This is a genomic window from Nitrospina sp. P1_D6 (genome assembly GCF_052156615.1).
In the GTDB taxonomy this organism is placed as follows: domain Bacteria; phylum Nitrospinota; class Nitrospinia; order Nitrospinales; family Nitrospinaceae; genus Nitrospina.
Window position 1 is genome coordinate 1 of the sequence record NZ_JBQKUN010000002.1, and the last position, 57671, is coordinate 57671.

The window sequence follows — 57671 nt, forward strand, 5'->3', positions numbered from 1 at the left end:
TGGGGTAATGCCCGGTGGGCGAACGATGGCCGAAGGGTCCGTTCCAAAATGTATTCATCCAACGCGAAGACCAGCCCGGCTGAGCCGGGAAGCAATGGGGTAATGCCCGGTGGGCGAACGATGGCCGAAGGGTCCGTTCCAAAATGTATTCATCCAACGCGAAGACCAGCCCGGCTGAGCCGGGAAGCAATGGGGTAATGCCCGGTGGGCGAACGATGGCCGGAGGACCCGTTCCAAAACGTATTTATCCAACGCGAAGACCAGCCCGGCTGAGCCGGGAGGCAACGGGGTAATGCCCGGCAAGCGAACGAGGGCCGGAGGGCCCGTTCCAAACGAACCCCTTCCCACGAAAAGACTCACACCGTAAAACCCAACGGGCAATGCAGCCTGCCGTCACGCCGGGATTCCCGGCATGCCCCGAACAGAAAATCGAGTGAAGCAGAAAAGATGAAAGTGCGCGGCGGTGCGCCCGATTGCGGGCTCGCCGCAGGAGGGAAAAACCGCGTCAGCCTTCGATGCGGGCGTAGGCCAGTTCCTTGGCGATGCGGATGGCCTCTTCCACGAATTGCTTGTAGGCCCGGTCGGTGTCCTTGTGCTGGGTCTGCTTGACGATCTTCTCGCCGTTGGCGTCGATCACCAGGTCGAGCACGTTGACGCCGGGGGTGACGTGGTGTTTGCGGATTTCAATCTTGATGGTGTTGACTTCCATTGCTGGTCTCCGGAAATGAACTGAGTTTCTTTGGAATCAAGGGATTTAAGTACCATTTCAGAGGGAAGGAATCAAGCGCAAATTCCGGGCAATGCCCGGGGTGATGCGGCAGGGGATGGAAATGGCCTCGCAAATCAACATTCCCCGTAAAACACGCACTTGCAGGAAAAGTGGAACCCCTCGGAACGGGCCCTCCGGCCCTCGTTCGCTTTCCGGGCATCACCCCGTCCCGCCCCACGTCGTGGGGCCGGGTCAGGTGTTGATGTTGAGCAGGCGTCCAACCCGGTTCTCGTTGGACCGGTTCTGGATGCCAAGGGCACGGATGGACGTCTCCACCCGGGTGAGTTCCTCAGTCAATTGAGAAATGGACCGGGCGAGGTCCGTGCCCGCAATTTCCTCTTCCGCAGCAGCCAGGTTGACGATGGTGTCACGCGTCGTGGCCGCGGTGGCAGCCAGCCGGTTCGAAACCGACCCCACGTTGGCCCGGGTCTGGTTGATGGTTCCCAATGCGGTGTCGATGCTGTCGATTGCCGTGAGCGCGTTGTTCACGGTGGTGATGTCCAACCCCGCAAGGCCCAGCGTCGTGGTGTCCGTGGCCTCGACCACGTTCAGGTTGATCTGGTTTTCCGCTCCACTCCCGGAACCGACCTGAATATTGACCTGGTTGGGAGAACCCGGGGCGAGATCCCCATTCAGGATATTCTGCCCGTTGAATTCGAGGGACTGCGAGATGCGGTCGATTTCCCCCAGCACCTGTTGAAACTCCGTATTGAGAATGCCGCGCTCGGTGTCCCCCAGCGTGCCGTTGCTGGCCTGTACCGCCAGCTCCCGTCCCCGCGCGGCCAGGTCGTTGATGGTGGCGAGTCCGCCTTCGGCCACGTTGATGAAGTTGGACCCGGTCTCGATGTTCCGGCTGGCCTGGGAGAGCGCACGGATCTCCGCATTCAGCTGCTCGGACAGGCCCAGTCCCGCCGGGTCGATACCCGGGTTGACGATGCGGTTTCCCGAGGCCACCTGCGCCAGTGTGGTGCGCAGCCCGGACTGGTTGCGTTGAATCAGGGTCAACAAACGACTGGTGGTATTCGGATCGATGGAGCTGGCCATGCTCATTCTCCTTCGGGAGCCTGGGGTCAGACCCCTCAAAAATTTTTGACTTTATAATCAAAGTTAATAATATTGGGACAGGATGTCAAATCGGTCGCCCGAATGCGGCGCCTTCCGCCCCCCGGGTCATCCAACACCGCCATCTCCGGTGGCGGCGGTCTTCTTCCACTTCCAACACTCTCACCAGGTCTCCCTATGAAAATCTTTATCAACGGCAGCGAAGACAACACCTCCTACACTCAAACCAGGCTGGGCGACCTGCTGGAACATATCCAGAAAGAAACACTGAATGACGATCAGTTTCTTTTTAAAATCCGAATCAACGACCAGAGTATGGAGTTCGGCTCCAATGAATCCAAGGAAATGCTCCTGACCGAAATACAAAAGCTGGAGATCGAAACCTCGACCATGAACGACATGGTCAACGAAAACATCCATAACGCCATCGGGTACTTGGAGCGCTTGATACCCGGTCTGCAACAGGTGGCCCAGATGTTCCGCGAGGGCAAACAGCAGCAGGCCAACCAGTTGTTCATGGACGTGGTCGACGGGATCGACTGGTTTTCCCAGCTAGTGGAGCTGGTGGTGCAGGCTCGCCAACTGGACGTGAACAACACCCAGTACAGCGGCAAAACCCTGTCCGACCGCAAAGAAAAGTTACTGCAAATGACCCAGGCTGTACTGGAAGTCCATAAGAACCAGGACTGGATTCGCCTCGCCGACCTGCTGGAATACGAATTTCTGCCTTATTACGAAGACTGGCTTGAGGTCCTGCCCCAACTCAAAAATTGACATTTTCTGGCTCTCCCCCTCCCAACTCCCTGACTCTCCTATTCAACCTTCCTGTTTTCAATAAGTTAAAAAATATTCAAACTTTATTTATTTTTCCCTAAAGTCTCATGTGCGAACGCCGTTAAGGAAATAGGGTTTGTTTTGCCCGGGCTTGGTTGCCCGATGGCATACCCGGTCAATTTCATTAAAAAACAATAAGTTGTGTGAATTGACGCATCATGGGACGGTACATAAGGATTGACGGGGTGAGCCCTGGGGATTGATTTCCTTATTATTTTTTTGAAGGCATCCGGGTCGGGAAAGTTCAGTTCGCCTGTACTTCTTAACGGATTAAAAAGATAAGACTTGAGCAATTGGGATCACCGGCACCCCAAAAAGCCGGAAAGCAGGACACCATGGCAGAAATAGACAGCAATTTCCCATTCAATCGCATTGGTCTTCCCCGTCTGGGGGAGAACAACAACGATGAGGGCCCGGTCAGTCGGTTGCGCCGCGCGCAAGAGGAGCGCGAGGAGAGGAGAGAACAAGCCCTCCGTACCGGCCAGCCGACAGACCGGGTGAATCTCGCACCCCGTCCGCAGGGAGAGGTCCGCCCGGTCGAGGACGTGGTCCGGCGCGAGGCGGAAACGACGCCGATTCCCTTGCGGGACCTCGGTGTGAACCGCCGGATCATCGGCCAGGAAAACGACGAACCCGGGCTGGTTCTGGACCGGAACAATCCGGACGATCCCCAGCCGTTCAGTCCCATCGAACAGGCGATCGCGGCTGTCATCCGCCGCCCCGGCAATCTGGAGCTCAGGCCTCAGACGGGTGGGGGCCTGGCCACGGAGCCGGGCGGAGAGGGCCCTGCGGCAAGGCTTGAGCTGGCCCCCGAGCCCCTGGTGCTGGACCCGGCCCGTTTTCAACAGCAACGGGCACTGGAAGATGAACTCGAAGCACCGCAGCCTCTGGATCGGGAAACACCGCCTTCCGCCAACGCACAGCCCCGGATTCTGGAGCAGGAGGAACCGGAGACCAATATTCAGCAATTGACGGAAAACCGCGGCGCCCTGCGCTCGAATTTCCTGGAAACGGACCCGGCCCTGCGCGCCAACCGTGAACTGCGCAACCTCATCCGTGAAAGGGATGACAACGAGGACACCCCCATTGAACGGGGCAGCAACAACCTGCTGTTGAACGAGCGAGAAGCATTCGTGCCTCCGGGAGCGGTGGAGGAACCGGGCGCCGCCCCGGTGGCCCAGTCCATCGTCGCGGAACGGGCAGAGCAGGCCCGCATTGAGCGGGTGGAAGAACAGGCCGAAGCCCGGCGCATCCGCCGGCAAGAAGAGGAAGAACAACGCCCACGGCCTTTGGATCTGGATCCGGAATCCCGGGTGGCCCAGCGCGGGCTCAACATCAACCGGTTCATTTAAGCAGGACCCTGTCGAGCATCGACCATGGCACTTTTGAGCAATAACATTCTCAGCAACTTCAACCTTTCCCTGACGGGAACGTTGAATCTGCGTTCGCTCCTGTCGCCTCTGAATCTGGGCGGGACCCTGGGTGGATTGGGCCAGGTGCTTTCCGGGATCACGGACAGCATCGTCGACCAGGTGGACCTGTCCCCGGAAGCCACCGAGGGCATTCTCGGACTGGGACGCACCATCGGATCGCCTCTTCCCAATCGCGGTGCCTTGCTGGCGGGTTCCTTCAGTTTTGTCGAGCGGGGGTTCCCGGTGATCAGCGATCTGCGCGGGCCCCTGTCGGCATTGCGGGTTGCCCAGAGCGGCCGCTTTTTGACTGAGAATTTCCGGGATACGGGCCTTCCCCTACTCGATGAGTTCACCAAACGCGACTCGGTGGTGCAGTTGCAGAACGATGCCCTGGGCGACCTTCGCTCGCGGTTGGAGAAACTGCAGCGCTCGGTGGAGACCCTGCGCCAGACCGGAGCGCTCAACCTGCTGACCGGATTTTCTTCCGACCGCAACGTCGTCCAGGTAACGGCAAACGAGACAGCCCCGATATCCCGCTTTCAAGTGAATGTGGTGCAACAGGCCACCCGCGAGTTGCGGGTGTCCGACGCCCAGTCTCTCGGTGCACTGGGCTTGAGTGGCAGTTTTTCCATCAACGGCGTGGAAGTGACCGTCGCCGCCGGCGACACGCTTCTCGACATCGCCAACAAGATCAACCGCGGCGAAGACGTGAACGGAAACGGCGTGCTGGACGGTCCGGAAGACTTCAACGGCAACGGCCTGATCGATATCATAGAAATCCCGGCCACCCCGTTTTTTGAAGGCCTGTTCATCATCGAGGACGCCAACAACAACGGCGTGCTGGACCCGGCGGAAGATGCCAACGGCAACGGCATCCTGGACGGCGGCACGGCCCAGACCGGTGTCACCGCCACCTTGTCATCGGACAACCGCCTGGAGCTGACCGCGGCGGAAGGAGAACGCATCAACCTGGACGATCCCGACGGGCTCCTTCTCCAACTCGGATTCTTCACGCTCAACAGCCAGAACGTTTCCGTGCTCAAGGACAAGCAGCTGGTCACCGTCAACAACCAGGTGACGGACCTGAACCGGCTGGCGCAGGATGCGGTGATCGAAATTGGCGGAAAAGAGTTTCAAAGCGCGACCAACACGTTTGACGACATCCTGAACGGGGTCACGATCAGACTCAGGGGTACCTCCAGCCAGGCTGTTGAGGTGGGCGTGCGGGTCGATGCCAAAGGAGCGGCGGAACAGATTGAAACGCTCGTGGACCGGTTCAACGACGCAATCCAGGCATTCAACAAAATCCTGGGCGGCGACAACGTGTTTGCCCGCGACCTCGACATTCAAACCCTGCGCAACAACCTGATCAAAAATTCGCAGGGCGTGCTTGAACAGATCAATGAAAGGGATGCACGCACGCAGGAACAGGCCCGGTTCCAGAAAAACACCCGGTCCCTCGGCATCAACAGCGTCAACACCGAAAAGACCGCGTTCCAGGAAATCGGCCTCTCCAATGCGGTGCGCAACCTGAAAGACAATTCCACAGAATTGTTCAAACATGTTGGCAGCAAACTGTTCCGGGAACTGTCGGCCATCGGTATCCAGACGGAGTCGGACGATACCCTGAAAATCAATCGCCCCCAGCTGGAACGGGCGTTGAACCAGAACCCGGGAAAGGTTTTTAATATCCTGACCCGCGAAGAAGGTGGTATCCTTTCCAGAATCGAACCGATACTGGAACTGGCACTCAGCGACAACCTGGGTATCCTGAATTTCAAACAGGAGCAGATCCGGGAGCTTTCGCAAGTGCCTTCCAAGGTGGCCGAGCTGTTCCAGGAAAATGCCGGCAATGACCTGTTGCGCAACCTGATCGCGGTGGTATGACTATGACCTCCAAACTGGCACAACAGATCATGGACGGCCTCGAGTCCCAGAAAACGGGTTACAACAAGCTTCTGGAACTGGCCGGTCAGCAGAAAGAGGCCATCGATGCCGGAGACGACGAGACGTTGGTGCGGGTGATCCAGAACAAGGAACAACATCTTCGCTCGATGCAGGAACTGGAGCGGGCCCTGAAGGAAAGCGCCGACACGCTGACCGACGGGGACCGGCAGGATCTTCAGGAACGGGCCCGGCCCTTACAGAATGAGGTGCTCGGCCTGATGGAAAAACTGATCGAGCTGGAAAACACGTGTACGGAAACCCTGAAGGCGAAAGCCCTGAACACGCGGGAGGAGTTGTCGGACCTGAAAACCCGCAAAAACAACATCAAGCAGTACGGCATGTTTGGCGCCAAGGGAACGGAATTTTCCGGCGATGCCTGAATAAGGAGATCGTGGACTCATGGATTTCAGCGTAACCAGAGTATCCCGTGCGTTCCAGGTTTACCAGAGCCAGACCCGCATTGCGGATCTGAACAAGCAGAGCAACCTGAGAACCGTGCAGGGACAGGCCGACCGCGTCAGCCTGTCCACGGAAGCTCTGCGCCTGTTCGAGCAGAACCAGGTGCGCGCGTCGAACCCGTCCGAATCCACGTTCGAATCCAGGCAGGCCGCACAGCAAAACACCACCCCTTCCGCAAGCCAGGCGGCTTCGACCATTTCCGCCCAGGCCGCATCCACGCCCACGGCTCAGGCGGCTTCCGCCGCCGGCCCACAGGCGGCGATACCGATCACCCCGCCCGCCACTTCACGGCCGCAGACGGCTTCGGTCCGTGGTGGAGAACCCCCGAAAGAGAACCCGTCCGATGAGGAACTCCTCGACTTCCTGAACATCGCCAATTCTCAGGAGGAAGAAGAATTGGAGATTCCGTTTTCTTTCCGCCGGGGCAGCCGACTGGGCTGATGCCCGGCACGCCGGCGGACCCGTTCCCTGATCCAACACACTCCCAGCCAAACTCCCTTCGCTGGATTTTCCCCACGGCATCGGGCATAATCGGGGCTCGCCGCTGACGCGCACCGAATTTTTCCGCCCATCATCCAACGAGGTTTCATGATTTGCGTTCCCATCGTCGGTCCCAGCATGGACCGCGCGCTTGAAGATATCGACGCCTGCAGGAAGGTCGCCGACTTCATCGAATTCCGTCTCGACCTGATCCCCGATCACGACCTGCCGCGCCTGATTGAGGCCGCGGGCGACACGCCGTACATCGTCACCAACCGCGCCAAGATGGACGGCGGCCAGTTTCCCGGCACCGAGGAAGAACGCGTCGCCGTCATCAAACAGGCCATCGAACTGGGCGCGATGTACATCGACATCGAAACCTCCACGCCGCCGGAACTCCTGCGCTCGGTGCTGGAGAACAAGGGCAATTCCAAAGCCATCCTGTCGCACCACGATTTCACGCGCACCGACGACAAGGTCGATGCGCTCTACGAGTTGATGACGCAGATGCCCGCCGACGTGCTCAAGATCATCACCTACGCGCAGGACCTGAGCGACAACCTGCGGCTTCTGCAACTGCTCAGCCGGGCGCGCCGCGACGAGGTGAACCTGATCGCGTTCTGCATGGGCGAGAAAGGCGAGGTCAGCCGCATCCTCTCTCCCATGTACGGCGGCTGGCTGACGTTCGGTTCGCTCGACCGCGGCAAGGAAAGCGCGCCGGGACAGATCCCCGCCACCACGCTGAAACACATCTACCGCGTCAACGAGCTCAACCTGGACAGCAAGATCTTCGGCGTCATCGGCGACCCGGTGAACAAGAGCATGGGTTACCTCATCCACAACCGCGCCTTTTCGGAACTGAACCTGCCGAACGTGTACGTGCCCTTCTGGGTGAAAAGCCTGACGCGCTTCTTCAACACCTACCAGGCGTACTTCACCGGGCTCAGCGTCACCATGCCGTTCAAGGAAGACATCATGAAGCACATGGACCGCGTCGACCCGCTGGCGCAGAAGATCGGCGCGGTCAACACGGTGGTGCGCGAGGACAACGACTGGGTGGGCTACAACACGGACGTCACCGGCGCGCTGTCGGCGCTCACTGCGGTGACGGAACTCAAAGGCAAGCGGGTGCTCATCATCGGCGCGGGCGGCACGGCGAAGGCCATCGGTCACGGCGTCACCGAACAGGGCGCGGCGCTCACCCTCACCTACAACCGCAATAAAGAGAAAGCCGAGGCGCTGGCACAGGAGCTGAACGCAAATCTCATCAGCATCCGTGACATCGATTCGCACGAAGCCGACATCGTCATCAACTGCTCGCCTGCCGGCATGACGCCCAACACCAAGGACACCCCCTTCCCGGCGCGCCTGCTCAAGCCGGGCATGGTGGTGTTCGATTCGGTGTACAACCCGATGGAGACGCGCCTCATCAGGGAAGCCAGGGAAAAAGGATGCACGGTGATTCCCGGTATCGAGCTGTTCGTCAACCAGGCCATCGAGCAGTTGAAGCTGTGGACGGGACAAACGCCGCCGCGCGATCCCCTGCATGAAGTTGTGGAAACCCGCCTGCGCGAGCTGGCGGCAAAAGGCGTTTGATTCGCCACCGGATGCGTTATACTTTCTAAAGTGAAGCCGTTTTCCGGAGGCGCCGCCCATGGGCCTGGACATTCCGCATTCCCAGTTTTGCGACGCGGACTTTGAAGAGTTCAAACGACGCCTCCACCGGGAGACAGACCACCTCTCCGCCTGGTTCCGGGACGGCGCGTTCGACAACCAGCCGGGGGCCTGCGGGTTCGAGCTGGAAGCGTGGCTGGTGAACTCGCAGTTCCAGCCCGCGCCGATGAACGACGTCATCCTGCCCACCATCAACCACGGCCTCGTGGTGCCGGAACTGGCCCGCTTCAATTTCGAAATCAACAGCACGCCGCAAACCCTTTCCCCGCACATGTTCCACGACATGGACACCGAACTCGCCGCCATCTGGGAGTTGTGCGAACACCGCGCGCGGGACCACGACTGCGGCGTGATGACCATCGGCATCCTGCCCACCATCACCGACGACGCGCTGACCGTCGCCAACATGTCGGTAAACAGCCGCTACCAGGCGCTCAACGAACAGGTCCTGCGCCTGCGCAACGGACGCAGCCTCATTCTCGAAATCGACGGCAACGACCGCCTGCGCGTGGAACACGATGACGTGATGCTGGAATCGGTGACGACGTCCCTGCAGATCCACATCCAGTGCCCGCCCAAAAACGCGGCCAGGCATTACAACCTGTCACAGATACTGGCGGCGCCGATGGCCGCCGTCACGGCCAACTCGCCGTACCTGTTCGGCAAAGACCTGTGGGATGAGACGCGCATCCCGGCGTTCGAGCAGTCGATCGCCGTCGCCAGTTTCCGCGCGGCGGACGGACGCACCATCGGCCGTGCCACCTTCGGCACCGGTTACGCGCAAAGCTCCATCCTCGAACCGTTTCTCGAAAACCTGTATGCGTACCCCATCCTGCTCCCCATCCACTTCGACGACCGCGAGGAAGACCTGAGCCACCTGCGCCTGCACAACGGCACCATCTGGCGCTGGACGCGTCCGCTTGTCGGGGTGAACGCACACGGCGTGCCGCACCTGCGCATCGAACACCGCGTGCCCGCCGCCGGACCGAGCCGGCCGGACATCATCGCCCACGTCGCCTTCCTGCTTGGCCTCATGGTGCACTTCGTCAACGACGATGAAAAACTGGAAGACGGGATCCCGTTCATGCAGGCGCGCGACAATTTTTACCGCGCCGCCAAAAACGGCCTGTGCGCGGAGATCAAGTGGCCGGGCAACCGCACCGTGCGCATGCAGGAGTTGATCCTGGAACACCTCGTGCCCGCCGCACGGAAAGGACTCGAACGCGCGGGGGTGGACAAGGCGGACATCGAGCATTACATTCACGGCATCATCGCCGAGCGGGTGCGGTCGGGGCAGAACGGCGCGCGCTGGCAGAGGGACTTCGTCGCCAAGCACGGAACCGACATGGCCGCACTGACCGCCGCCTACTACCACAAACAACACTCGCACCGGCCGGTGCACACGTGGAGCGTGTGACGATGGACCTGCACCTGCTCGATGCCGTGCCGCCGGACCTGCTCACCACTCCCGTCGAAGAACTGGATACCGTCCTGCCGGGCCCGACGCTGCTGCGCCTTCCCGGCCACACCGATCCGCCGCTGTTCATCTCGACGCTCCTGCACGGCGACGAGCCGACGGGATTCCAGGCAATGCAGAAACTGCTGGCGCATTACCTCGCCGCGCCGGAGGGACTGCCGCGCAGTGTGTGGCTGTTCCTCGGCAACGTGCACGCGGCGAAGGGCAACCTGCGTCATCTCGACCAGCAACCCGACTTCAACCGCATCTGGAACGGCGGCGACCGGCCGGAGCACCGCCTTGCGGCGCGCGTGGTGGCGATGGTGCGGGAGAACGGGCTGTTCGCGTGCATCGACATCCACAACACGTCGGGCAAGAACCCGCCCTACTCCGCCATCAACAAGCTCGACCCGGCGTGGGTGTTCCTCGGCAAACTATTCAGCGACAAGCTGGTGTACTTCACCCGGCCCGACACGGTGCTGACCAAAGCCTTCGCAGAGATCTGCCCGGCGGTGACGGTGGAGTGCGGGCAGCCGGGCGACCCCAAAGGCCTTGAGCGCGTGCACGGCTTCGTCGATCAGTGCCTGAACCTCACCGCGATCGTGCCGACGGGGTACCGCACGGCGGACGAGTCCGTGTTCCACAGCATCGGGCGCATCGAGTTTCCCGACGGGTGCACGGTGGGGTTCGATCACTCAGGGGGATCGGAAGACTTCGTGTTCGTGGAGGACCTGGACAGCCTGAACTTCAAGGAACTGCCGGAGAACACGCGCATCGGCTGGCGGCACGATGAAAGCAAGCGGCTGATTGTGTATGACGAGACGGGGAAGGAAGTGGGCGACGAGTTTTTCGTGTACAAGGGGAACGAGATTCGACTGAAGCGGGCGGTGGTCCCCTCCATGCTGACCACCAGTCCCTACGCCGCCCTCGACGACTGCCTGGGCTATTTAATGCAGAGGTATGTGCTGGAGTAAAACTTCAAAATCTTTAGATACTCAAATCTCTATTTATTTCAATTTACTTTGGACAACTCAATTCATCCGACCTTTATAAAGAAAATTCCCATTAGCTTACTAAAAAAATACCTTGAAAATATCCCGTTTTGGGTTATTATGCAAACTACCCTCTAATTATTCTTTTGAATTTGAAATGGATCTGATGGGCACTTCAAAACAAAAGGGACTGATATTCCATCAGTCAAAATTTAAATATCTTGATTTATTTAAAAAAGACCCTAGCCCTTATTACTTAACTGATTTAGGAGTTCTTTTTTCAAATAACTGTTTGGATATTTTGCCACTTCTAAAGGATCAAGTAGTTGACACTATCTTTGCTGATCCTCCATTTAATTTAAATAAAAAATATGGCGCAAATTCAAATGATGATTTGTCCGATGAAGAATATTTAGATTGGTGTTACAAATGGATAGATCAATGTATTCGAACTTTAAAGCCGGGTGGATCGTTATTTCTTTATAACCTTCCTAAGTGGAATATAATATTAGGCGCATATTTAGCCAAGCAAGGCCTAAGTTTTCGACACTGGATTGCTATATCGGTTGGGAATAGCCTTCCTATTTCAGGGCGCCTTTATCCGGCTCACTATAGTCTGCTGTACTATTCCAAAGGTAAGCCTAAAACATTTAGAAAAATCAGGACACCAATTGAACTTTGCCGACATTGTGGGGGAGAGATTAGAGACTATGGTGGGCATCGCAATGCAATGAACCCCAAAGGGGTAAACTTAAAAGATGTTTGGACAGATATTCCGCCAGTTCGACATTGGAAGTTCAAGTCAAAGGCTCGCAGAGCCAATTCCCTTTCAACAAAGATCCTTGACCGAGTTGTAGAGATTAGTACTTTCCCTGGGGAAATAGTTCTTGATCCATTTGGAGGTAGTGGAACAACATTTTCTGTCTGTGAATCGAAACACCGTCACTGGATTGGTATCGAATTGGATTTCGCGGATGTCATTGTAGAACGATTAGAGGACAACTCGATTCATCATCATAAAAACGATGATTATGTAGAAGATTAAATAAGATTCCTCCCATCCGTACCTTTGGGAATTTTAGGAACATCTAGGCTTTCCCCATCCTGCTCAATGACCACTATTTCAAGAACCCCTTCCTTGCAAGAAACCGATGCCCAAAGGTCGAAATATGGCTCAAGCTCGTCAATATTCCCAATTCTGTCTGTAAGATATCTATAGAGTTTTCTTGAAGGAACTACCAAAATCCCTCCAATTGCCTTTTTCTGCAATATACCAAGACATAACTTATTTAAGGCTCGATGACTTGAAGAAATATTCCCAGTTTCCCACTCAAAACCTATAAACCCTTTTTTAGTTTCTAAAATTGCATCCATTTTCCCTGGGTTCTTTTTCCCCTCAATAGGCCATGGGAACTCAGCAATCCAACCACATTTTTCTAAAAATATGATTGCGGCATCTTTTATCGGCTTTACTCCATTTCCCTCACCCCGTTTTTTTCCTGATTGGGGATGAATTATAAAATCTTTGGAACCGGGCGGCCAAACTACGGATCGGATTGCTTTATGAACTAAATTGCGAACCTGTTTCCATTTTCTTGATTGGGGGAAGGGCCCCTTTTGGATTAAAGTATGAGTGGCAACGATCTTCATATATTATTTTTCTTTACCCGAGCCATTTTTTTTTGAATCGAGGAAAACAATTTATTGGCTTCAATTCCGATTGCTTCAGCAACCTCTAAAAACTCAATCACATCTAAACGACGCTCCCCTCGTTCATACTTTGAAACAAACGATTGCGGTTTTTTTAACTTCTTAGCAATCTGCACTTGCGTTAACCTCTTATTTTTTCTGGCATTAATTAGAAAAGTAAGAAGTTCTTCATATTCTTTTGTAAAAACGGATCTCAAGATTCATTCCCCAAAATTACAATAGAATCTTAAAACCCAAATCAGGATTATCCCAAATTGGGTTTTTACTTTTGTGACTTTTGGAGAGTTAGAGAGAGGATTGCGGATGGCTATCTTCTAGGATACGGGTATCTGGGGGGGGGGCTATGGCTACCCCCGCTTCCACTCCTTGAACTGGAGCCAGGCCTGGTCGAAGACGGCGGGGTCGTAGTGTTTTTTGGTGAGGGGTTGGTCGCCTTCCGGCGAGCGGGCGACGACGATCTGCTTGTCGCGCACGTTGCTGTTCTCCATGTAAATGGCGACGCCGTCGGCCATCACCGCGCCCGTGCCGCGCAACAGTTCCTCGCGCACTTCCTTGGGGTTGTCGATCACTTTCATTCCGTCTTTGTTGATCATCGTCTCCTGCCTGAATTTTTAAACCACAGATGAACACAGATAAACACTGACCCGGCGGAGCCGGGAAGCAACCCTCATACTCATTTCAATTTCGTCGCCTGCGGCTCCTCATAAGACAACTTGATGTAAAAGCCACCCAGCCCCACTGCGTGGGGAGGAAGCCGGGTACTGCTCTCCCAGCGAACGATGGTCTGAGGGCCCAATTTCAAATACAATCTGTTTCCTCCGGGTGTGACCCGGCTTCGGAGAAGGGGGAGCCTAAAAACCCCCCTCCCAGCCCGTCACTCTGTGAGTGCCTCCACGGGTGGAACCCATGATAACGTTTGCAGCAATGGGATGAAATCGAAATGGTAGAAGATGCAGAACCGGGCCCAACCGATCCTCGTCTGCCAGAAAGGAATGACCCCGTTTCTTCTCCCTGCAAGGGAGCTACATTTGAGAGCGGTAGCGGGGGATGGAGGGATCGGCGATCTGCGAGTAGGCATCGATGCCGCCGATGAGGTTGTACACGGTGTCGACACCGGATTCTTTCAGGATTTTCCCGGCGCGGAGGGACCGCTCGCCGAAGTGGCAATAGACCACGATCTCGTCTTCGAACGCCAGTTCCTGGAACCGGGCCCACGGACCCTCGTCTGCCAGAAAGGAACGACCCCGTTTCCTCTCCCTGCAAGGGAGCTACATTTGAGAGCGGTAGCGGGGGATGGAGGGATCGGCGATCTGCGAGTAGGCATCGATGCCGCCGATGAGGTTGTACACGGTGTCGACACCGGATTCTTTCAGAATCTTCCCGGCGCGGAGGGACCGCTCGCCGAAGTGGCAATAGACCACGATCTCGTCTTCGAACGCCAGTTCCTGGAACCGGTCCACGAGCTGGTTGAGCGGAATGTGGATGGAATCCGGCAGCGCGGAGAGGGAATGTTCCCAGTCTTCCCGCACGTCCAGCAGACACTCGATTTCACCCTTGTCCAGCCGCTTCTTCAACTCCGACGGCGACATGGGCAGGATCTCCAGCGACTCGGCATCCATACTTACGTGCCTCCCTGTAAAGGATTCCACCCGCAATGTTCCAAGCGAGCGGTCATAACAACCTTGACCCTTATATAATCTAGCATTACCCAAAAGGGTAGGTCACGACTTTTTGCTAATTTTAATGACAACTATTCACAATTTGAATATACTGCGCATCCTAAATATGTGGGTGGGCACCTTTTTTTAGGTTGTGTGCCAAAACGATCTTTTCTTGTCAGCCAAAACTGAAATTAAAGTTGAAGGCAGGAAGTGAGGCACTCTGTGTCTTCCAAGGTTGGCCACCCCTCCCGGTCTCCTTGGCCTGCCTTCTTTCTTTTTCCCTCATTCGAACCCGATGAGGGGCCAGTATCCCCAAAGCAGAACCAGGTAGGACAACATCCCAAGCGCGCTGAGCAAAAGCCCCGCCTTCACCATGTCGGTCAACGGAATGTAGCGCGAGGAGTACGCCAGCGCCGACGCCGGTGTGGCGATGGGCAGGATGAACGCGAAGTTGCTGGGCAGGATGACGGTCATCGTCGCCACCACCGGGCTGATGCCGTACGCCGGGCACAGGGTGAGCGCCGGCGGCAGCAGGATGGCGATGACGGCGCTGTTGCTCATGAAGGTGGTGAACAGGACCGAGAGCACCGCCAGCGTCAGCAGGAAGGCCGTCGGCGACGCGATCCATCCATGGAACACTTTCTCCGCCAGCCACAGGGCGGCCCCCGATTCCGCCATCACTTCCCCCAGGCAGATGGCGCCTCCGTACATCAGGATGATGGCCCAGTTGACGTGCGGCTCCACCGCGCGCCAGGTGATGAGGTTCAGCACGAACAGCGCGAACACCGCCATCAGGGCGATGTTGGCGATGCCCAGGGTGTCGCCGAACCCGAACCACAGCACCAGGGTGACGGCCATCACCGCACCGACGCCCATCTCCTGGTACGAAATCTTACCGAGGCTCAGCGATTTGCGCTCCAGCGTCTCCAGAGCCGGGGTCACATCGACGGCCTCCGGCTTGAACAGCGTGCGCAGGACCACCCACCCGCAGACCAGAAGGATGGGAATCATCGGGAAGGTCAGCACCGAGTATTGCAGGATGCCCAGCGTGTGTTCGTTTTCGGTGCCCTTCTCCAGCATCTCGACGGCCAGGGGCACGCGTCCGCCGCCCAGCACGGTGGTGGCGCCGCCGATGATGCACCCCCAGCCGAGCGCAAAGTACAACTGCTTGCCGTACTGCGAACGCCCCGGAGCGAGCTGCAGGGCGGAGGCGATCTCCGCCACGATGGGAAACAGCATCGCCGCCACGGCGTGCTCGGACATGATGGTGGAACCCGCCGCCCCAAACAGGTAGATGGAGGCCAGCAGCTTGCGCGGGTCGTGGCCCCAGTTCTCGATCGTCCACAGGGACAGACGCACGCTGAGCCCGCAGGAGATCATCGCGCCGGATAAAATGAACGCGCCCAGGATGAAGAACACCGCCTTGTTGCCGAAAAACTCGTACACCTGCGAGTCTTCCATGATGCCCAAGAGGGGCACCGCGCCGATGACGAACAGGCTCGTTGCCGACAGCGGAATGACGTTGGTGGACCACAACGCGACGGAGAGCCCGAACAGGCACAACACTTTGTACGCCTGCGGGGTCAGCCCCTCGGGAGCGTCCTGGTTGAGGAACACCACGAACAGCGCGAACAGGATCGCCACCACAATGCCGCGGCGCAGGCGGTCGAAAGCCACGATCCACAGCGGGCGGCGGTCGATGACGATTTTGGGCGATTCGTTCACGAGGCGGATAAGATTTTGAAATTCAACGATAAAAGGCCAATTGACCTAAACTACAAGAAATGCGGGGGTGATTCAATAACTATAACGGCTTGCGGGGTTGCGAGAGACCTCCGGGGAACGGGGTGAAACGGTGGGTGCATGCAGGATGCAATCTCCCGCTCAGGAAAAGCCTCAGACTGTTCCTGCCCGCCACATTTCTTTATCCCTTGGGCGTCGGCTCTTTTTTTGTTCCTGAAAAGCGGGTATAAATGGTAAGGTAGAACACCTGTTCAGGTAACAAATCCATACAATTGAACGAATCAACCGCTCCCGTCGGAGAACGCACTAATGGGAATGACCATCACTGAAAAAATCATAGCCGCTCATTCGGGCAAAGCCTCGGTCAAACCGGGCGACAATGTCTGGGTGGATGTGGATGTCCTGATGACGCACGACGTGTGCGGCCCGGGCACCATTGGCATCTTCAAAAAACAATTCGGCGAAAACGCCAGGGTCTGGGACCGCGAGAAAGTGGTCATCATTCCGGACCACTATATATTCACGTCCGATCCGCACGCCAACCGCAATGTCGACATCATCCGCGCGTTCGCCAAGGAGCAGGACCTTCCTTATTATTACGACGTCGGCACCGACAACTACAAGGGCGTCTGCCACGTGGCGCTGGCGCAGGAAGGCCACAACCGGCCGGGCGAGGTGCTGTTCGGCACCGATTCGCACACCTGCACCTCCGGCGCGTTCGGCATGTTCTCGACCGGCATCGGCAACACCGACGCCGCGTTCATCCTGGGCACCGGCAAGCTGTGGGTGAAAGTGCCCGAAACCATGCGCTTCGAGTTCCGCGGCCAGTTCCCGCCCTACATCATGGCGAAGGACATCCTTCTCCAGGTGATCGGCGACATCGGCTGCGACGGCGCGACGTACCGTACCATGGAATGGGCGGGAGACGCGGTGATGAGCCTGTCCATGGAAGAGCGCATGACGCTCTGCAACATGGCCATCGAGGCGGGCGGCAAGAACGCCGTCATCGAAGCCGACCAGACCACCTTCGATTACCTGGAGACGCGCAACAAGAAACCGTATAACGTGGTGCACGGCGACAAGGACGCGAGCTACTTCTTCTCCAAGGTGTACGATGCCGATGCCATGGAGCCGGTGGTGGCCAAGCCGCATTCGCCGGACAACCGGGCACTGGCACGCGAGTGCAGCGACGTCAAGCTCGACCGCGCCTACATCGGGTCGTGTACCGGCGGCAAGCTGACGGATTTCATCGCCGCGGCGGAAATCCTGAAAGGCGAGAAGGTCAAGATCGGGACCTTCATCGTGCCTGCCACCATGGAAGTGGAAAAAGAATTGAACACCCACAAGATCGACGGCAAGACGGTCATGCAGATTTTCGAGGAAGCGGGATGCCAGATCGGCGAGCCCTCCTGCGCCGCCTGCCTGGGCGGTCCGGCGGACACCTTCGGCCGGACGCAGGGCGAGGAAGTGGTGATCTCCACCACCAACCGCAACTTCCCCGGACGCATGGGGTCGAAGCAGTCCTCGGTTTTCCTGGCGTCCCCGTACACGGCGGCGGCTTCGGCCCTCACCGGACGGGTGACCGATCCTCGTGAATTCATGGCCGCGGCGGTATAACCGCCGTTCGGCCTTTGGAGTTTCATACACATGAAAAAGAAAATTTCGGGGCGTGCGTACGTCCTCGGCAACAATATCGATACCGACCAGATCATCCCCGCTCAACACTTGGTGTACAGCCTGAGCGATCCGGAAGAACGCAAGAACTACGGCAAGTTCGCCCTCTCCGGCGTGCCGAATGAGGCCGCGGGCCTGCCGCAGGGCAACAAACCGTTCGTGGAAGAGGGCTACGAGTCGCCCTACACCATTGTCATCGGCGGCAAGAACTTCGGTTGCGGTTCGTCGCGCGAACACGCCCCGGCATGCATGGAGATCGCCGGCGTGCAGGCGGTGGTGGCGGAATCCTACGCCCGCATCTTCTACCGCAACTCGGTGGACGGCGGCTTCTTCATTCCGCTGGAAACGAAGGACCCGCTGACTGACAAGATCCAGACCGGGGACGATCTCGAGATCGATCTGGAATCGAACACGCTGACCAACAAGACGCAGAACACGACGTACCCGTTGCAGCCGCTGGGCGATGTCATCGACATCATCGAGGCGGGCAACATTTTTGAATACGCCCGCAAGTCCGGGCTGATTCAAAGCAACTGACCGGTTACCAACCCCATTCATCGGGAACCGCTCCATGAACCCTGAGGTGCAGGAACCGCACTCTCCGGGAGGGTGCTTTGGGTCTGGGCCGCGTGCCTGGGTACCCATCCTCATCGCCCTTCTGCTCGGCGGCGGGCTTTCGGCCTGCGCTTCCAATCCTTCCCACAATCCCAGTCCCGGCATGGTTTTCGTTCCTGCCGACCCCTTTGTCATGGGCAGTTCCGAGGACGACATCCAGTGGGCCGCCAGGACGTTTTTTTCCGAGTCGCTGGAATACTACCGCGACGAAACTCCCGCCCACAAAGTTCAGGTGAAGCCGTTTGAGATCGACAAACACGAGGTCACCAACGCCGAATACCGAACGTATCTGAAAGCCACCGGACGCCCCGCACCCAAATACATGGACAATGAAAAGTTCAACCAGCCCACCCAGCCTGTGGTCGGGGTGACCTGGCAGGAGGCACACGATTACTGCGAATGGGCCGGCAAGCGGCTGCCGACAGAGGTGGAATGGGAAAAAGCCGCGCGCGGCTCCGACGGCCGTTTCTATCCGTGGGGCAACGATCCCGACCCCACGCGTGCCAACGCCCGCGGCATGAAGGACGGGCACCGTTACCCGGCCCCGGTCGGCACCTTTCCAATGGGAGCCAGTCCCTATGGGGCACTCGACATGGCGGGCAATGTGTGGGAGTGGACCTCCGACTGGTACCTGCCCTACCCTGAAAATCTAGTCAAAAACGACCTTTACGGCAACACGTTCCGGGTCATGCGCGGCGGCTCCTGGTTTTCGAATATGGATTTGGCTCGTTCGACGGTTCGCGGTAAACTGACCCCGGATCAGCGGCAGAACTATATCGGGTTTCGGTGTGCGCGGTGAGGCATCCGTAGAGGAAGGGACCCCAAACAGGACTCACAACAAGGAAGGACCACAATGAAACGATTCCATACCTATCCGGCATTGATGGCATTGATCACTCTCTTCGTGCTTGCTGGGTGTTCCTCCGGCAAGTCCCCGCATGGGTACGGCGCCTACGGTTACGGCAAAAAAGGCGCGACGAAGGGCAGTTACCACGGTTACGGAAAGCGCACCGGCCCGCCGGAAGACATCCCCCAGCACATCCTGGAGCACACCAACGCCGATGGCAGCGGCATCAACCTCAACAATTCGCACATCGGCGTGAAAGGCATGCGCATTCTTGCCCAGACGCCCAAAGCCCAGAATGTACGCACGCTGGCCCTCAAATCCAACGACCTGGGTGATGAGGGCGTGAAGATCCTCGCCGATTCAGGGACCTTCAAAAACCTGGAAAAACTTTCGTTGTGGGACAACAAGATCACTCCCACCGGGGCGCAAATGCTGGTGGACTCCGCCAATTTTCAGGGCCTGACGGAACTCAACCTGATGAAAAACCAGTTGAACGACGAAGGGGTGAAGGTGCTGGTGAATTCGGCCATCGTGGATTCATTGACCCTGCTGGACCTCAGCAAGAATAAAATCACCGATGAAGGTGCGATCGCCATTGCCAACTCACCCAAGCTGGTGAACCTGAAGCGGCTGGACCTGTACCGCAACCAGATCAGCCCCAAAGGAGCCGAGGCCCTGCTCAATTCACCCTATCTCAAGAACCTTGAGCACCTGGAGCTGACGGCAAACTCCATTGACGTCGACAGCTCCAACCGGCTGAGGGAATCGCACGCGCTTCCAAACCTGCGCTACCTCGCGATTTATTGATCGGACCCTGTCCGGGGTGAACGTCCCCCATCCAGAAGCAGGGGGAACAACCGCCAAAGACAAAAGCCCTCTTCTTAAAGAAGAGGGCTTTTTTCATCTGCACCGGACACCGTCCGCACGCCAATGATCCTCACCGAAGCAAGGCCGCAGGCCTCGGCCTGTTAACGCAGTGGAGCTAGAAGCGGACGTGCAGGCCGATGGTGAAGACGGGATAGAACGGCACGTCGCTGAGATCGTCCTCCAACTGCCGCGCCTCGCGGTTGAGATCCGCCTGGGAAATGGCGGGTCCACTGAGTTGCCGGAGGTTGACTTCCGAATCGCCGACATAAATCACACCCAGGTCCATCGAAAGCCCCACCGCAACCGGCAGATCGAGAAAATTGTCGTCCGCCGCGTTGCCCCAGCCGATGCCGAGATAAGGTCCAAAGTCCTGCCCATGCTGGATGTCCGCACGCACGGAGGCATTGTTATATGTATTGTTGCCCACCCGGAGGTTGCCGGAGGCGGTCAGAATGGCATCGTGATCCAGCCAGAACACCCCGCCCGTTACACGGAAATTGCCGTGAAACGGATGGACGTCAATGAACAGCGGAACGTCCTGGAATTCCAGGTCGGCTTCGTAATCGACCCCACCCAGGTCATCAATCGATGTGGAAAAATAGGTGAGGTTGTTGTAGCCGAGACGCAGGTTGACCCAGTTGGTGATGAGCGGAACCGTCAGGTCCGCACCCAGGCCCGTGGTCCCCGCCTTGCCTGTGATCCCGACACCCAGAACCGCCGATTGTCCAGGTGAGGCGAAAGCCAGAAATGCGGCCACCACCGACACCGCCACCCACGATATTCTCCTAACCGAATTCCCCCCTGGTTGTTTCATGCTCCCCTCCTTTTGCGACGGATTGTCTGGTGTGAAAGAATGGACCGCCCGGGCCACGCGCCCTTACGCCGATAAAACAAACAAAAAATAAGGGGACTTCCGACAGTTGTCAAACTATTAAGAACGCCGGTTCATGCAATCGGGTCAAAATCAAAGCAAGGCAGTTCGTATGGGTTTCCCGAAAAGACTTGCAAAAGCTCCCCCGTCGTTTAAAACTGAATAATATAAGTCCCACAGTCCAAACACGGTAAAACAGGATTTCACCGGACAGCAACTCAGGATTTGAGGACGTTTCCCTCCATGGCCAAGGCACAATTCTTATCGGACCGGCAGCGGGCTGAAAAAGGCAAACGCAATCTGATTCGCGCCGACCTTTCCTGGCAGAGTCTAGGCGGAGCCAACCTGACAGGGGGGAATTTGCGCGGCGCCAACCTTTCACACGCCAACCTGTCCGCCGCCAATTTGAGTGAATGCAACCTGGCCGCCGCCAACCTGACTGGAGCCAACCTGCAAAACGTGAAACTCGACCGCGCCGTTCTGACCGGGGCCGATTTCACCAAAACCGATCTCTCCGGAACGTACCTGAGGAATGTGGACCTGAGCCGCGTCCGCAACCTGACCCGGGCGCAACTCAATACCGCCATCGTGGACACCGCCACCACAAAACTCCCCACCTACCTGAGTAAAGGGAGTTGAACCCAAACGGAAACGGAATCAAGACCCGGGTCGCAATCCGGACCTCATCCCACACTGAAGTGTATTGCAAAAAGAAATTACTGGAGCAAGTAACTAAGGGGTGAGGGCACAGCGGAAGCCGACGTAGTGGTACTGGTAATGCGGCAGGCTTAAGATACGGTAAGCGGTCTGCAAGGTTTCTTTGCCGTTCCGCCAGGAACCACCGCGCTGAACCTTGCCGCCGTTTTCGTGATCGCTCGCCGTCCACTCCCACACATTGCCCGCCATGTCGTAAAGACCGAATGCGTTCGGCGGTTTCTGCCCGACGGGGTGCGTCTGCTTGTCCGCGTTTTCCTTGTACCAGGCGTGATCGACCGCGGGCGCGTCGCCCCAGTAATAGGGAGTGGCCGTGCCCGCCTTCGCCGCCTTTTCCCATTCCCATTCCGTCGGCAGGCGGCGCCCGGTTTTCAGACAATAGTCCCGCGCCTCGAACCAGTCCACCTTCTCCACCGGACGGTCGGGGTCTTTAAAGAAAGACGGATTGCGCCCGATCACGCGTTCGTATTCTTTTTGCGTCACTTCGTGGGTGTCGATATAGAACGCCTTGAGCTCCACCGCGCGTGCTTTGTCCGGGGGGCCGGCGGTGAAAGGTCCGGCAGGAATGAGTGTCATGCCATCGACGGCCTGTTCGATTTCCTGCGCGGTGACGGCAGGTGCGGCCAACGCTTTCGTGGGAGTGAAAAGGAGGAAGGAAAAAGAAAAAAGAAAAAACCAGCGTCCCGCTCCACTTCGAAACGCGGCAGCAATCTTTGTGCGGGTCCAGCCAATCATGCTCAAAAGCTTATCACGATTGCAATGGGGTGCAAAAAAGAGGATTGCGATGCTGGAGAAAGCGTGCAAGGAAAGGATGGTGCCGAGGGACGGAATCGAACCGCCGACACGAGGATTTTCAGTCCTCTGCTCTACCGACTGAGCTACCTCGGCCCACTGTTGCCGCTGGATCAAGAATCAGGGAAATTAGCACAATCCCCCTACCCTGTCAATTGAATCGCCCGTCCATCTTTTCCCGGACCGCCCCGGGTTCATCTGTTATAATCACGCAAGCGGGTCCCGGTCACCAACAAGAGGAGTCGGCATGCTGGTTTTGACGCGAAAAGTCGGGGAAAGCATTCGAATCAACGACGACATCAAGGTGACGGTGATCGAAATCAAGGGCAAGACCATCCGGCTGGGCATCGAGGCGGCCCCCGACACCAAGATTTACCGCGAGGAGGTGTTCGCCCGCATCAAGGAAGAAAACCAGTCCGCCGCCTCGCCGCAGTTCGATCCCGCCGCCCTCCATCAGATTCTGCAGGACAATATCAAGCTATGAAGTATGCCTCCACACGCCTTGGGGAATTCGAGGTTCCGCCCGCCTCCGTCCTCACCTTCACGCAGGGGCTGTCCGGCTTCGAGCTGGAGACGGAGTACGCGGTGCTCCCTTTCGACGCCAGGACCGAAAGCCCTCTCCACTGGTTGCACTCGCTGACCAACCCGGGCCTCGCGTTCGTGGTGACCAATCCCTTCCTCTTCGTTCCCGATTATAAAGTGGACCTCACCGCCGCCGACAAGGCGGAGCTGGGCATCGGCGTCAACGACACGCTGGCGGTTCTGGTGATCGTCCGCGTTCCGGAGGATTACCGGCAAATGACGGCCAACCTGATTGCGCCGGTGGTCATCAATGAAGCGCGGCGCCTGTGCAAGCAGGTGGTCCTCACCCATCCGGATTACGACACCCGGCATTACCTGCTGCCGGAATCCGTCCGCAAAAACTGAAAAAGACGTCAACGCACAGGGGCGGGGGAATCCTTACCGAATTTCAAAAGGTGGGCTTCAAACTCCGGGTAGGGACTGCGCACATCGACGTAAATATAATGCGCCCGCGAGTTGGAGTTCAACGCGAAGTTGAGGCGGGACACCTGCGTGCCGTCCACAAACATGACGTCTGTGGCGGTTCCCGCCGGACGGAAATCCGGATGGGCCCGCACGAAATCGATGAAGTACTCAAAACCCTGAACGCACAAGGCAGATGCGAGGTCCACCAGGTCGCACACCGCGCGCAGGCCGGTGGCATTGTTTTTGGTGAGCCCCTCCAGTTTCTCGGCACGGGTCACGGCTTTTTCGATCTCCCTTTTCTCCGGCTTGGCGGCAAACACCTTTACGATTTCTTCCGGCGCCATGTCGTAACGGAACGCCACATTGTAATCGCTCTGGATGCGGGTATTGTACCGGGTCACCCGCACCCGGCCCCAGGTTTTTGATTGCAGCACCTCGGTTTGTGCGGCTTTATGAAAGTTTTCCGCACCCTGGATGCATTCCTGCGGAGAAAGGGATACATCGCAGTAAAATGTGGGCAGTTGCAGTTTCTTGAACGTGTCGCCGAACCGTTCCTGAATGGTTTCGTACGCTTTCTTCTGAATCTCCCACTCGTTCCAGGTCGTGTCTGCGCGCAGCTGCTGTGTCATCCTCTCCACATCCGCATCGTAGCGGAGGGGCAGGATTTCCGGGTTCTCCTTCGCCGTTTCGGAATCGGTGATTGTCACCTCCGCCCACATCTTGCGGCGAAGCGCCGGATCGGGTTCCACTTTGGCCAGCGTTTCGTATCCCCGCAAACACTGATCGTTGGTGATGGTGAGCGAGCAGTACAACTCGCGGATGAAGAGCTTGCCGTGAATGGTGGTTTTGACGGCGGCGATCTTTTCCAGAAACGCCTGCTGGTCCGCAGGTGACAACCGTTCGCGAAGAATACGTGCCAGATCCGCCACCTCCGCATCCCACGGAATCAGTACGGTGTGGAATCCACCGGTACGCAAAAACCGCGTGCTGATGGCCACGCGATTGAGGTCTGCGTCAGGCACTTCCTTCAACGCGGCGGTGAGGGTGAGAACTCCCTTCAGGCATTCGAGAATGCGCCGGGTTTCCCCTTCCCGGTCGCCGAACTTTTCCATGAAGGGAAAACATTCCAGGCGGGCGATGCCATAGGTTTTTTCAAGAAACTGTTTCTGGAGGACCAACCGGTTGAAGGCGCTTTCTTCGGCCTGGGCCGGAAATGCGGCCGTGAGGAAAAAAATACCCAGCAGGGCCGCCGCCAGAAGGCTTGGGGTCTGCGTTGCGCGTGGGATTCGGATTGCCTTCATGCCGACGCCTCCATTACAGGAAAAGGGGAAGATACCCCCCGATTGTACCACCCCCGGCCTTGGCAAAACCACTTCAAGGGAACCCGGTTCAGAAACGGGAAATGAAACACGTTCAGGCGGAAGGCAGAGGCACCTCATAAGCGCCGTGACGCAGGCACAACTCCCGCGAGGCGCTGTGGCAGGACAGCACGATCACCTGCCGGTCTTTCGCAAACTCCACCAGCACTTCCACGAAGCGGTCCCGGCGGGCGTCGTCGAAGTTCACCCACACGTCGTCCATCAGCACCGGCAGCGGCTCGGATTCCTTTTCGTATTCCTGGATGAGCGCGAGGCGCAGCGCCAGGTACAACTGCTCGCGCGTGCCGCGGCTCAGGTGTTCCACCGGTTTGAAGTCGCCGGAAGCGGTCCGTACGTCCACCACGTCCGATTCCATTTGATACCGCACCGCCTCATACGCTCCCCCGGTGATGCGGCCGAACCAGTCCGACGCGGCGCGGTAAACAGCGGGCTGATGCGTTTCCTGATATGTTTTGAGGGACCGGTCGAGCATGGAAAGCGTGAGCGTCGCCACCGCCCAGTCGCGGCCGGCCCGGTCCAGTCTCTGCTTCAGCATCCCCACCCGCGACTGCGCCTCGAACAAGGCATCGTTGCTGGCCAGACGCTCCTGCTCCTTTTTACAACCGCCGAGTTTCTGATCGACCTCCTGAATCTGTTTTACCAGCTCATCCACCTGTTCCTCGGATGCAATGCGTTCGGAGTCCAGCCGGGTCGGCTCGGCATCCCGCAACTCCTTCACAACCGCGTCGAACGCCTCGCCCACGCCCATGCGCGACTGGACATCCTGCCGCGCGCGATCGGCTTTCTGCTTCAGTCCACAGGCCCGTTTCCAGGAGGACACCAGTTCTTCAAACCCGGCCTCGTCCTTCGCTCCCGCTTCGAGGATGAGCCTGTCCAGATTGCGTCGCGGTGTCTCCTTTACCGCTTTCAAACGCTCAAGCCTCTCTACGTGCTCCTCAAGAGATGCATTGATCTGCCTGCGCTCCTCCTGCCGCGCACGCTGGGCTTCATAACGGTCCGCCACCCATTCCATGTTCACCAGCAGGTTGTCTTTCAATTTCGTTCCGGGCAAGGCCGATGCCGCACGTTCCACCAAAGACCGTCCCTTTTGCAAATCGGCTTCCATGGATTCGATCCGCGCATCCAGTTCGTCCCTCTCGCGAAGCAAATCCTGGGTGCGCTCGATTCGCCGCATCACGTCTTCCAGCTGGTTCGCATCCAGCCCGGTGTGAAAACCGCGTTCCGCAAGCCATCCCTGCCAGTCCTTGATGTAACGCGCCCGCTCGGCCTGCGCCTGCTCCACATCGTCACGATAATGCCGTTCCAGGGGATCTTCGGCCTGCACGGAGTGCGATTGCCTGCGAACCCATACAGCGGCCGCCGCCGCAAGCACGGTACCCAGCACGGCAATCCCGACACCCCACAAAAACCCCGCGAACCACGCAGCCACACCCCCCGCAATGCTCAACCCCGCAAACAGAAACAGGAACACGCTCACCCCCGCAGGCACGGAAGGGCGGGCGCTTTCGCGTGCCCGGTGCTCGAAGTGCGAGTCCAGAAGAGCCTGAGCTTTCGATATTGATTCCGCGGCGGATTCCAGTTCAGAGCGGTGCCTGCGGGCGCGGGCCTGCAATTCGTCGATCTTCTGGAACGATTTCAACCGCACTGCGTTCCAGCCCTCGCCGATGCGATTGAGGTTCTGTTCAATCACTCTTTTTTTTTCACTGCGCTGGCGACGGAGGCCGTCGATGTCCTTCAGAATATTGCTCACCGACTGGTGTGACTGGGTGAGCTGTTTCACCTCCGCCTCCAGTTGCAACAGCGCGTCGTTGATCTCGATAGCATCCCGCGCCTTTTGCAGACGTTCGACTTCCTGCTGAGTTTCATCGTGCTGTTTTTTGAGCGACGCCCATTCCCTCCGAAGTGCGTGAAACTGCTCCACCACCGGTTCGCTGAGATCCGGCACACCGTGCATCGCTTCAAGAGCGTTTTCAGAGTCCACCCAGTCCACGAACCGGGGATACACCTCACTCAACGCCTTCAATCTCTGCACCCGGTGCTGGGCTTCGGCCAGCGGTTCCCTGAGCGCTGCGCGTTTCTGCGTGAGCGACTCGATTTCCGCGTGCAGGGCATCGTACTGCACGAGGTCTTTCTGCATTTCCTGAATTTCCTTTTCGCGCTTTTTGATTTCGGCGGTGAGGGCATTGATGGTTTGTGTTTTTCCCCGTTGCCTGAACAATCTGTCGCGATGTTCGGCCAGAGCCCCCTTCACCCCGGCGAGCGACACCGCCCCCAGGCCCAGTCCCGCACCGACGATGCGTTGTTTCACTTCCTCGTCCTTCACAAAATCCAGTTGCTGCAATTCCTCAATGGTGAAGGCATACGTGTTCTTGAACAATCCGGCGGGAATGTATCCCAGAAACGGGTTGAGGTTCGGCTGCTCACCCACGGTGCGCGATGGCGTGGTGATACTGACTTGCGTTTTCTGTTTGCTTTGAACACTGCGCAGAATTGCCACCGCCTCGCCGTTCGCCGATTCGCACTCCAGCGATCCCTCCTGCTTCCCCCCGTCCTCCGGAGCATATTGATCCGCATACATGGAGTCTTCGCCGAACAGCGCCCAGCGGACGAACTGGAGGAGGGTCGTCTTGCCCGCTTCATTTTCTCCATAAAGGAGGTTGAGGCCGGGACGCAGTCCGGTGACGGACGTGTCTTTGAACGCCCCGAATCGTTTGATGTGCAATGCGCGCAGTTGCATGGTTTATTCCCGGTCTCCGTCAATCCTCATCCGCCAGCAGGTGGTCCAGCGTCAGGTCACGAGCCTGTGCAACCCACTCCCTGAGCGTGTCCGCATCCGGCGGCGGCAGGCGTCCACCGCGCTCGGCGAACACCGGCTCCAAATCCCTGAGTAAATCTTCCAGGTCGTCCTTCGCCAGTACCGCGTCGTAACGGGCAATGACATCGGCGATGAAGTCCCTGCCCTGCCTCAGGGCATCGAGGTCGTAATGACCCGTGGTGCGCGATTCCAATTCCACCCATACCCGTTGCGTGCCTCCTTCAAATTCCGTCAACACGTGTTCCCGAAGGGCCGCGAGGTCTTCCGTATTCTGCAACAAGGCGTGCACCCGGGTGCGGCCGGTGAGGGTCCACTCGGCAACCAGGTCGCGTCCGTCGATGGCAGTCAACCGATTGCGGCAGGCATCGGCGATGCGGGCGGCCACCGCATCCGCCGTGTCGTATCCGGTCACATCGAGTTGCTCCCTTATAAAGCGCACGGTGTCCACTGCATGAAACACGATGTCGGGCGCTTTGCCTTTCTCAAGCGCTACCAGAAAGCATCCCTTTTCGCCGCCTTCCCTGAAATGCCGTGCCTGCGGGTTGCCGCTGTACACCACCGCCGGGTGTGCGTCACGCAACACTTGCCAGGCATGGATGTGGCCCAGCGCCCAGTAATCGACCGCCACTCCGCACAGGTCCTCAATCTTGCACGGCGCGTAGTTGTCGTGATTGCTGTTGCCGCCGACGTTGGCATGCAGTACGGCGACGGTCGGCACGGTTGTGTCGATGCCCGTAAACAACGGCACCAGGGTGTCGCGGACTTCTTTTTTCGGGTAGCTGGTGCCGGAAATTTCAGCGACAACCCGCCCATCGCGTTCGACGGGAATCGACACCACCTCATTGCCGGGGAACACGTGCACCCCTTCCGGCCATTGCAAGGTGTGCGACCAGGAGCTCAAAGGATCGTGATTGCCGTGCGCGATGAACGCGGGAATGCCCGCCGCGCTCAGGCGGTCGAGTTCCTTCCTGAAACGGAACTGCGCCTGCAGACTCTTGTCCTCACCATCGAACACGTCCCCCGCAATGACGACGGCATCCACTTTTTCATTCAACGCGAGGGTGACGATGTTGGCGAAGGCTTCGGAGGTCGCGACGCGCAGGCGGTCACGCATGGCGTCATCGACGCCGTCCAGCTTCTTGAACGGGCTGTCGATGTGGAGATCCGAGCAATGGATGAAACGGAAGGCAGACACGGCACCGCCTGGTTGAGTTGAGCATTGTGGAAAGTGCGGCCACTGGATGAGCCGGATTTATTATAGACCTCAACGGTTGGAGGACCCAACCGGAATCAGAACAGTTCGTCCTGCAGGCCGCGGTAAGCCTCGTTGATGCGTTGCGTCATGCGCGCAGCTTCCTGCTGGGCGGTGTCGTCGTCGGAGATCAGGTCCTTGTGGTACTTCGCCAGCAGCTGTTTCCACGCGCGGCGGCAGACCGCAAGATCCGAGCCCTCCGGCACCCCCAGCATTGCGTACCATTCCCGGGCCTGCGCCTGTTTGGCTTCGGGAGTGAGGTCCCCGGTTGCCGGTGGCGCCTCCTCCGGCGGCTCGTTTTTTTTCATCCAGTCGAACAGCTTGTCGAACATGGGCTCATTCTGTCTGCGGGGACGCATACCCCATATTTATTAATGTAAAGATTTTTCACAGCCGAAAAGAAACGCCGCCACGGCATTGACTCCCGGCCCGTTCTTTTTTAGCATGAAACCGGCTCCATGCTGAACCCCCAAATCTCCGGAACCGGACCATGCCTGACACCGCCATCACCCCGACCGACACGATGGACCCCCCGGCCCTGCCGCCGATGGAGTACCGCCGTTTCGGCAGGACCAACGAATCGATTTCCGTTCTCACGCTGGGCGGCATGCGTTTCGAGCAGGGATGGGACGCGCCCCGGGACTACCTGCCGAAAGAGGCGCTCGACAACTGCATCGACACCACCCGCCGCGCCCTAACCTGCGGCATCAACCACATTGAAACCGCCCACGGCTACGTCAAAAGCGAACACCTGTATGGCGCAGCACTGAAGGAACTCGGTACCCCGCGCTCGGCATACAAAATGATGACCAAGGGCGCGCCGATGACCGCTGACGACACCCGGCGGCTGGTGGACGAACAGCTGCGGGCGTTGCAACTCGATTTTGTCGATTTCTACGGCTGGCACGGCATCAACAACCAGGAACGGCTCGATGCGGCGGTGAAACCCGGCGGCCCGGTGGAAACCCTGCACCGCCTGCGTGAGGAAGGACTCGTCCGGCACATCGGCTTTTCAACCCATGCGCCACTGGAGATCATCCTCGCCGCCATGCGCACCGGCCTGTTCGATTTCGTCAACCTGCACTACTACTATTTTTTCCAGAGGCACCGGGAAGCCATCCAACTGGCAGGGGAACTCGACATGGGGATCCTCATCATCTCCCCCAACGACAAGGGCGGGCAGTTGTGGAACCCGCCGCCCAAACTGGAATCGCTGTGCGCGCCGCTCACCCCGGTGCAGTTCAACGGACGCTTCTGCCTGAGCCACCCGGAGATCACCACGCTGACCATGGGATTCCACGCGCCGGAGCACTTTGTGCAGAACCTGGCGATTTTGAATGGCGGCGATTACTTCACGCCGGAAGACACGCCGGTGAAAGAGAAAATGGACGGACAGACGAAGCGCATTCCGGATTACTGCACCGTGTGCAATGAATGCCTGCCGTGCCCGGAGAACATCAACATTCCCGAGGTCCTGCGTTTCCGCAACATGCTGAAGGGGTACGGCATGCGTTCGTTCGGCAAGTACCGTTACAACATGTTGCAGAGCAAGGGACACTGGTTCCCCGGCGAATTCGCCAACCGATGCACCGAGTGCGGCGACTGCCTACCACGCTGCCCCGAGGAACTGAACATCCCCAAACTGTTGTTTGAAACCCACGCGCGGCTGTACAGTCCGTGGCGCATCTGGAAAGGCCGCATCACCAACTGGCTGGAAGTCGCCTGGCTGAGCGTGCGCAACCGCCTTCGCGGCCTCTCCTCCCGCTGAAAGCACTTACCTTATAATTCAGCCCGCAACGTTCACGCGGCGGGGACGGCTTCTCCCGATTTCTTTTTGCACCGGTCCAGCCACTTCTGTGCACTCTGGTAAGTGTCGTCCACGGCGAGGATTTTTTCGAGGAAGGGTGCGGCCTTGTCGCAGTTCAGAATCTTGATATACATCTCCGCCATCAGGTACATGTACTGCAAATCATCCGGGTCCACGTTCCCGTACTGGAAACCGGTGGCGATGACCTCCCGCGGCTGACCCAACCCCCGGTAGCTGAACATCTGACTGCGCAGGGCCTCCCGGTCGAGTGTGTTCTTTGCCAGCACGCGCGACGAAAATTCGAGTGACTTCAGATGCTCGCCGCGCACGTTGTAAAACTTGGCGGCGGCGTTGAGGAGCAGGAGATCATTGGGGGTCTCCTCCAGCTTTTGCAGGAGGTCGATCAACCCGACCTGCTGCATGACGTTCCGCATCTCACCCGGGTTGTTCCGCACCGCATCCTTGAGCGCGGTTTCCGCCTGCTCCAGTTGTCCCAGCTCCATCAGGTCGTACCCCGTGTACAGCAACGCGAAAGGGTTTTTCGGCTGGCGTTTTCTCACCATCGTCAGAAACTCGAGGCTCTTTTCATATTGCCCAATTTGATAAAACGAATGACCGAGGTTGAGCAGGGCTTCGAGGTTTCCGGGATCGGCCTCCACCTGCTCCAGCAGCTCCTGGATCTGCGGCTCCCCCGCCTGCAGGTGGTAGCGCAGGAGGCCGTCGTCATTCGACAGGCGCAGGGCTTCCAACAGCATTTCCCGGTTGGCGTACATGACACCACGCTGGTAGAGATCCATCACCCGGAACTGACGGCGGAACTCGGCTTCATCGTCCGCAGACGCGTTTTGCACCCGCTCCCAAAAGCGGCCCGCTTCCACACGGTTGAACACGATCCGCTCCAGCCCCGGCGTGCCGACGACGTTGCCGTAGTCGAGATAGAATTCGATACGCGGACGGTTGTCGGTGATGAGCGGTTGGCCTTCGCCGAGGGCGTGCATTTGATCTTCCAGAAACCAGATGTTGGCGAGGAAGGAGTGCACGTCCGGAATGTGGATGGCGTCCATCGCCTCCTTGATGCGCGGCTCGGCAAAGCGTGTTTTGAGTTTGGCCAGGTCGATGTCGATGGGCTGGTCGGAGCCGATCAGAAGAATTTCATTGGCCACCGACATCCACGCCTGCGCATGCGGAAACACGGAGAGGAACGTCTTGAAGTGCATGTCCACTTCGCGCGCGCTCTGGCTGTGGAGCGGCACCCACTGCGCCACGATGCCACCGGGCCGGAGAACCCGCAACGCCTGCTCGTAAAAATCCTGCGTGTACAGGTTCACCGTGAACGCCGTGCGCGGCGGCGGCGGCTCGCCGGTGATGACGTCGTATTTCTTGTCGGTGGTGAGCAGGAAGTTGCGTCCGTCCTGGATGACGATGTTCACCTTGTCGTTGTTCACCACGTCGTGGTTCTCTTTGGCGAACGCCGGAGCGGCGTTGATGACACTGGGCGACAACTCGATGCTGTCCACCGACTTGACTCTGGGATGAATGCCCGCCGCGCCCGTGGTTTGCCCGGTGCCGAAACAGATGACCAGCACGTTGTCCGGAGTGTCGGACAAAAGAATGGGCACGTGCGCAAACAGTTTCATGTAACGCGTGGCGATCACGTTCGACGCGGACATGGAGATGCCGTTGGTGATGAGGCGCTTGGCATCGGGATCGAGAATGCCGTAGTTGTCCTCGAACACAGCGACGGTATCGGTGAGCCCCTCTTCAAAATACAACAGGCTTTTCATGTCGCGCTGGCCGACGCTGTCGCGCATGAAAAAGGGGTTGAGCAGGTTGCCGGGCATAACGAGGGTGAAGGCGAGGATCACCGCCACAATCGCAGGCGTCCCCACCTTGCGCACTTTGAGTGGTGCGTTCCCCGTACGGAACAACAGTGCCACCGCGAGCAGGTTCAACGTCACCACCGCCACCAGGCTCTGCTCCGTGCCGATGAGCGGCAACAGCACGAACCCTGCAACCAGCGAGCCAAAAATCGCGCCCACGGTATTGGCGGCGTAGATGCGTCCGGTACCCCCGCCCACGTGGGCGTGGTCGCCGGAGGCAAGCTTGATCAGGATGGGCAGGCTCATGCCGAGGAGCGTCGTCGGCACCAGCATGAGCGCCGACGAGTCTTTCAGGTACCGCCAGAAGGTCGTCATCGGCCGGTCGAGGTTGTAGCTGTTCCACGGCGCGGACAACAACGCCTCCATGTTGAACAGGGTGAACGTCACGTAACCCGCGATGCCCGCCTGCAGGACCATCAAAACGTTCCTGAGGTCGCGGCACCTGGCGATGACGGGGACGGCCAGCAGACTGCCCAGGCAGATGCCGAGCAGGAACACGGCGAGCATGATGCTGAAGGAGTACACCGTGCTGGCAATGCTGAACACCAGCAGCCGGGTCCACAACACTTCATAGGCGAGCGCCGTCAGGCCGCTCAGGAAAGCGACGATCATCCACAGTTTCTGCGACGCATCCGCTTCGAAGCGCGGCCACGTCGGTTTCGGAAGACGCGGCAGGATCTTCACGCCGGGGTTGTCTTCCTGGTGGATGCGGATGCAGCCGATGCCGATGATGAGGTTCGCCGCCGCAGCAAACAATGCCGTCTGCAGAACGCCGAACAGCGAGATGAATATGAAGCCGGTGAGCAGGCATCCCACCGACGCACCCAGCGTGTTCAGCGCATACAGGTACCCCACCTGCGTGCCGAGGCGGGCGTCGTCGGTGACGTAATACTTGCTGATGATGGGCAGCGTCGCGCCCATGAACGTCGTCGGCACGAACATCAACAGAAACGCAAGCACCGCCTTGATGGCCGCGAACAGGGCGGGCGAATCCGGCACGAACTGGTGGAACCACGCATAGAACACGTGGAACTTGTAGAAAATGAGGCTGAGGAGCGCCGCCGAGGCGAAGATCAGGATCTCGATGAAAGCATAAACGACCAGCGGCGGATGCTTTTCCTCCTCCACCGCGCGGTCGATGACGTGGCCCCACACGTAACTGCCGAAGCCCAGCCCGGCCATGAACGCCGCCAGCACCACCGAAACGGAGTACACCGTGTGGCCGAACACGAGCGTCAGCATCCGTGTCCAGATGATTTCGTAAACCAGGGCGGTGATCCCCGAAACGAAGAAAAAGCCGTAAACCATTGGGGAACGGTGAATTGAACTCATGCGCGCGGGGCCTTCCTGGTTGTTGACATTGAAATGGGGGTGAAGTAGTGTAAAATCAGTCCGTTTCCGATGTGACCTTAAATCAAAAATGCGCTTTATTTCAAGCCCGCATTTTGGGAAAATACCGCTATGCAAGAAGATTACACAGCCCACGAAAAAGAAATCGAGGCCTCCGACCGCATCGACCACCCGTACGCCGACGAAAACGGCGTGGAGTGGACGGTCGAAGCCTGGGAGCGGGTCAAGCACGCACCGGAGTTCGTGCGTCCCGGCATCCGCAAGCTGATGGTCCAGCGGGCCGTCAAGAGAAACTACAAATATATCACGTCCGACTTCCTCACCGAAATCCGCAACGAATCGATGATGCTGGTTTCCAAGCGAGTCCGGCAGTTCGGTTTTGAGGAACTGTCGATGGGCGCGTTCGACGTCGCCAAGCAGAAAATGGCCGAGAGTCCGCGCAAGGTGGAAGTGATCGAGGAGATCCAGGACTTCCTCGCGCTCCGCACCGAAAAGAAAGAGGACATCGTCGACAAGTTCAAGAACTACATGGAGTCCGCGCCGACCAGCGGCATGCCGTGGACGCAGGACGCCATGGAGAAAATGGAAAAGGTGCCTCCCTTTGTGCTGGGCATGGCGAAGCAGACCATCGAGGCCCGCGCCCGCCAGCGCGGCGACAAGATGGTGACACCGGACATCATCGACGAAGTGTTCACCAACGTCATGCCCGCCTCCGCCAAGGAAGCGATGGGCATGGAAGTGACCGAAGAAGACAAACAGCGCGACGTCGACTACGCCAACCAGCAGGACGACGAGCCGGATTTCGGCATGCAGTGGGAGGACGCGGCGAAGGCCAAGGTCATGCGCATCCCCATCCCGTTCATCCGCGAAATGGCGATCCAGCGCATCGAGCAGGAAGTTTCCAAGGAAGGCGCCGAGTGCGTCACCATGGACCTGTTCGAGAAGTACCGCTTCTCGTTTTAATCACGGGCCGGCGGCAGATCCCGGAGGGGCCGGAAGCAGGGCATCATCGCCCCACCCCTCCCGCACTTTGAAAGGAGCGCGTCATGACGTTCGCAAACGTGGATGGATTGCTGGTGCTGGGAATGGTGGTGTTCGGCTTCAGCCTGTGGTTGCTCTCGAAAGGCGCGCCCACGCCGCAACGCATCCGGCGCAACGACGACCGGCTCTCCCGCAGGCGCTGACCGCATCACGCGATACCGAATAATACAAAACCGGAATCCTCATTTGAGAGGGTTCCGGTTTTTTTTTGCCCAAAATTTAATTTTGGTGCCTTTTTAAAATCTTGCCATATTTCCCTTTAAAGCCTTTAATTCGATTCGCAATCCCAGAAATCTCAAAATTATGTTCAGACGTTAACTGAAAAATATTAAGACTGGCAATCCCTACCTCCAGCAGAATTTTCGCGCAATTCAAAAAATGGACCCACTGTTTCTCAAAATCTATAACAAAAGTTTGGTGAATCATCCCTATTTGCTCATTAACACTAAACCTCAGTCCGCTTAACAAAGCCAATTCATTGGGATGGGCACCAGAATCAATGGTAATCTCATAAAGACGACTCACTATCTCTCCCAATTCACCATCCTGCTCCTTTAATCTGTTTTTTAAGGAACCTAAAGTGAAAGTATTACGAATCTTTTTTCTGTTTTCTTCACTTTCATGTCTACTTAGCCAAAATTTAAACTTTTCAATCCCATCTTCTTCATTATTTTGAATTTCAACAAAGAAATAAAAACCCACTAACGAGTTTTCAATACACTGCCTTAATAAAGCATACGTTTCTGGCAATTGCCCTCCAACCAAAATTTTAATAGAAGAATAATATGAGGATCTTGCCATGTTGAAAAATAACGCAGGAACCAGTTCCTCGTAACTACTTGGTTTACTTATACAGCCTTCCACCACCTCAAAAATCTCACAACTTTCTGAAAATAATTGAAATATTTCCTTATGGTGATGAAAAACATAATAGGAATTGTTGTGGGTATCGCCTAAAAACTTGGTCAAGAAGTCTTTTGACCAACCAGGAGGAGGTTCAAAGCTCATCTTAAAACCTATTTAAAAATGGGGTCATCGAAGAGGGTTAAAAAAATGCACACAATATATTTTAGGACAAACTGAAATCACAAACCCGTCGGGTAGTCGAGGAAGGTGGTTTCCAGGCCGAACTGGTCTTCGAGGTGTTTGCCCACGGCCTTCACGCCGCCGGTCTCGGTGGCGTAGTGACCGGCGAACATCAGGATGCACCCGTTCTCCATCGCATCGTGAAACTGGTAGGCGTCGCCCTCGCCGGTGATGAAGCAGTCGAGCCCTTCGCGGATGGCCTCGCCCAAAAGCTTCCCCGCGCCGCCGGTGACGAGCCCCACGGAACGGATCACGCCGTCGCCAATGACGCGCACGTTGGTGCTGAGCGCCTCGGATAGCAGGCCGCCCAGTTCGTGCCCCGTCTTCGGCGCGATGGTGCCGCGCAGACCGATGTTCTGCCCGTCGTGCAGGGCGAACTCCTGCAAATTGCCGAGGCCGATGACATCCGCCAATTGACGGTTGTTGCCCAGTACGGGATGGACATCCAGAGGAATATGCGCCGAGTAGAGGCCGATGTTGGCTTCCATCATGCGCGCGAGTTTTTTGTAATGCGCGCCGCGCACCGGTTGCAGCCCGCCCCAGAACAAGCCGTGGTGCACGAACATCATGTGGCAGTCCTGTTCGATGGCCATGTCGATGGTGGCCTGGCAGGCATCGACGGCCAGCCCCACTTTTTTGATGTCGCCGGTGCTTTCAACCTGCAATCCGTTGACCGCGCGGGAGGCATCCTTGATATTATGGATGTCGAGCAGTTGGTCGAGGTAGTGGCTGATCTGTATAATGTCCATGCCCGAAGTATAACAAAAAGCCCCGCAGGGGCAACCGGCCCCAACGCCGTACCTTTTGGACCGTCCGATGACCGCATTCATCATCCGCAATATCGGCCAGCGCATCATCCTGCTGGTGTTCATCTCCATCATCGCCCACACCATCGTGCACCTGGCGCCCGGTGAGCCGAGCCTGGTCGATCCTGCGAACCCGCGCATGAAGGCGGAGGACATCCAGCGTATCCGCGACGCATTCCACCTCGACGACCCCATGCACGTGCAGTACTTCTACTGGATGCGCGACCTGTTCACCGGGGATCTGAAATCGTTCAAGGACAACCAGCCGGTGCTGGCGAAAATCTGGGACCGTTTCCTGAACTCCCTGCCGCTGTTCCTCGTGGCCACGCTCATCACGTGGAGCATCGCGTTCCCCATGGGGATCAAGGCCGCGATCCACCGCAACTCGGCGTTCGACCGTTCCACCACGTTTCTCTCGTACGCATTGATTTCGATCCCCGGCTTCTTCCTCGCGTACATCCTCATCATCTTCGTGGTGCAGAACCTCAACGTGTCGGTGATCGGCAGGCAGACGTTCGGCTTCGAAGACGCGGGCCTGCTGTTCCAGTCGATGGACTACGTCTGGCACCTCACCCTGCCCTCTTTGATGACGGCCATCACCGGGCTCGCGGTGCTGTCGCGTTACGTGCGGTCGCAGATGCTGGAAGTGATCAACCAGGACTACATCCGCACCGCCCGCGCCAAGGGCCTGGATGAAGACACGGTCATTTACCGCCACGGACTGCGCAACGCCCTGTTGCCGTTCATCACCATGTTCGGCCTGATGATCCCCGGTCTGATCGGGGGGTCGGTGATCTTCGAGACCATCTTCGCCTGGCCGGGCATGGGACGGCTGGGTTACGAAGCGATCCTGGCCCGGGATTTCCCGGTGATCCTGACACTCAACTTCATCGCCGCGGTGCTGACGCTCATCGGCACGCTGGTGTCGGACATCCTGTATGCGGTGGCCGACCCGCGCATCAAATTCTGAGGACGTTATGAACGAAGCCGCATCGCCGACAGCCGAATCCCTCGCCGCCGAAGGCATGGTGCCGGAGGAGACTCCGTTCCAGGAACGCTGGCGCATCTTAAGTCGAGACAAGATGGCGCTGGCATCGATGTGGTTCCTCGCGTTCCTGTTCGTCGTTGCGGTCGGCGGGAAACTGCTGACCATGCACCACGACCGGTTCGATCCCACCACCGTGCGGCTGGCGGAAAAATTCAAGCCGCCCATGACTCCCTACAACACGGAACTGGTGAAGCCCGACGAACGGCCTTTCATGGGCATCTATCTGCTGGGTACGGACGAGCTGGGGCGTGACGTGTTCGCGCGCATGCTGGAGGGGACCTTCGTGTCACTCACCGTCGGCTTCGTCGCCGTCGGCATCTCCGTCACCGTCGGTATATTCTTCGGCGGGCTGGCCGGGTATTACGGCCGGGTGCGGCTGGGATTCATCACCGTGGACACGCTCATCATGCGCTTCGTGGACATCATGCTGTGTTTCCCGACATTCTTTCTCATCCTCACCGTGGTGGCGCTGTTGCCGCCCAGCATTTACAACATCATGATCGTCATCGGCTTGACCAGCTGGATGGGCACGGCGCGCCTGGTGCGTGCGGAGTTCCTTTCACTCCGCGAGCAGGACTACGTCCTGGCCGCCAAGAGCCAGGCCATTCCGGAGATGCGCATCATCTTTCAACACATCGTGCCGAACGCCATCGCCCCGGTGCTGGTGTCCGCCACCATCGGCGTCGCCACGGCCATCCTCACCGAGTCGGCGTTGAGCTTCCTGGGTTTCGGGGTGCAACCGCCGGACGCGACATGGGGAAATATCCTGTCCGACGGCAAGGCCTTCATCTTTGACGCACCGTGGCTGACCTTCATCCCCGGCTTCACCATCCTGTTCGTGGTGCTGGCGTTCAACCTGTTCGGCGAAGGCCTGCGCGAAGCCTACAACCCCAAACTCCGCCAGCGATGATTTCTTTCAATTCATGATCCAACTTCAGAACCTCAAAAAACAATACGGGCCGAAGGTGCTGTTCGACGGCGTCGGGTTCCACCTGAAACCCGGCGAGCGCGTCGGCCTCGTCGGCGAAAACGGCATGGGCAAGACGACCCTGTTCCGCGTCATCGTCGGGCAGGAGGAGGTCGATGCCGGAATCGTCCATATCCGCAAGGGCGCGCGCGTGGCCATGCTTTCGCAGGAGCTGGAGACGGTGAATCAAACCGTGCTTGAACGCGTGGTGGAGGGCGATGCGCGTTTCGCCGAAGTGCAGAGGGAAATGGAACACCTGCAAAACGACACGGCGTTCCACGACAGCAGACCGGAGGAATGGAGCCGGCGCTACGGCGACCTGCAACACGAGTTCGAACGCCACGGCGGCTACGAACGCGAGTCACGGGCACAGTCGATTTTGTCCGGACTCGGTTTCCGCGCCGACCAGGTGTACAAACCGCTGGAGACATTTTCCGGCGGCTGGCGCATGCGCGCCGAGCTGGCGCGCCTGCTGTTGCAAAGCCCGGACGTGCTCCTGCTCGACGAACCGACCAACCACCTCGACCTGCAATCGGTGGTGTGGCTGGAATCGTTCCTAAAATCGTATGAAGGCAGTCTGCTTTTGATCTCGCACGATCGCCGGTTCCTGAACGCGCTGGCGGGACGCATTGCGGAACTCGACCGCGGCAAACTCACGGTGTACACGGGCAACTACGACGACTACGAACGGCAGAAGGCCGAGCGCATCGCGCAACTGGAGGCCGAAGCCGCCAACCAGCAGCGACGCGTCGCCGAGATCGAGCGGTTCGTCGAACGCTTCCGCGCCAAAAACACGAAGGCGACGCAGGTGCAAAGCCGCATCAAGCAGTTGGAGAAGATGGAACGGGTGGAGACCCACCGCGGCACCAAGACCATCCACTTCCGTTTTCCGCAACCGGGCAGGACGGGCCGCATTGTCGCGCGCCTGGAAAACGTGGACAAGGCATACGGACCCGTCACCGTCTACCGCGATTTTTCCATCCAGATCGAGCGCGGCATGAAGATCGCCCTGGTCGGACCCAACGGGGCCGGGAAATCGACGCTCCTCAAACTGCTGGCGGGCCAGGTGCCCGCCGACGCCGGGACCCTCGAGCTCGGCCACAACGTGACGCGCGCCTACTACGCCCAGCACCACGTCGAGACGCTGAACCCGAAGCACACCGTGTTGCAGTCTTTGGACGAAACCGCACCGCAATTGACCCTGACCGGGCAGAGGAACATCCTGGGCGCGTTCCTGTTTTCCGGCGACGACGTGGACAAGAAAGTCGGCGTGCTCTCAGGCGGCGAGCGCTCGCGCCTGTCGCTGGCGCGCATGCTGGCCGCGCCCGCGCCGTTTCTGCTGCTCGACGAACCGACCAACCACCTCGACATCCGCTCGTGCGAAATCCTCGCGGCGGCGCTTTCTGATTTCGACGGCACGGTGGTGACCATCTCGCATGACCGCTATTTCCTCGACGGCCTCATCAACCGCGTATGGGAAGTCGAGGGCGGGCAGGTGAAGGAATACCTCGGCAACTTCAGCCATTACGAATGGATGAAACGAAAAGAGGAAGAACGCGCGGCGGAGGCGGAATCGAAATCGCCTTCATCTGAGATTGCCACGCCCGCCCGCCGGGACAAGGAACAGAAACGCAAGGAAGCGGAGGAACGCAACCGGCGCTACCGGCAGTTGAAGCCGCTCAAGGAACGCGCCGAGGCGCTGGAGAAAAAACTGGAGGACGTGATGGGCGAAAAGGCCGAACTGGAAGAACGGCTCGCCGACGCCGACATCTACCAGGACCGCAACAAGGACACGCTCATGCAGGCCCTCACCCGGCAAAAAGAGTTGACTGCCGAGGAAAACGCCCTGCTCACCGAATGGGATCGGGTCCACTACGAGATCGAAGCCCTCTCCGACAACGCCTCCACCCCATGATCGCCGACGTCGCCTCCTTCCTGCTCCTCGCACTGGCGCTTGTTCTCGCGGGGGTGGTGCTGGTGCCACTGATCTACGGCGCCCCGTGGCACTGGACCGGGAAGGCCACCCTGCGCCGCGCACTGGACCTGGCCGACGCCCAACCCGGCGAGACGCTGGTCGATCTCGGATCCGGCGACGGACGCGTGCTCATCACCGCCGCCCGCGATTACGGTCTGAAAGGGGTGGGGATCGAGATCGATCCCGTCAAGGTCTGGATCTCCCGCCTATGGGCGAAACTGTCGGGTGTGAGCGATCGCGTTGTGGTCCACCGGGGCAACATGGTGGACCACCCCTGCAAAGAAGCCGATATCGTGTACCTCTACCTCACCCACCAGGCAGTGGACCGCCTGTTTCCGGCGCTGTTTGCATCGCTCAAACCCGGTGCCCGGGTGGTGACCCGGAGCTTCTGCCTGCCGGGCCTGCGCCCGGACAAAACCGATTGCGGTGGCACGCTCTTCCTTTATACTGGACGGAAAGGACAGAACGTGGACGGATACCGCTGATTCCCGGAAATTGGGCCTGCGGCGAAACTACAGTTTTCGCGTAAACCGCCGATATGGTAATAGTTTCCAACTCCTTATGCTATAATCCGGGTATCCAGACCAAGTGTTTTTGAGTGGGAGCCCCGGTGCCGGAGGTCCGTTGGTTATCGGTGATCCCGTGATTCCAAGGTTGCAGACATGAAACTCAAAATCCTCGTCGCCGACGACAGCATCAGCATCCAGAAACTGGTGGCCATGGCCTTCTACAACGAAGACATGGAAGTCGAGGGCATCAGCGACGGCGTCAAGGCGTTCAATTACCTTTCCGATTACAAGCCCGATCTCGTCATGGCCGACATCTATCTCCCCGGCATGAACGGCTTCGAGCTGTCCAAGAAAATCAAGAATTCCGACGAATTCCAGAATATCCACGTCCTGCTTTTGACCAGCGATTTCGAGGAACTGGACGAGATCATGTACGCCGATTCGGAAGCCGACGGCCACATCTCAAAACCGTTCAAGACCGACGAAATCATCCGCACCGTGAAACGGCTTCTGGACGGCAGCGCGGCGCCGGAACCCTCCGGAGTGGAAGCGGACGAAGAATACGAAATCGAGGGATTCGATCCCGATTCTGAGGTCGAAGTGGAAGTGGTGGATGCCGGGGACGAAATTGAAGTGGAAGCGGTGGATGAAGAGAACGAGGGGGATGGACCGAAATGGATTGAGCTCTCGCCCGAAGACCTGGTTCCTCCGGACACTTCCCAAAAAGAGGAACCCCAGGCCGAAACCGCGGTAGATGCCGTTTCGGAATCTGATGAATCCGGCGACTCGATGCCCCCTGCTGTGCCCGACAGGCGGCAACGGCAGGCTGCTTTTCAGGAATCCCTGGATGAACTGGACCGGTTTTTCCATCAGTTGACGGAATCCACCGCAAGCCAGGCACCCGCCGAGGAAGAGGATGCCGCCGAAACCCGGATCGAATCCCCGCACCACCCGGACCTGATCCAGGAAGCGCTGGCGATGATGGGCGAGGAGTCGCCTTCCTCCAACGGCGGCAGTACATCCAACGCCACCAAGGTGGAGCCGGTACCCGCACCCGGACTCAACGGCGACCCCCTGCAGGAGGTTGTGCACCAGCACATTCGTTCGACCCTGAGAACTGAGATGGCCGGCCTTTCCGGCACCATCCGCGAGACCGTGCGGCAGGTGGTGGAGGAAGTGGCGCCCGACATCATCCGCGAGGTGATCCAGGAAGAAATCGCACGTCTCAAGAAGTCGGAAACCCTCTGATCCCGATCCTGGAAGCCCTGACGCTCGGTTCCAAACCAGCCGCCGGTCGGCCCGGGCGCACCGCCCTTAAAAAAAATCGCTTTGAGATTTAAAGGGCCGGTGGCACACTTTCATTCCCCGTCATGACCCTGGGACACACGAAACACCCTTTTTTCAGTTTATGATTCAACTCGACAAGAAATACCAGCCGCAGGAAGTGGAGGACAAGTGGCTCCGCCACTGGGCGGAACACCGCCTGGCGCATGCCGATGAAACCCGGGACAGCGAGACCTTCTGCATGGTCATCCCGCCGCCCAACATCACCGGCTCCCTGCACATCGGCCACGCCTTCAACAACACCCTGCAGGACATCCTCGCCCGCTGGAAACGCATGCAGGGGAAAAACACCCTGTGGCAGCCGGGCACCGACCATGCCGGCATCGCCACGCAGAACGTGGTCGAACGCCAGCTCGCCGCCGAAGGCACGACGCGCCACGACATCGGCAGGAAAGCCTTCATCGAACGCGTGTGGAAATGGAAGGGCGAATCCGGCGGCAACATCAACAAGCAGCTGGTGCGGCTGGGCTGTTCGCTGGACTGGGAACGCGACCGCTTCACCATGGACGAGGGCCTGTCCAGGGCGGTGCGCGAAGTGTTCGTCACGCTCTATGAAGACGGGCTCATCTACAAGGGCGACTACATCATCAACTGGTGCCCGCGTTGCCAGACCGCGCTGTCCGATCTCGAAGTCGAGTACCAGGAAAAACAGGGGCACCTGTACCACATCCGCTATCCGTTCCAGAATGGAGGGGATCATGTCACCGTCGCCACCACGCGTCCGGAGACCATGCTGGGCGACACCGCGGTGGCCATCAACCCGGAAGACGAACGCCACACCGGGCGGGGCGGCAAGGTTCTTCTGCTCCCCATCCTCAATCGCGAACTGCCGATCATCGAGGACAGCTACGTCGATACCGAATTCGGCACCGGGGCGTTGAAAGTCACTCCGGCACACGACCCGAACGACTTCGAACTCGGTCGCCGGCACAATCTGCAATCAATCAACGTCCTGCATCCCGACGGCACCATGAACAGCGAAGCAGGACCGTTTGAAGGCCAGGACCGCTTCGAGGCAAGGAAGAACGTCGTCGAGGCCCTCAAGGACCGCGACCTGCTGGAGAAGATCGAAGACCACACCCATTCCGTCGGCCACTGTTACCGTTGCAAGACGGTGGTCGAGCCGTACCTCTCCAAACAGTGGTTCGTGAAGACCGAGCCGCTGGCCAAACCGGCCATCGAGGCAGTGCGCAGCGAACAGATCAAAATCGTCCCCAAATTCTGGGAAAACACGTACTTCGAGTGGATGGAAAACATCCGCGACTGGTGCATCAGCCGCCAGATCTGGTGGGGTCACCAGATCCCCGCGTGGACCTGCGGCGACTGCGGCGAGTTCACCGTCGCGCGGGAAACCCCGGACGCCTGCAAACACTGCGGTGGCAAGCAGCTCACGCAGGAAACCGACGTTCTCGACACCTGGTTCAGTTCCGCCCTGTGGCCGTTTTCGACCCTGGGCTGGCCGGAGCAGACCGAAACGCTGAAGAAATTCTACCCGACCACGGTGCTCTGCACCGGCTTCGACATCCTGTTCTTCTGGGTGGCACGCATGATCATGATGGGCCTCCGATTCCGGAAGGACATCCCGTTCGAGTACGTGTACATCCACGCCCTCATTCGTGATGCCGAGGGACAGAAGATGAGCAAGACCAAGGGCAACGTCATCGATCCTTTGGTCATGATGGACAAGTACGGCACCGATGCGCTTCGCTTCACCCTGACGGCGTTCGCCGCGCAGGGACGCGACATCAAGCTCGCCGAGGACCGTATCGACGGCTACCGCAATTTCTGCAACAAGCTGTGGAACGCATCGCGCTTTGTGTTCATGAACCTGGAGGATTACACCGGCACCTGCGACCTTCAGGAGCACACCGACCGCAGTCTCGCCGACCGCTGGATCCTGAGCCGCCTGAACAAAACCTGCACCGAGGTCAACGCGGCGCTGGAGGCGTTCCGCTTCAACGACGCGGCCAACGCGATCTACAAATTCCTGTGGAACGAATACTGCGACTGGTACATCGAGCTGTCGAAATCGCGCCTCAATGGCTCCGGGCCGGAACGCACCACCACGCAGAACGTCATGCTTTACGTGCTGGAGTCGTCGCTGAAACTCCTGCACCCCATCATGCCGTTCATCACCGAAGAGATCTGGCAGAAACTGCCCCGCGAGGGTGTGAGCATCATGGTCGCGCGTTACCCGTCGCCCGATTCCACGCTGAACGACGAAAATGCGGAAAAGGCATTGCAGGTGGTGATGGACGTCATCACCCGGGTGCGCAACATCCGCGGCGAAATGAATTTCAATCCCGGTCAGATGCTGGATGTCCACATCAGGACATTCGATAAAGACCAGGAGAGCTTGCTCGAAAGTAATAAAGGTTATATCAGGGATTTGGCCCGGGTTTCGGAAATGATTCTCGGTCCCAATATCGAAAAACCGAAAGCGGCCGCGTCTGCCGTTTTAACGGGTCTGGAACTGTATGTTCCCCTGAAAGGGTTGATGGATTTCGACGAGGAAAAAAAGCGGGTCGAAAAAGAGTTGAAAAAAATCGACAAAGACATGGTATTCTTGAAGCAGAAACTATCCAACCCAAACTTCGTTGACAAGGCGCCTCCCGAAGTCATCGCAAAGGATCAGCAAAGGCTTGAAGAGTTGTCCGAAAAGCAGGCCAAATTGCAGGTTCATTTAAAAACGATTGTTGAAGCGACGTCCTGATTCAATCCCCTGTATCGTATTGACGTCTTGATTTTGTTTCGTGGCCGGACTCACGCATGGATGCCACCAGTGAACTGTTGACCCGTGACCAGGTTCCCGAGAACGCAAAGTGGGACCTGCAGGGCCTCTACTCCTCGAATGAAACGTGGGAAGCGGATTTCCTCTCGTTGGAATCTCAACTGGAAACCTACGCGACCTATCAGGGCACGCTTGGGGAGTCCCCCGCACGGCTGAAGCAGTGCCTCAAATTCGACATGCAGTTCTCGCAGACGCTGGATGCGGTTTACACCTATGCGCACCTTCGAAGCGACGAGGACAAGACGCATCCCGGCAACCAGGCGAATCACGAACGGGTGTCGCGGCTGCTCACGCAATACCAGCAGGCACGCAGTTTCATCAGTCCGGAGTTGATGGCGATTCCGGAAGAGACCATGAAGCAGTTCCTGGAAGACCCGGAACTGGAGTTCTTCCGTTTTCATCTCGAAAAGGAACTGCGGTACCGTCCGCACACGTTGCCGAAATCCGAAGAAGAGCTGTTGGCCTCGGCGTCGGAGGTGGCACAGTCGCCGCAAAAAGCGTTCACCATGCTGGACAACGCCGACCTGCAACTGGGGTCGGTGGAAGACGCCGAGGGGCGCCGGATCACGATCACGCACGGCAATCTGCAAAGCCTTCTGCAGAATTACGACCGCAACCTGCGCAAAAACACGTTTGAGACGTTTTACAAGGCCTACGAGGGACACCAGCACACGTATGCGGCTTTACTGGCAGGAAGCATCAAGAAGGACATCTTTTTCGCGCAGGCGCGGAAGTTTCCATCGGTTCGCGAGAAGGCGCTGTTTTCGGAAAACATTCCGGTAGAGGTTTACGACAACCTGATCGACAGCGTCCACAACAACCTGAAACCGCTGTACAAGTATTTCGACCTGCGCAAGCGCGTTCTGGAACTCGATGAACTGCACGTGTACGACGGAAGCGTGCCGCTGGTGCGCGACTTCAAGTGGGAGATGCCCTACGAAGAGGCGGTGGAGGACATCGCCCAGGCTCTCGCGCCCCTGGGGGAAGAATACGTCAACATCCTCAAGCGCGGCCTGCTCGACGAGCGCTGGGTGGACCGTTACGAAAACAAGGGCAAGCGCAGTGGCGCGTATTCATCCGGATGTTACGACTCGAACCCGTTCATCCTGATGAATTACCACAGCGACCACATCAACAGCGTCTATACGCTGGCGCACGAGGCCGGTCACTCGATGCACACGTACCTGTCGAAGAAAAACCAGCCGTTTCTGTACGCGGACTACACGATCTTTGTGGCGGAGGTGGCATCCACCTTCAATGAAGCGTTGTTGACCCGCTATTACCTCGGCCGCGAATTGAGCCGGGAGATGAAGATCTACCTGCTCTGCCGGGAAATCGACAATTTTCGCGGCACCCTGTACCGGCAGACCATGTTTGCCGAGTTCGAACACCGCATTTACGCGGCGGCGGAAGCCGGAAAACCGCTCACCGTGGACACCTTCAAGGAGCTGTACCACGAACTGCTGACGGTTTACTTCGGCGAGGGGGTCACACTGGACCCGTACCTCGACCTGGAATGCTTCCGCATCCCGCATTTTTATTTCGGCTTTTACGTGTACAAGTACGCGACCGGCATTTCCGCCGCGTACGCACTGGCCGAACGGGTGACCCACGGCGGCGACGCCGAACTGGCGGACTACCTGGGCTTTTTGAAGTCGGGCGGCTCCGCTTACCCGATCGACCTCCTCCGCAACGCCGGGGTGGACATGGGTTCGTCAAAACCCGTCGAAACCGCGCTCGGCAAGTTCGCCGACCTGGTGGATCAGCTTGAAGCGCTGATGGGTTGAAGCTTCGCCCCCGGCCAAAAACGCGGACGGTCAAACAGTCCCGGTTCGACAATCCCTATACAACAGAGACCCGTCGTGCCGATTAAAAACCTTTCGTAAAGGAACTCAGATCTTGCGAAATTCCAATTCCACGAACCAACCCAACCGGCAGAACAAAAACCGTCCCCGGTCCGGGAAAAACAACGACCAGGGCAACCGTCAGCGTTCTCAAGGCCCCGCCCGCAACCGGCAGGCCACGGAAATGTGGATGGACTCGAAGACCCTGACCTCGCACATACCTCAGGCAAACCGGTCCAACCAGCAATCCAACGGACGCCGCAACGATTCCCAGAACAACGGCAACGGCCGTAATAAAAACCGCAACCAGAACGGTCCGCAGAAAAATCGCGCGGCGAACCCGAGACAGGACAATCAGAACCGGCCGCGCAACGACCGCAATCAATCCCGTCCGGCACAGCAGACCGAGCCGCGCGCCAAAACCGCGCCGAGCAACGGCGATACCGCTTCGTCCGCTCCGTCCGGAAAACTGGTTGCGGGCATCGAACCGTTCGAGCTGTTCTGCGCGTACCACCTGGGCATCACCCGTGAAAAGGGTTACAAGCCGTCCAACATCAACGAGGTCGCACGGCGCTTCAACACGGAACCGGCATCGGTCAAGCAGGCCCTGCAGGAATACGACATGGACCCGGGTTCTCTGCTCGATCGCGATTTCGACATGGCGCTGGCGCAGTTGGACATCCAGGTGGCTCCGGAGGGAGTGGACCGGAAGGAACTCGCCAAAAACATTTACGAGGATTTTCAGAACGCGCCGCGCGCCAAGCGGGACTGGAAAAAGCTGCTGGAAGAGGACAGGAAGGAAAACCAGAAGATTTTCAAGGATTGATTGGGAAGGTTTCCACCTTTTGGTTCGACGGTGCCCCTGCGTCCGCACCACCACTCCGTTTGAAACGCAGGGCCAGGTCCAGAATATCGTCCTCCAGCTTCATGGCCTTTCCGTTCGAACAATTCAAATCGTTCAATAAAATCGAAAACGCAAAGCGCTCTCCATCCATCGACTGAAAATACCCGGACAACGCACTGACGTGATTCAGTGTGCCCGTCTTCGCCCGGATTTTCTGCGCGTCCCGGATGCCGTTCATGCGGTCGATCACGCTGCCGTCGATGCCCATCACCCCCAGGGCGGCAATGAACTCCGGAAAGATGGCAAGGTCGCGGTACGCGTCCTCCAGCACCGCCACGATCTGATCCGGCGACACCATGTTCTGGCGCGACAGGCCCGATCCGTCCACCACATTGTAACGGTCGTCATCGAATCCCAGGCTTCGCATGTACGCCTGCAACAGTTTCACACCGTTTTCCGTTGTCCCCGGTGCGCCGTACACATCCGCCGCCATCGTGCGAAGAATCTGCTCGGCGATGAAGTTGTTGCTGTATTTGTTGAGTCCGCGCAGGATGTCGGCCAGAGGCGGCGACTCGTGTTCGTAGAGAAGCCGCGCCCCATTCACCACGCGGCCGCGTTCCAGACCGCCTTCTACCGTCACCCCGGCCTGCTCGAGGTATTTGCGGAACACATGCAGGGTGTACCATTGGGGGTCGGTGACATTCAGGAAATATTTTTTGCGCGCCATGGTTTTCGGCAGGGTGCCGGTGACAATGATCTCATCGTACCCACGCCGCGGCAGCCGGTTGACGATCAACCGTTCGTGATCACGGCGGCTCTCTACTGTCCGGGCCGTGTTGTGGATGCGGATGTATTCGGTCGTCGGGTCCACCACCACGACCGGCGGTTCACCCGCCACAGGTGCCGGTTCCACGTACACGGTGACCGTATTGAAGTTGAACGACAACGCTCCCATCGGCGCAAGGTACGCCTCCGGTCCGCGATAATTCGCCCACGTCGCCACGCGGTCCTGGTCCTCAAAAAAGTGATTGTCGGCGATGAGGTTGCCTTCAATTTTCGTGATCGGCAGGTTGCGCAGCCCGTTCACCAGCACCCACATCTGTTCCGTCACCAGCCACGGATCGCCGAAGCCCTTGATGAACAGATCGCCTTTCAGCGTATCGCCTTCGATCCTGCCGTTGGTGTACAGCCGCGTGAAGAACCGGTAATCCGGGCCAACGCGTTTCAGCGCCATGGCGGAAGTGATCATCTTCATGTTGGAAGCGGGGGTGAACAGCACGTTGCTGTTTTTGGCAAGCAGCGTCGTTTTGCGTTCGAGTGAATACACCTTCATGCCGATGCGCGTGGTGCCGTTGCAGTCGCGGTCCAATACCGATTCGATGTCCGACCACAACTGAACGGCCGCGGGATCGTCATCCAAAGGTTGCGCGGACACGGAAACCGTCCACGCCAGCGCCGCGAGGATTACCAACAATTGATTGATTTTAATCATTTTATTCAGCATGGCCTTCAGATTTTACAAAGGACCCGCGGGCATTGCAATCTTTCATTGGTTTCCACCCGGGGCAACGCCCGGGAACAACGCGTTTTTCGCCGCCCGGTTGACCTCCGCCGCCGCTTGCGGTAGTTTTAAACCCTCACCCGGAATACAATGCATCCCATAACAAGGTTAGGAGGAACATGAGCTACGATTTGGTTGGCATCGGCAATGCGCTGGTGGACATTGAAGTGCGCGTCAAGGACGATTTCATACAACAGCACAAGTTCACCAAAGGGGGAATGACCCTGACCTCGCTGGAGGACCAGAACAAACTGCTGCAGGAATTCGACGGCGCGGCGCACAAAATCTCTTCCGGCGGATCGGCCGCCAACACCGTGCACGGCATGCGCGTGCTCGGCGCCAACACGTATTACCTCGGCCGCGTGGCCGACGACCGCTACGGCAAACACTACACGGAGGACATGCAGTCCTGCGGCGTGGGCTTTCCGGGTCCGGACGCGGCGGACACGGGCACCGGCACCTGCCTCATCCTCGTCACGCCCGACAGCGAACGCACCATGCTCACCAACCTGGGCATCTCCTGCGAACTGCATCCGGACAACGTGGACGAGACCATCGTCAAGACCGCCAAAACCGTTTACATCGAAGGTTACCTGTGGACCGGCGAGGAAACCCGTGCGGCGGCGGTCAAGATGGCCGACATCGCGCGCAAGAACCGCATCCCCGTCGCGTTCACCCTGAGCGACGCGTTCGTCGCCAATTCCTTCAAGGAAGACCTGCTCGATTTCATCCGGTGGAAAACCGACATCCTGTTCTGCAACGACGTCGAGGCCAAGGCCATGGCCGATTCGGATGATGCCGAAAAAGCGTTCGACAAATTGAAGCACCTTGCGGGAACCGTCTTCATGACGCGCGGCAAGGACGGCTCCTGGGTGGGCAAGGACGGCGATGACACCATTGCCGTCAACGCGTTTACGGTGAAGGCGGTGGACACCACCGGCGCGGGCGACCTCTACGCTGCAGGCGCGCTGTACGGACTCAACCAGGGCCTCAGCCTGAAGGAGTCGGCCATCATCGGTTCCTACTGCGCGGCCCAGGTGGTGACCCATTTCGGAGCGCGCATGCCTGCGCACTCGCACACGGACATCGACAAAATCCTGAAAAGTTATTCGGAGTGAGACCGGAAAGGATATCAGGGTTGCGGACCGATTTTCGGTCCGCCGGCCGTATCCTCGGGGGGGGGTTGCGGAATGTATTTGGCCACCCAGGCCCGGCAGTGCTGCGGAGCCAGTTCGCGGAATCCTTTCAACCGGCCTCCCCAGTGCATGGCCAGCAGACGGTAACATTCGCGCGCCAGCAGGTCCTCCTTTTCACGAAGCCGGTCGGCCTCGACCCGGATTGAAGTGCCGAGCCACGCGTCCTCGCCGAACACGCGCATGGCGGCAAACCGGAACGCACGGTAGCCGTCTTCATAAAACTTGAGGGTGCGCTTCAGGTCGTCAGGCGAACCGGGCCGGTCGCCGTGCCCCGGCACGTAGGCGGTGAACTCCATCTGGTTCAGCCGTTCGAGCACCAGCACCCGGCGCTCGATGCCTTCGCCTTTCTCCAGGTGCGGCACCCAGTTGGGAATGGCCCGGTCCGGCAGCAACCCCACCTTGAGGTCGGGCACGAGCACCAGCGTGTCGCCGTTGTCTTCGCCGCCGATGTGGTGCAATTCCAGCGTCATAAACTCGGTTGCCAGCCGGTAATCGGTGCTGAAGCTCATATGCGGCAGGGGGACCTGTGCCGGGTTGTGCGCCTTCAGTCTGGCGGCGATGATCTCCTGCGCGATGACCGTCACCTTGTCGCCGAAGCGCGAGGCGTCACCGATGTGCCGCGGGCTGTCGGTGGAATACACGATCACCGTCACCGGAAGTTCCGTCACCTCACGCATGGCTTTCTTGATGAGTTCCGCCGCGCCGAAAAGGGGGTCGGCCAGCACCACGCCGTCCGCCGTCACGGCAAACAGGGTGCAATCGGTGCCGTTCGAAAAAAAATACACGTCCTTGGCCAGTGGTTTCAGCAGGTAGCCTTTTTCCGGAAGCGTGACCGGTGCGCCCTCTTGTTGCGAAAACGCGGAAACGGAAGGGATCAACGCGTGCAGGGGATGGTTTTCCTCTATAGCGCTTTTTTTAACGGCGGGTTTGGATGCACAGCCCCACCCCAAACCCGTAAGGAACAGAAACAAAAGAACGATCGCACGTCCGGCGAGATCCATTCGGCGGGGATTATACATTTTCGCGGGAATTTGATACACTGCTCGTGACTTTCTCCAAATACGAGGCGACTGTATACAAAGTATTGCAGGCATTCCGCCGCCTGGCAACCTAATTTGAGGAGGCCCCGATGGATCGACGACGCATTTCCCTTTTTGCTGCACTTGTGATGCTTATTGGACTGACCGCCTGCGGCACCGTGGGCCGCGACTTCGACAACTCGAACGTCGAAAACATCCACAACAACGTCACCACCAAATCCATGATCGAGGAATGGTTCGGTGAACCCCATTCCACCGGCCTGCAGAATGGGCTGATGATGTGGACGTATCAATACGACCGCTACAGCACGTTCGGCAAGGACTGCTCGAAGGAACTGGTCGTGCTGTTCGATGCGAACGAAAAAGTGAAAGCTTATCGCTACAGCACCAACATCGAAGAAGACAAGAAAGAATGACGCCCCCTCCCCCCGCCTTCCGGCGGGGCGGAACGCACCTTCCCTCATGACCCCATTTTCGCTTTACGTGTTTGACTTCGACGGCACGCTCGTCGACACCAAGCTCGACATCGCCTATTCGGTCAACCTCGCCCTGCAGGAAATGGGACGCGAACCGTTGCCGAAAGAAGTCACCTTCGGCTACGTCGGCCGCGGCGTGCGCCACCTCATGACGCAGGCGCTGAACGGCGCCGGCGACGGCGATCTCGAACGCGCCGTCTCGCTGTTCATGAAGCATTACGAACAACACCTGATGGACCAGACCGACTACTTTCCGCACTGCCGCGACATCCTTCAACACTATGCGGACAAACAGCTCGCCGTGGTGTCCAACAAACCGGAGAAATTTGTCGAGCGGATCCTGGTGGAGCTGAACAGCCGGGACGTGTTTCAGAGCGTTGTCGGCGGCGACTCGTTCGAGAACAAGAAACCGGACCCGATGGGCCTGCGCCACGTGATTGAGGTGGCGGGATTGAATCCGGAGGACGTGTTGATGGTGGGTGACAGCGAGGTGGATGTCGCCACCGCACGGGCAGCAGGCGTGAAAGTGTGCGGCGTCACCTACGGCCACGCCACGCGGGAGGAAATGGCCTCCTACCACCCCGACTGGCTCATCGACGACATCAGTGAGATGAAAGGGTTGTTTGGGTGATTAAGGATAATCCATTTAATAAGCATTGCTCGATTGCTTGAATTTTATATCACCAATGAACCGCTCAAAAACATCTATATACTTCTTCGTCCCAATGTATTCAGCTTTTAATTTGCGATTTAAAAAGTGAACTTCAACTTTGATCAATTTCCCACCCAAATCCTTAATTAAGTACTCTTCCCAAAGACAAGGCGCGCCATTTCCTTTGCAGGAATCAAGTTCAACCACGCTTTGATTCGGGTCAAGATCAGCCAACATTTTGATGGTATCCGGATCCGGTTTGGCGAACGAGTCCCAAACGTAAATGGAATCTCCACAACCAGTAACTCCATTGCAAATCATTAAAGAGCGTTCATTGGGATTATTTTTTGATAAATAATATTCGTCAGGAATCCATATTTCGTATTTTTCTCTCCAAACAAACGAGGATGGGGTTGAAGCGTTTAACGACCAATAACGAATATACGAAATGAATTGGTAACCGTAAAAATGGAACATGATGATAAATAATATGAAAATGGAGCATATCCATTTTTCTCGTTTGGAAATTTGAAAAAAAGGCTTTAATACCTGCCTCATATTTTTTATCCTCGTTCTCGGTACATTTTATCTCCCCTAAACCGACTGCTTTAGACCTTGCAATACTCTGGAAATGGCCCAGATTTGCTCTCTTCCAGTATAAGGTTACAAATCCCCAATACCAGATCGTTCCGCCCCTAGGACAAAGGTGCATACAAATTCGAGAGGTTCCTGAAAAGCCCCCCATGATCCCTTCACATTCAACTCATTGTTTTAAAGCTACTTTCCCCACTCTATCCCTTGACTTTCCCATAGGTTGGGCCTAGAATTTCTGCTTCCATGAAATCCGAATCCAACGCCCCTCAATCCATCTACCTCATCGCCGTCTGCGGCACCGGGATGGCTTCGCTCGCCGGCCTGCTCAAAAAATCCGGCCACCGCGTTTTAGGCTCCGACACCAACATCTACCCGCCGATGAGCACGCTCCTGGAACAGATGGGCATCGAGGTCCGCCCCGGCTACAAGGCGGACAACATCACTGGCGACATCGACCTCGTCGTCATCGGCAACGCGGTGTCGAAGGACAACGCGGAAGTGGTCGCCGTCCAGCAGGCGGGCATTCCGTACATCTCCTTCCCGCAGGCCTTGGCGCGGTTTTTTCTCGAAGGACGAACGTCGCTCGTGGTCACCGGCACGCACGGCAAAACGACGACCACCGCGCTCCTCGCGTGGGTGTTCGAGGCGGCGGGACGCAAGCCGGGCTTCATGGTCGGCGGCTGGCACAAGAATTTCGACAGCAACCACCAGGTGCCGGAGGGCGACTTTTTCATCACCGAGGGCGACGAATACGACACGGCGTTCTTCGACAAGGGACCGAAGTTCCTGCACTACCGCCCGCACGGCGCGATACTGACCGGCATCGAGTTCGACCACGCGGACATCTACCGCGACCTCGACCACATCAAGGACGCCTTCCGCCGTTTCGTGGAAACCGTTGACCCGGAGGGCTTCCTTCTGGTGGAATGTTCCGATGGCAATATCAAGGACGTGCTGGAGGGCGCATGTTGCCGGGTGGAGACCTACGGGTTTTCCAGGGACGCGGACTGGCACATCGCTTCGTTCGCCTGCAATGACGGCACCAGCGAGTTCGACCTGCACCATCAGGGACGTTACATCGCGCGGTTTTCCCTGCCGATGATCGGCCGGCACAACGTGCTCAACTGCGCGGCGGTGGTGGCGGTGGCGCACAACTCCGGAATTTCGGTGGAAGAGATCGCCTCGGCCCTGCCTTTCTTCAAAGGCATCAAGCGGCGGCAGGAGGTGGTGGGAGAGACGAACGGCGTGGTGGTGATCGACGATTTCGCGCACCACCCGACGGCGATCGACCTCACTCTCGACGCGGTGAAGGAAGCGTGGCCAGGGCGCACGCTGTGGGCGGTGTTCGAGCCGCGCTCAGCCACGTCCAAGCGCAACGTGTTTCAGTCGCGCTTTCCCGACAGCTTCCTGAAAGCGGACAGGACGGTGATCGCGGCCGTGCCTGCACCGGAAAAAATCAAGGACGATGAACGGCTGGACCCCGCCGCGGTCGCCGAGGCCCTGCAGGCGCGCGGCAAAGAGGCCTGGCATATTGAAACGGTGGCGGATATCGTAGACCATATCGCGCAACACCACACGTCGAACGACGTCGTGCTGGTGATGTCGTCCGGCGGCTTCGACGGCATCCATCAGAAACTGCTCGACCGGCTGGGAGCATAATGAACACGCTTGGAAAACTGAAACTCGATCTGATGGGACGCGGCGTCGTGTTGCCTGAGGCGGTGCGCAGGGACGAACTCGTCGCCGCCTCGATGTACAAAGACCGCGGCCGCGACGAGCTGGCATTCCTGCTGTCGGAGGATTTCTTCGTGCGCGCGGCGGTGCAAACGGAGGGCGCGGACAGCCCGACGCTTCATATCGAGAAAGACCGCTTCGTGCTCAGCCACGGCCCGAACGAAACCGGCGTGCGCCTCATCCCGCCGCCGCAGTTTTTGCAGGTGGCCGATCCGGCGAAAAAACCGGTGGCGGCGAACATCCAGATGGACGGCTACTGCCTGAACCTGTTCCTGCGCGCCGACCCCAAGACCGAAAAGCTGAACATGCCGGAACGCGACATCATCGCCCTCATCCGCTCGGCGTTCGAGGAAGGCGTGGCCGACCTCGTGCAGTTGAACCTCGAGTTCTGCGAAAAGGAAGACCGCTGTCTGCACGCCATGACGCCGGTGATGAAAAGCATCAAGAAAAACTTCCGCACCTTCGTCGCCCTGCGCGGGTTCCTTCCGGACGACCTGGCGACCATCGACCACATGTACGCCGCCGGGGTGGACATCATGGTGTTCGCGTTCACCGGGGCGGGTGCGTCGCAGGGAAAAGAACAACGCGCGCTGGAATACTCGACGGGCGTGTTCACGCCGGGATCGGTGTTCATCGAGGTTGGGTTCGGTCACGGCGACCTGTCGGCGGTGCAGGACCAGATCTCCCTGTTGACAAAAATGGGCGTGATCCCTCTGCTCAAACTGCCGGAAGACGGCGTGCGCGATAAAGCCGAGTTCGAGCGCATCCACACGCTGGTCGAACATCTCGCAAAGAGCGCGCAGAAGGATCGCCTCAACCTCAAATGGCTATACCCGTCCGGGCGGATGGTGACGCCGCTCGACGCGCCGTTTTTCATGGAACCGCCGGAGACCGCGCGGCTGGCCCTGCGTCCCGTGTACAAATCGCGCCTCGGACGCACCGCGCTGGAAGGCTTCGCCGCCCTGCGCCGTAAATTGCGCGTCAAGAACATCAGCGATTCGTACGAGTCCGCCGGACTGTAAGTTCCTGTAAGGTTTCCTCCCCCGCTTCGACTCATCCTCACGCGGCCCCGACCCGGCCCTAATGGAGTTGATCCGCAAAATCCCTTTCTGTTAGGATTGCATTATGGAACTCGCACCGAAGGTCCCCATTCCAGAGCAGGCGCCGGTGATCGAAAAAGTCCCGGAAGTGCCGATGACGGGGCTCGAAACCCTGTGGCTCCAGATCGGCGGCACCCTGTGCAACCTCGCCTGCACGCACTGTTTCATCAGCTGTCACCCCAAAAACGACACCATCCCGTTCATGACGCTGGAACAGACGCGACTGCGGCTGGAGGAATCGAAACGGCTCAACGTGCAGGATTACTACATCACCGGCGGCGAGGTGTTTCTGAACCCGGAGATCTTCGAAATCCTGGAAGCCATCCTCGAATACGGGCCGTGCACCATCCTCACCAACGGCCTGCTGTTGACGCCCAAACGCGTCGAGCGGCTGGCAGCCATTCAGGACAAGGCCGCGCACGCAATGCATTTTCGCGTCAGCCTCGACAGCCTCGATGAAAAGGAAAACGACGCCATCCGCGGCGAAAACTGTTTCCGCCTCGCGCTTCAGGGCATGGCCAACCTGTCGAAAGCGGGTTTTTCGACTCATCTGACGATGGTCCGAAGCTGGGACGACGAGGAAGACCCCGTCTGGGAGGAAAAAGCGCTCGCTTTCATGAAAGAGCACCACGTTCCCGACCCGCAGGTGAAGTTTCTTCCCGGCTTCCTGATGGGCGAACTGGCGCGAACGGAACGCGGTTATCACGAAAACGAACGCGTCACCGAAAAATGTTTCGAGAACTATCCCATCACCAGCCTGCAATGTTCGTCGTCGCGCATGGCCACTTCCCAGGGCGTGTACGTATGCCCGATCCTCGTTGAAGAACCCTCTGCGAAAATGGGCGACACGCTGGAAGAAACGATGCGCCCGTTTCCCCTGGATCATCCCGCGTGCTACACCTGCCGGATTTCCGGCATGACCTGCAAAAGCTGACCCTTCCTTATACAGCATACAGCCTGTTTCGCGTTCCCATTTCCGGTTGAGTCCCCCCGGACCGCGTGCTAGCATGGATT

At 58.2% G+C, this 57671-nt stretch carries 54 protein-coding genes and 1 tRNA gene; 33 read left to right on the forward strand and 22 right to left on the reverse strand.

Features of this window, described 5'->3' with window-relative positions; genetic code table 11:
* Positions 1-505: 505 nt before the first annotated feature.
* Positions 506-709: a hypothetical protein gene (locus tag ACTRXA_RS03665; protein WP_005008063.1), complete on the reverse strand. Its 204-nt coding sequence runs from the start codon at positions 707-709 to the stop codon at positions 506-508.
* A gap of 252 nt (positions 710-961) precedes the next feature.
* A complete protein-coding gene (locus tag ACTRXA_RS03670) occupies positions 962-1813 on the reverse strand; it encodes a flagellin N-terminal helical domain-containing protein (RefSeq protein ID WP_442425859.1) in 852 nt (283 codons plus the stop codon).
* Between the two features lie 195 nt (positions 1814-2008).
* Between ACTRXA_RS03670 and ACTRXA_RS03675 the strand changes: the two genes are divergently transcribed.
* From ACTRXA_RS03675 to ACTRXA_RS03715, 9 genes are all read left to right on the forward strand, one after another.
* A complete protein-coding gene (locus ACTRXA_RS03675) occupies positions 2009-2605 on the forward strand; it encodes a hypothetical protein (RefSeq protein ID WP_442425860.1) in 597 nt (198 codons plus the stop codon).
* A gap of 395 nt (positions 2606-3000) precedes the next feature.
* Positions 3001-4017 carry a hypothetical protein gene (locus tag ACTRXA_RS03680; RefSeq protein WP_442425861.1) on the forward strand — a complete coding sequence of 339 codons (1017 nt, stop codon included), beginning with the start codon at positions 3001-3003 and terminating at the stop codon, positions 4015-4017.
* Between the two features lie 24 nt (positions 4018-4041).
* Positions 4042-5964 (forward strand): flagellar filament capping protein FliD, encoded by a 1923-nt coding sequence (gene fliD / locus ACTRXA_RS03685; protein ID WP_442425862.1) that lies wholly within the window; start codon positions 4042-4044, stop codon positions 5962-5964.
* Positions 5965-5966: 2 nt separating this feature from the next.
* Complete coding sequence (gene flgN, locus ACTRXA_RS03690; protein ID WP_442425863.1) at positions 5967-6404, forward strand: flagellar export chaperone FlgN; 438 nt, start codon at positions 5967-5969, stop codon at positions 6402-6404.
* Positions 6405-6423: 19 nt separating this feature from the next.
* Positions 6424-6924, forward strand: coding sequence for a hypothetical protein (locus ACTRXA_RS03695; protein WP_442425864.1), 501 nt, complete (start codon positions 6424-6426; stop codon positions 6922-6924).
* 147 nt (positions 6925-7071) lie between these two features.
* Positions 7072-8559 carry a shikimate dehydrogenase gene (gene aroE / locus ACTRXA_RS03700; protein WP_442425865.1) on the forward strand — a complete coding sequence of 496 codons (1488 nt, stop codon included), beginning with the start codon at positions 7072-7074 and terminating at the stop codon, positions 8557-8559.
* A gap of 58 nt (positions 8560-8617) precedes the next feature.
* The gene (locus ACTRXA_RS03705) at positions 8618-10054 is read left to right on the forward strand and encodes a hypothetical protein (protein ID WP_442425866.1); all 1437 of its coding nucleotides are present in this window, start codon (positions 8618-8620) and stop codon (positions 10052-10054) included.
* On the forward strand, positions 10042-11067 hold the full coding sequence (locus ACTRXA_RS03710; protein WP_442425867.1) for a M14 family metallopeptidase: 1026 nt from the start codon (positions 10042-10044) through the stop codon (positions 11065-11067). The genes ACTRXA_RS03705 and ACTRXA_RS03710 overlap by 13 nt, the downstream gene beginning before the upstream one ends.
* Before the next feature lie 175 nt (positions 11068-11242).
* Positions 11243-12130 carry a DNA-methyltransferase gene (locus ACTRXA_RS03715; protein WP_442425868.1) on the forward strand — a complete coding sequence of 296 codons (888 nt, stop codon included), beginning with the start codon at positions 11243-11245 and terminating at the stop codon, positions 12128-12130.
* On the opposite strand, the gene ACTRXA_RS03720 is transcribed toward ACTRXA_RS03715, so the two are convergent.
* From ACTRXA_RS03720 to ACTRXA_RS03750, 7 genes are all read right to left on the reverse strand, one after another.
* Entirely contained in the window at positions 12127-12735 is a 609-nt protein-coding gene (locus ACTRXA_RS03720) for a hypothetical protein (RefSeq protein ID WP_442425869.1), read from the reverse strand. The two genes, ACTRXA_RS03715 and ACTRXA_RS03720, sit on opposite strands and share 4 nt — an antisense overlap.
* Positions 12732-12992, reverse strand: coding sequence for a helix-turn-helix domain-containing protein (locus ACTRXA_RS03725; protein WP_442425870.1), 261 nt, complete (start codon positions 12990-12992; stop codon positions 12732-12734). Before ACTRXA_RS03725 ends, ACTRXA_RS03720 begins: the two co-directional genes overlap by 4 nt.
* 150 nt (positions 12993-13142) lie before the next feature.
* Positions 13143-13388, reverse strand: a complete 246-nt coding sequence (locus ACTRXA_RS03730) for a hypothetical protein (protein ID WP_442425871.1) — start codon at positions 13386-13388, stop codon at positions 13143-13145.
* A gap of 80 nt (positions 13389-13468) precedes the next feature.
* Positions 13469-13597 (reverse strand): hypothetical protein, encoded by a 129-nt coding sequence (locus ACTRXA_RS03735; protein ID WP_442425872.1) that lies wholly within the window; start codon positions 13595-13597, stop codon positions 13469-13471.
* Positions 13598-13817: 220 nt separating this feature from the next.
* Positions 13818-14027, reverse strand: coding sequence for a rhodanese-like domain-containing protein (locus ACTRXA_RS03740; protein ID WP_442426334.1), 210 nt, complete (start codon positions 14025-14027; stop codon positions 13818-13820).
* 36 nt (positions 14028-14063) lie between these two features.
* Positions 14064-14414, reverse strand: a complete 351-nt coding sequence (locus tag ACTRXA_RS03745) for a rhodanese-like domain-containing protein (protein WP_442425873.1) — start codon at positions 14412-14414, stop codon at positions 14064-14066.
* A gap of 324 nt (positions 14415-14738) precedes the next feature.
* Positions 14739-16181, reverse strand: coding sequence for an SLC13 family permease (locus ACTRXA_RS03750; RefSeq protein WP_442425874.1), 1443 nt, complete (start codon positions 16179-16181; stop codon positions 14739-14741).
* A gap of 327 nt (positions 16182-16508) precedes the next feature.
* Between ACTRXA_RS03750 and ACTRXA_RS03755 the strand changes: the two genes are divergently transcribed.
* From ACTRXA_RS03755 to ACTRXA_RS03770, 4 genes are read left to right on the forward strand one after another with little or no spacing between them, the layout of a single operon-like run.
* Complete coding sequence (locus tag ACTRXA_RS03755; RefSeq protein WP_442425875.1) at positions 16509-17816, forward strand: 3-isopropylmalate dehydratase large subunit; 1308 nt, start codon at positions 16509-16511, stop codon at positions 17814-17816.
* 30 nt (positions 17817-17846) lie between these two features.
* Entirely contained in the window at positions 17847-18410 is a 564-nt protein-coding gene (locus ACTRXA_RS03760; protein ID WP_442425876.1) for a LeuD/DmdB family oxidoreductase small subunit, read from the forward strand.
* A 34-nt stretch (positions 18411-18444) separates the two neighbouring features.
* Positions 18445-19287 (forward strand): formylglycine-generating enzyme family protein, encoded by an 843-nt coding sequence (locus tag ACTRXA_RS03765; RefSeq protein ID WP_442425877.1) that lies wholly within the window; start codon positions 18445-18447, stop codon positions 19285-19287.
* A gap of 54 nt (positions 19288-19341) precedes the next feature.
* Positions 19342-20142 (forward strand): hypothetical protein, encoded by an 801-nt coding sequence (locus ACTRXA_RS03770; protein WP_442425878.1) that lies wholly within the window; start codon positions 19342-19344, stop codon positions 20140-20142.
* A gap of 175 nt (positions 20143-20317) precedes the next feature.
* On the opposite strand, the gene ACTRXA_RS03775 is transcribed toward ACTRXA_RS03770, so the two are convergent.
* On the reverse strand, positions 20318-21016 hold the full coding sequence (locus ACTRXA_RS03775; RefSeq protein ID WP_442425879.1) for a hypothetical protein: 699 nt from the start codon (positions 21014-21016) through the stop codon (positions 20318-20320).
* 300 nt (positions 21017-21316) lie between these two features.
* Here ACTRXA_RS03775 and ACTRXA_RS03780 point away from each other — a divergent pair, with 300 nt between their 5' ends.
* Positions 21317-21712, forward strand: a complete 396-nt coding sequence (locus tag ACTRXA_RS03780) for a pentapeptide repeat-containing protein (protein WP_442425880.1) — start codon at positions 21317-21319, stop codon at positions 21710-21712.
* Between the two features lie 93 nt (positions 21713-21805).
* Here ACTRXA_RS03780 and ACTRXA_RS03785 read toward each other — a convergent pair whose 3' ends face one another.
* Both ACTRXA_RS03785 and ACTRXA_RS03790 read right to left on the reverse strand, forming a co-directional pair.
* Positions 21806-22414, reverse strand: coding sequence for a formylglycine-generating enzyme family protein (locus ACTRXA_RS03785; RefSeq protein WP_442425881.1), 609 nt, complete (start codon positions 22412-22414; stop codon positions 21806-21808).
* Positions 22415-22599: 185 nt separating this feature from the next.
* Positions 22600-22675, reverse strand: a tRNA-Phe gene (locus ACTRXA_RS03790).
* 151 nt (positions 22676-22826) lie between these two features.
* On the opposite strand from ACTRXA_RS03790, the gene csrA reads away from it, so the two are divergent.
* Together csrA and fliW are read left to right on the forward strand one after the other, a co-directional pair.
* Entirely contained in the window at positions 22827-23063 is a 237-nt protein-coding gene (gene csrA / locus ACTRXA_RS03795; RefSeq protein ID WP_442425882.1) for a carbon storage regulator CsrA, read from the forward strand.
* On the forward strand, positions 23060-23506 hold the full coding sequence (gene fliW, locus ACTRXA_RS03800) for a flagellar assembly protein FliW (RefSeq protein WP_442425883.1): 447 nt from the start codon (positions 23060-23062) through the stop codon (positions 23504-23506). Before csrA ends, fliW begins: the two co-directional genes overlap by 4 nt.
* Before the next feature lie 8 nt (positions 23507-23514).
* Here fliW and ACTRXA_RS03805 read toward each other — a convergent pair whose 3' ends face one another.
* The 4 genes from ACTRXA_RS03805 to ACTRXA_RS03820 all read right to left on the reverse strand — a co-directional run bounded on the left by ACTRXA_RS03805 (position 23515) and on the right by ACTRXA_RS03820 (position 29344).
* Positions 23515-24867, reverse strand: coding sequence for a hypothetical protein (locus ACTRXA_RS03805; protein ID WP_442425884.1), 1353 nt, complete (start codon positions 24865-24867; stop codon positions 23515-23517).
* A gap of 112 nt (positions 24868-24979) precedes the next feature.
* Complete coding sequence (locus tag ACTRXA_RS03810) at positions 24980-27682, reverse strand: AAA family ATPase (protein ID WP_442425885.1); 2703 nt, start codon at positions 27680-27682, stop codon at positions 24980-24982.
* Between the two features lie 19 nt (positions 27683-27701).
* Positions 27702-28955 (reverse strand): metallophosphoesterase family protein, encoded by a 1254-nt coding sequence (locus ACTRXA_RS03815; RefSeq protein ID WP_442425886.1) that lies wholly within the window; start codon positions 28953-28955, stop codon positions 27702-27704.
* A 95-nt stretch (positions 28956-29050) separates the two neighbouring features.
* On the reverse strand, positions 29051-29344 hold the full coding sequence (locus ACTRXA_RS03820) for a J domain-containing protein (protein ID WP_442425887.1): 294 nt from the start codon (positions 29342-29344) through the stop codon (positions 29051-29053).
* Between the two features lie 158 nt (positions 29345-29502).
* On the opposite strand from ACTRXA_RS03820, the gene ACTRXA_RS03825 reads away from it, so the two are divergent.
* Complete coding sequence (locus ACTRXA_RS03825) at positions 29503-30780, forward strand: aldo/keto reductase (RefSeq protein WP_442425888.1); 1278 nt, start codon at positions 29503-29505, stop codon at positions 30778-30780.
* Positions 30781-30812: 32 nt separating this feature from the next.
* Here the strand turns inward: ACTRXA_RS03825 and ACTRXA_RS03830 are convergent, their stop codons facing one another.
* On the reverse strand, positions 30813-34031 hold the full coding sequence (locus tag ACTRXA_RS03830; protein WP_442425889.1) for a fused MFS/spermidine synthase: 3219 nt from the start codon (positions 34029-34031) through the stop codon (positions 30813-30815).
* A 129-nt stretch (positions 34032-34160) separates the two neighbouring features.
* Between ACTRXA_RS03830 and ACTRXA_RS03835 the strand changes: the two genes are divergently transcribed.
* Both ACTRXA_RS03835 and ACTRXA_RS03840 read left to right on the forward strand, forming a co-directional pair.
* A complete protein-coding gene (locus ACTRXA_RS03835) occupies positions 34161-35012 on the forward strand; it encodes a PCP reductase family protein (RefSeq protein WP_442425890.1) in 852 nt (283 codons plus the stop codon).
* Positions 35013-35095: 83 nt separating this feature from the next.
* The gene (locus ACTRXA_RS03840) at positions 35096-35233 is read left to right on the forward strand and encodes a hypothetical protein (RefSeq protein ID WP_442425891.1); all 138 of its coding nucleotides are present in this window, start codon (positions 35096-35098) and stop codon (positions 35231-35233) included.
* A gap of 76 nt (positions 35234-35309) precedes the next feature.
* Here ACTRXA_RS03840 and ACTRXA_RS03845 read toward each other — a convergent pair whose 3' ends face one another.
* Positions 35310-36098, reverse strand: coding sequence for a hypothetical protein (locus ACTRXA_RS03845; protein ID WP_442425892.1), 789 nt, complete (start codon positions 36096-36098; stop codon positions 35310-35312).
* 77 nt (positions 36099-36175) lie between these two features.
* On the reverse strand, positions 36176-36925 hold the full coding sequence (locus ACTRXA_RS03850; RefSeq protein ID WP_442425893.1) for a Nif3-like dinuclear metal center hexameric protein: 750 nt from the start codon (positions 36923-36925) through the stop codon (positions 36176-36178).
* 67 nt (positions 36926-36992) lie between these two features.
* Here ACTRXA_RS03850 and ACTRXA_RS03855 point away from each other — a divergent pair, with 67 nt between their 5' ends.
* From ACTRXA_RS03855 to ACTRXA_RS03890, 8 genes are all read left to right on the forward strand, one after another.
* Positions 36993-37952: an ABC transporter permease gene (locus ACTRXA_RS03855; protein WP_442425894.1), complete on the forward strand. Its 960-nt coding sequence runs from the start codon at positions 36993-36995 to the stop codon at positions 37950-37952.
* A 55-nt stretch (positions 37953-38007) separates the two neighbouring features.
* Positions 38008-38940: an ABC transporter permease gene (locus ACTRXA_RS03860; protein ID WP_442426335.1), complete on the forward strand. Its 933-nt coding sequence runs from the start codon at positions 38008-38010 to the stop codon at positions 38938-38940.
* Positions 38941-38953: 13 nt separating this feature from the next.
* On the forward strand, positions 38954-40912 hold the full coding sequence (locus ACTRXA_RS03865) for an ATP-binding cassette domain-containing protein (protein WP_442425895.1): 1959 nt from the start codon (positions 38954-38956) through the stop codon (positions 40910-40912).
* Positions 40909-41457 carry an SAM-dependent methyltransferase gene (locus ACTRXA_RS03870; RefSeq protein WP_442425896.1) on the forward strand — a complete coding sequence of 183 codons (549 nt, stop codon included), beginning with the start codon at positions 40909-40911 and terminating at the stop codon, positions 41455-41457. The genes ACTRXA_RS03865 and ACTRXA_RS03870 overlap by 4 nt, the downstream gene beginning before the upstream one ends.
* Positions 41458-41634: 177 nt before the next feature.
* On the forward strand, positions 41635-42729 hold the full coding sequence (locus tag ACTRXA_RS03875) for a response regulator (protein ID WP_442425897.1): 1095 nt from the start codon (positions 41635-41637) through the stop codon (positions 42727-42729).
* 160 nt (positions 42730-42889) lie between these two features.
* Complete coding sequence (locus ACTRXA_RS03880; protein ID WP_442425898.1) at positions 42890-45538, forward strand: valine--tRNA ligase; 2649 nt, start codon at positions 42890-42892, stop codon at positions 45536-45538.
* Positions 45539-45594: 56 nt separating this feature from the next.
* Complete coding sequence (pepF, locus tag ACTRXA_RS03885) at positions 45595-47403, forward strand: oligoendopeptidase F (protein WP_442425899.1); 1809 nt, start codon at positions 45595-45597, stop codon at positions 47401-47403.
* Positions 47404-47515: 112 nt separating this feature from the next.
* Positions 47516-48286, forward strand: coding sequence for a hypothetical protein (locus ACTRXA_RS03890; protein ID WP_442425900.1), 771 nt, complete (start codon positions 47516-47518; stop codon positions 48284-48286).
* Here the strand turns inward: ACTRXA_RS03890 and dacB are convergent.
* Entirely contained in the window at positions 48276-49808 is a 1533-nt protein-coding gene (dacB, locus tag ACTRXA_RS03895; protein WP_442425901.1) for a D-alanyl-D-alanine carboxypeptidase/D-alanyl-D-alanine endopeptidase, read from the reverse strand. The two genes, ACTRXA_RS03890 and dacB, sit on opposite strands and share 11 nt — an antisense overlap.
* 176 nt (positions 49809-49984) lie before the next feature.
* Here dacB and ACTRXA_RS03900 point away from each other — a divergent pair, with 176 nt between their 5' ends.
* A complete protein-coding gene (locus ACTRXA_RS03900; RefSeq protein WP_442425902.1) occupies positions 49985-50983 on the forward strand; it encodes an adenosine kinase in 999 nt (332 codons plus the stop codon).
* Between the two features lie 14 nt (positions 50984-50997).
* Here the strand turns inward: ACTRXA_RS03900 and ACTRXA_RS03905 are convergent, their stop codons facing one another.
* Entirely contained in the window at positions 50998-52062 is a 1065-nt protein-coding gene (locus tag ACTRXA_RS03905; protein WP_442425903.1) for a hypothetical protein, read from the reverse strand.
* Between the two features lie 128 nt (positions 52063-52190).
* Between ACTRXA_RS03905 and ACTRXA_RS03910 the strand changes: the two genes are divergently transcribed.
* Together ACTRXA_RS03910 and ACTRXA_RS03915 are read left to right on the forward strand one after the other, a co-directional pair.
* Positions 52191-52517, forward strand: a complete 327-nt coding sequence (locus ACTRXA_RS03910; protein ID WP_442425904.1) for a hypothetical protein — start codon at positions 52191-52193, stop codon at positions 52515-52517.
* Positions 52518-52563: 46 nt separating this feature from the next.
* Entirely contained in the window at positions 52564-53208 is a 645-nt protein-coding gene (locus tag ACTRXA_RS03915) for an HAD-IA family hydrolase (protein WP_442425905.1), read from the forward strand.
* 15 nt (positions 53209-53223) lie between these two features.
* On the opposite strand, the gene ACTRXA_RS03920 is transcribed toward ACTRXA_RS03915, so the two are convergent.
* Positions 53224-53787 carry a hypothetical protein gene (locus ACTRXA_RS03920; protein WP_442425906.1) on the reverse strand — a complete coding sequence of 188 codons (564 nt, stop codon included), beginning with the start codon at positions 53785-53787 and terminating at the stop codon, positions 53224-53226.
* Positions 53788-54066: 279 nt separating this feature from the next.
* Between ACTRXA_RS03920 and mpl the strand changes: the two genes are divergently transcribed.
* From mpl to ACTRXA_RS03935, 3 genes are all read left to right on the forward strand, one after another.
* Complete coding sequence (gene mpl, locus ACTRXA_RS03925; RefSeq protein ID WP_442425907.1) at positions 54067-55482, forward strand: UDP-N-acetylmuramate:L-alanyl-gamma-D-glutamyl-meso-diaminopimelate ligase; 1416 nt, start codon at positions 54067-54069, stop codon at positions 55480-55482.
* Complete coding sequence (locus ACTRXA_RS03930) at positions 55482-56579, forward strand: hypothetical protein (RefSeq protein ID WP_442425908.1); 1098 nt, start codon at positions 55482-55484, stop codon at positions 56577-56579. Before mpl ends, ACTRXA_RS03930 begins: the two co-directional genes overlap by 1 nt.
* Before the next feature lie 103 nt (positions 56580-56682).
* On the forward strand, positions 56683-57591 hold the full coding sequence (locus ACTRXA_RS03935; protein WP_442425909.1) for a radical SAM protein: 909 nt from the start codon (positions 56683-56685) through the stop codon (positions 57589-57591).
* Positions 57592-57671: the final 80 nt, after the last annotated feature.

What these genes read in the sequence shown, in the direction of transcription:
- ACTRXA_RS03875 (WP_442425897.1), top strand. Translation starts at nt 41,635, where the DNA reads ATGAAACTCAAAATCCTCGTCGCCGACGACAGCATCAGCATCCAGAAA.
- ACTRXA_RS03900 (WP_442425902.1), top strand. Translation starts at nt 49,985, where the DNA reads ATGAGCTACGATTTGGTTGGCATCGGCAATGCGCTGGTGGACATTGAA.
- csrA (WP_442425882.1), top strand. Translation starts at nt 22,827, where the DNA reads ATGCTGGTTTTGACGCGAAAAGTCGGGGAAAGCATTCGAATCAACGAC.
- ACTRXA_RS03695 (WP_442425864.1), top strand. Translation starts at nt 6,424, where the DNA reads ATGGATTTCAGCGTAACCAGAGTATCCCGTGCGTTCCAGGTTTACCAG.
- ACTRXA_RS03805 (WP_442425884.1), bottom strand. Translation starts at nt 24,867, where the DNA reads ATGAAGGCAATCCGAATCCCACGCGCAACGCAGACCCCAAGCCTTCTG.
- ACTRXA_RS03675 (WP_442425860.1), top strand. Translation starts at nt 2,009, where the DNA reads ATGAAAATCTTTATCAACGGCAGCGAAGACAACACCTCCTACACTCAA.
- ACTRXA_RS03910 (WP_442425904.1), top strand. Translation starts at nt 52,191, where the DNA reads ATGGATCGACGACGCATTTCCCTTTTTGCTGCACTTGTGATGCTTATT.
- ACTRXA_RS03905 (WP_442425903.1), bottom strand. Translation starts at nt 52,062, where the DNA reads ATGGATCTCGCCGGACGTGCGATCGTTCTTTTGTTTCTGTTCCTTACG.
- ACTRXA_RS03705 (WP_442425866.1), top strand. Translation starts at nt 8,618, where the DNA reads ATGGGCCTGGACATTCCGCATTCCCAGTTTTGCGACGCGGACTTTGAA.
- mpl (WP_442425907.1), top strand. Translation starts at nt 54,067, where the DNA reads ATGAAATCCGAATCCAACGCCCCTCAATCCATCTACCTCATCGCCGTC.
- ACTRXA_RS03730 (WP_442425871.1), bottom strand. Translation starts at nt 13,388, where the DNA reads ATGATCAACAAAGACGGAATGAAAGTGATCGACAACCCCAAGGAAGTG.
- ACTRXA_RS03855 (WP_442425894.1), top strand. Translation starts at nt 36,993, where the DNA reads ATGACCGCATTCATCATCCGCAATATCGGCCAGCGCATCATCCTGCTG.
- fliD (WP_442425862.1), top strand. Translation starts at nt 4,042, where the DNA reads ATGGCACTTTTGAGCAATAACATTCTCAGCAACTTCAACCTTTCCCTG.
- ACTRXA_RS03810 (WP_442425885.1), bottom strand. Translation starts at nt 27,682, where the DNA reads ATGCAACTGCGCGCATTGCACATCAAACGATTCGGGGCGTTCAAAGAC.
- ACTRXA_RS03770 (WP_442425878.1), top strand. Translation starts at nt 19,342, where the DNA reads ATGAAACGATTCCATACCTATCCGGCATTGATGGCATTGATCACTCTC.
- ACTRXA_RS03745 (WP_442425873.1), bottom strand. Translation starts at nt 14,414, where the DNA reads ATGGATGCCGAGTCGCTGGAGATCCTGCCCATGTCGCCGTCGGAGTTG.
- aroE (WP_442425865.1), top strand. Translation starts at nt 7,072, where the DNA reads ATGATTTGCGTTCCCATCGTCGGTCCCAGCATGGACCGCGCGCTTGAA.
- ACTRXA_RS03935 (WP_442425909.1), top strand. Translation starts at nt 56,683, where the DNA reads ATGGAACTCGCACCGAAGGTCCCCATTCCAGAGCAGGCGCCGGTGATC.
- ACTRXA_RS03845 (WP_442425892.1), bottom strand. Translation starts at nt 36,098, where the DNA reads ATGAGCTTTGAACCTCCTCCTGGTTGGTCAAAAGACTTCTTGACCAAG.
- ACTRXA_RS03760 (WP_442425876.1), top strand. Translation starts at nt 17,847, where the DNA reads ATGAAAAAGAAAATTTCGGGGCGTGCGTACGTCCTCGGCAACAATATC.
- ACTRXA_RS03865 (WP_442425895.1), top strand. Translation starts at nt 38,954, where the DNA reads ATGATCCAACTTCAGAACCTCAAAAAACAATACGGGCCGAAGGTGCTG.
- ACTRXA_RS03720 (WP_442425869.1), bottom strand. Translation starts at nt 12,735, where the DNA reads ATGAAGATCGTTGCCACTCATACTTTAATCCAAAAGGGGCCCTTCCCC.
- ACTRXA_RS03715 (WP_442425868.1), top strand. Translation starts at nt 11,243, where the DNA reads ATGGATCTGATGGGCACTTCAAAACAAAAGGGACTGATATTCCATCAG.
- ACTRXA_RS03670 (WP_442425859.1), bottom strand. Translation starts at nt 1,813, where the DNA reads ATGGCCAGCTCCATCGATCCGAATACCACCAGTCGTTTGTTGACCCTG.
- fliW (WP_442425883.1), top strand. Translation starts at nt 23,060, where the DNA reads ATGAAGTATGCCTCCACACGCCTTGGGGAATTCGAGGTTCCGCCCGCC.
- ACTRXA_RS03825 (WP_442425888.1), top strand. Translation starts at nt 29,503, where the DNA reads ATGCCTGACACCGCCATCACCCCGACCGACACGATGGACCCCCCGGCC.
- ACTRXA_RS03665 (WP_005008063.1), bottom strand. Translation starts at nt 709, where the DNA reads ATGGAAGTCAACACCATCAAGATTGAAATCCGCAAACACCACGTCACC.
- ACTRXA_RS03870 (WP_442425896.1), top strand. Translation starts at nt 40,909, where the DNA reads ATGATCGCCGACGTCGCCTCCTTCCTGCTCCTCGCACTGGCGCTTGTT.
- ACTRXA_RS03860 (WP_442426335.1), top strand. Translation starts at nt 38,008, where the DNA reads ATGGTGCCGGAGGAGACTCCGTTCCAGGAACGCTGGCGCATCTTAAGT.
- ACTRXA_RS03755 (WP_442425875.1), top strand. Translation starts at nt 16,509, where the DNA reads ATGGGAATGACCATCACTGAAAAAATCATAGCCGCTCATTCGGGCAAA.
- ACTRXA_RS03820 (WP_442425887.1), bottom strand. Translation starts at nt 29,344, where the DNA reads ATGTTCGACAAGCTGTTCGACTGGATGAAAAAAAACGAGCCGCCGGAG.
- ACTRXA_RS03830 (WP_442425889.1), bottom strand. Translation starts at nt 34,031, where the DNA reads ATGAGTTCAATTCACCGTTCCCCAATGGTTTACGGCTTTTTCTTCGTT.
- ACTRXA_RS03765 (WP_442425877.1), top strand. Translation starts at nt 18,445, where the DNA reads ATGAACCCTGAGGTGCAGGAACCGCACTCTCCGGGAGGGTGCTTTGGG.
- ACTRXA_RS03680 (WP_442425861.1), top strand. Translation starts at nt 3,001, where the DNA reads ATGGCAGAAATAGACAGCAATTTCCCATTCAATCGCATTGGTCTTCCC.
- dacB (WP_442425901.1), bottom strand. Translation starts at nt 49,808, where the DNA reads ATGCTGAATAAAATGATTAAAATCAATCAATTGTTGGTAATCCTCGCG.
- ACTRXA_RS03850 (WP_442425893.1), bottom strand. Translation starts at nt 36,925, where the DNA reads ATGGACATTATACAGATCAGCCACTACCTCGACCAACTGCTCGACATC.
- ACTRXA_RS03880 (WP_442425898.1), top strand. Translation starts at nt 42,890, where the DNA reads ATGATTCAACTCGACAAGAAATACCAGCCGCAGGAAGTGGAGGACAAG.
- ACTRXA_RS03840 (WP_442425891.1), top strand. Translation starts at nt 35,096, where the DNA reads ATGACGTTCGCAAACGTGGATGGATTGCTGGTGCTGGGAATGGTGGTG.
- ACTRXA_RS03835 (WP_442425890.1), top strand. Translation starts at nt 34,161, where the DNA reads ATGCAAGAAGATTACACAGCCCACGAAAAAGAAATCGAGGCCTCCGAC.
- ACTRXA_RS03775 (WP_442425879.1), bottom strand. Translation starts at nt 21,016, where the DNA reads ATGAAACAACCAGGGGGGAATTCGGTTAGGAGAATATCGTGGGTGGCG.
- ACTRXA_RS03930 (WP_442425908.1), top strand. Translation starts at nt 55,482, where the DNA reads ATGAACACGCTTGGAAAACTGAAACTCGATCTGATGGGACGCGGCGTC.
- pepF (WP_442425899.1), top strand. Translation starts at nt 45,595, where the DNA reads ATGGATGCCACCAGTGAACTGTTGACCCGTGACCAGGTTCCCGAGAAC.
- ACTRXA_RS03920 (WP_442425906.1), bottom strand. Translation starts at nt 53,787, where the DNA reads ATGAGGCAGGTATTAAAGCCTTTTTTTCAAATTTCCAAACGAGAAAAA.
- ACTRXA_RS03780 (WP_442425880.1), top strand. Translation starts at nt 21,317, where the DNA reads ATGGCCAAGGCACAATTCTTATCGGACCGGCAGCGGGCTGAAAAAGGC.
- flgN (WP_442425863.1), top strand. Translation starts at nt 5,967, where the DNA reads ATGACCTCCAAACTGGCACAACAGATCATGGACGGCCTCGAGTCCCAG.
- ACTRXA_RS03915 (WP_442425905.1), top strand. Translation starts at nt 52,564, where the DNA reads ATGACCCCATTTTCGCTTTACGTGTTTGACTTCGACGGCACGCTCGTC.